This window comes from Lysobacter fragariae, assembly GCF_054779775.1.
The window spans coordinates 1-57,671 of sequence record NZ_BAAGXP010000003.1; the positions used below are offsets into that span (position 1 = coordinate 1).

The following is a 57,671-nucleotide window of genomic DNA, read 5'->3' on the forward strand; positions in this document are numbered from 1 at the left end:
GGAACGACAACTGCAGCTACTTGGGTCGCGAAACTAATCGTCATGAGGGCTAACACCTGAATTAAGCCGAGCCGCGAAGCGGCTTCGGCTTGAATGAATTGTTAGACCTATCCGCCGAACCATTCGGCAACTTGTGCGATCCCGCTCATGTCTGCCCGATAAAACTCGGTGTAGCCACACGACGAACAGGTGACGTACTTAAATCTGTTGGTACTGATATCGAATATTGAGGATAGCGCGCCTCCAGAGGCCCGCAACTCTCCGGTCTCTTTTGTGAGTCCACCACACTTGACACATTTGTACGGCTTTGACTTGACGATCTGGCCCACAGAGGCGAGACGCCTTTTGTGGTACTCAACAACAGACTCAGATGCGTCCCTCGGGCAGGCGCAAATAGGGCAGCGCTCCGACGTTAGCGGGCCGGCCGACTCGCAGGCTGGGCACGTCCAGCTCTCTGTTTGCATAGGTCTAACACCTGAATTAAGCCGAGCCGCGAAGCGGCTTCGGCTTGAATGAATTGTTAGCGCTCACTCGGTGCTCCGGCAGCCTTGGACAGTAAGTGGTTGAACAAGAATAACGACAACCCGGCAAGTAAGAAGAACGCACCGCCGATGAGCCAATCTGGAGATGGTCGATCGAACGTTTCGATCGCATCGCCCGTGACAGCAATGCCAAGAATCGCAAGCAAGGTAATGCCAACGGATGCAAGTGCCCGCCTAAACCTGCTTGCGGGCAGAACTATGAATATGGCTAGCATCACGTCGAAAGCCAAGAAGGCCGGGATGCCTATGAGCATGGTTGCAGCACCTGAATAATCAGAGGCGGCGGCAGGAAAGCCGATAGCCATGAGTGCTACAGCGGCGACAATTTTTCGCATGTGAGCGCTAACACCTGAATTAAGCCGAGCCGCGAAGCGGCTTCGGCTTGAATGAATTGTTAGGTGGCGATGCCCCTTGAAGCAAAGCGACACTCCGCCAGCTAACCGCTAGCCGACAATCTACCCGAAGACCGGAAGCGCGAAAACGGCAGCGGCCGCCGAGATGCGGTGGGAAACCTGAGGCGACAAAAGGCTGGGTGCCAGGAAGGACTGGCGCGGCTCCAACTGGAAAACTCGATGTGCGGTTGCGTCGGGTGCCGGCGTCGTTGACGCGCTGTAACTGAACACCCACAAATCTCTCGCAGCGACCGCCTAACACCTGAATTAAGGCGAGCCGCGAAGCGGCTTCGCCTTGGATGAATTGTTAGGTGCCATCCTAATGCAGCGTCAAAATCGGCGAAAGGAACAACCCCACGACTAGTGCCGTTAATCCTAGCGCTAGGAGCGCGATGCCTACTCCCAAGGGCACGCCGAGGGCGACGCAAACCACGTAAGTGAAGTCAACGCCTGCACCCCGATTCCTATATCTGAAGTAGGGAAGAAGTATCCAGTAGGCCGCCGATAGCCAAGTGCCAAAAACCGCCGATAGACTCGCCCAAATAGGTGGAGCGGAAAGCCCGGCAAAGACAATTGCGCCAGCAAGCGCTATGCCAAAACACGTAAGCCAGAATCTCCATCGGAGCGATGGCTGAGTTGAGCTGCCAGCAATACGCGACTTGGGCGGGGCATAGACCTCATCCACCTCTGAAGAACTGGCCATGGCACCTAACGCCTGAATTAAGCCGAGCCGCGAAGCGGCTTCGGCTTGAATGAATTGTTAGGCCTATGCCCGCCAGGTTGCAATTTGGCCGACGACACACGAGCCCCGAAGTAGGATATAGCCGCCGGCGATTGGAGTGCCATCACTCCAGCGAGGTCCATCGAAGGCCTTGAAGACGTCCCCTGGTGTGTACTGGGCTTTTAGACGTTCCCAGTTGCGATTGCCCATGCCAAATGCAACTTGGGGAATCGTGGGGTTGTCAGCGACAAGCTCTAGCCCGATTTTTTCAAGTTGCGCGATAGTCAGCTCGGGACCGTAGATGCGAACCGTTGGGTCAACCGGCTCACATGCATGAGCCGGTTGCGCAGAAGCGAACGAGGAAACAAAGAGTGCTGCTGCAAACGCGACAATGTTTCTCATAGGCCTAACGCCTGAATTAAGCCGAGCCGCGAAGCGGCTTCGGCTTGAATGAATTGTTAGGCCGCACTAGTGCAAGACTCCCCAGGAATCGCAAATGCCGCCATATGGCTGCATTGTCGAACTGGTGCGGCGCTGAACTGAAGTGACTCCCTCATAGGTGACAAGTCCTGTGATTTGGAAGAGAACGTACCCATCTCCGTCCTCGTCTGGCTCGAACACCTCAACGTTGTTGTATTGCGACCGCAGTATCTCAAGTGCCGCTGGAGCCGGAGGCCAAGTCTCAAAGTCGACGTTGTAGTCGATGGCATAGGATTTGGAAAAATCGAAGCCATCCGCCTCAAGACGCCGAAAGACGTCCCCATCTGCATCATCTGGCCAGCTCACTGAACCCTCCATGCGGCCTAACGCCTGAATTAAGCCGAGCCGCGAAGCGGCTTCGGCTTGAATGAATTGTTAGGCGCCACGAGCCGGAAACTCAAAGTGCACCCTGCCAAACCACACATGCAAGAAGCCTGGATCCACGCGGACCGCAAGATCTGCGACTGGCAGCGTATCAATAGTCTCCCAATTTGGGCCTGGCGCGCTAAGAATCTGGATGCGGGAAAGCTCGCGATCCATTGCCCGGAAATGACTGCCTCTATTGCAATAAGGGCAGACGAACCAAAAAGCGCTTAGCGCCGGCCAAGAGAAGGCGCCATGCTGCAGGATTTCCTGCACGGTTAGTTGCCTTTGGCAATGAATGCATTCCATTGAACTCACACGTGGGGCCTAACACCTGAATTAAGCCGCACCGCGAAGCGGTGTCGGCTTGAATGAATTGTTAGGGCGCATCTGCGATGACTCACGGCAGCTCAGCTATGAAACTAAGGCACACCGCGCCCTCTACGCGAAACTCTTGCTGTGCCAGTGGCGATGGCGCAGTGAATGTGAAATCGAATACCCCTGACGGATCTAAGTCAGAGCCGTCTGTGAGCGGTGCTTTTCCGAAGAAATAGTACTCCCCACCGTACAAGTGCTTGCCTGGCTCGGTCTCGTTGTATTCGTACGTCTCGGCAGGTAACGCAGGATCGATTCCCGCGCCTGCGAAGAAGGCAAGTACGTCTTGTGGGAATGGACTAGTGCCGAGTGCTCTGAAGTTGACGCAGTAAGCGCACGAGCACTGATATGGAGAAGCGGCGGCAATCGATTGGTAGGCACTTCGAGTGCGATCCGGGTCTACCACAACACTCAACCCACGAATCTCGATGGTCTCCATATGCGCCCTAACACCTGAGTTAAGCCGAGCCGCAACGCCATGGTTAAGAACCTACGCGCTGTCAGACCGGCAGAGTTTAAGACGAAGCCGCGAAGCGGCTTCGGCTTGAACGAATTGTTAGACCTTGTCCGCGAGAGTTACGCAGACAACGACTAGGAAGTACGCGATGGAAACTATGCGAAAGACTGCGAGGAAGCGAATCTCCCGCCGGAGTCGCTCAGGCAGAGACACCGTGGCCGGCGAGAAGGGCAGCATGTAAGTAGTTCTGAACTGATGGCGGTAGGCTCCATCTGAATCGCTGTACCCAAGTTGCTTCGCTACTCGCGGGTACTCGTCGAACAGGATGCGCTCTACCGCTCTCGTGCGGAAGAACGAGATCACCTCCGCCAGGAAGAAGAGCGGTAGAAGAAGGTAAGCAAAGACTGCGAAATTAGCCGTCACAAGGTCTAACACCTGAATTAAGCCGAGCCGCGAAGCGGCTTCGGCTTGAATGAATTGTTAGCGCCCATCAGCACGAAGCTGTACGCCGAACTTGTTTGCGATGCGGCGTGTATCAGCATCTACTCGAGCGCCATGCTTGACGAGCAGATCAACGATGGATTGATCTCTGCATGTGATGGCGTGCCGAAGTGTTTTGGTGTCAACGCGTGCACCGCGAGCCAATAGCAATCTTGCTACGTCAGGGCCACCCTCGCTAACTGCCACCATCAACGGGGTGCCACCGCCCTTGTTCTGGACATTCGGATCAACGCCGATATCCAGCAGGCGGTTAGCAGAATCAACGGAGTTCCAGAAAGCAGCTGCGTGAAGCAGTGAGCCTTCAGGCACAGTCGTGTCATAACCGAGTGAAAGCAATCTATCCAGTTGCGACGGGTTGTCCGCCATAACAGCGTAGTACGCCGGCGAGTTGCCAAGGGCGTCTTTAGCTCCGGGCTGACTAACGCTAGATACCAATTGCGATATCTCACTTGCCTTGTCTTTGGGCAGTGAAGCGTTGCCGCAAAGACTTGGCTGTTCTAGGCGTCTGCTAGTTAAGTCAGTGCCAATCTCGAACAAGGCTGGCAACTGTGCCTCTTGAGCGACGCAAGACCCGCACAATGCAAGAAGTATAGCTAGGTTGGCCAGGATCTTTGGCATGGGTGCTAACGCCTGAATTAAGCCGAGCCGCGTAGCGGCTTCGGCTTGAATGAATTGTTAGGCCTCAGCGAGTGGCCTTGTGAAAGACTGCCCACCGCTCGACCCGGTTGCCACGCTTGTTCTCTAGCTCCACGAAAGCAGGGCTGCCCTGCCAGAAGAAGACCTCAGAGTCTCCGATCTCGCCAGCGGGTGTGGCGACATGGAGGATGGGTCCGGAGAGCGACCAAGTGCCTGTGAACTCGCGGCCGGGCACGCCGATGTGCTCCGCGCCACAGGCGACGCCGCTTAAGGCCCCGTCGGGGCGGAGCGTGACCTCCATACAGATGCCCAACCCATCGCCCATGTAGTAGGTGCCGACCAGTTCCGAGCCAGAAGGCACCGACTCAGAGCGCATGCTTGCGCAGCCACACAGAAGCGCTGACGCCAACCCTACAGATGCCACAAATGTCTTCATGAGGCCTAACACCTGAATTAAGCCGAGCCGCGAAGCGGCTTCGGCTTGAATGAATTGTTAGGCGGCTGCTCAGTTGTCATAGCCGGTGACATGCGCGTGAACAATGCAATCGCCGCGCGAAACTAAGTAGCCGCTAAACCCCCAGAAGTTGCCCGAGTCTGGGGCCGTGCTGAATTGAAACGAGTGGAGCCTGTCAGTATCCGCTATGCGTGAGCGAATAGCGTCTGGAATGCGCGGCCCAAACTCCGTCAGGGTGTATGGCTCCGAGACGGCCATGCGAGTGCGAAGGCGGGCGAGGGTGCCCCCAGGACAATCATCAGTGGCGGGAGACCGATCGGTGAAATCTCCACCCCATGTGCTCGGAGGCGACAACAATTGGTCGCCACCACACGCGATTGTTGCAAGAGAGCTAAGGGCAATTGCTGCAAGTCGCTTGGACATTGGGTGCCGCCTAACACCTAATAGAAGAAAGAAACCCAAATACAGCGCCTTCATTCATTGCTGCAACCCCGCTCAAACCACCCGCAAAGGCCCGACTACCCCACATCGCCCAATAAACCACAGCACAAAACCGGGCTGCTAACCAATCGCCTGCCCGGGAACGGATGATAAGACCGTATGGTGGATCAGGCTCGGTGTTCGAGGGCGAGGTATTCGGCGGTCTGCATTTCGATCAGGCGCGATGCGGTGCGCTCGAATGCGCCGGTCAGTTTCTCGCCCTGGTAAAGCAATGGCGGTACCTGCGCGGCGGTGCAGATGAGGTTGACGTGGCGGTCGTAGAGTTCGTCGATGAGGTGGACGAAGCGACGCGCGGGGTCGGCCTGGTTGTCGTCGAGCGTGGGGATGCCACCGATGAGCAGGGTGTGGTGTTCGGTGGCGATCTCGATGTAGTCGCCAGCGGCGCGAGGGCCTTCGCACAGGGCGGCGAAGTCGAACCAGGCGTGGCCTTCGGCGGTGGCGCGCACGGGGATGCGGCGGCCGTCGATCTCGATGTGACCCGCGCCGCCCGCACTGTTTGTTGCAACGTTCGCGCAGGGGTCTTCGGGAAGGCCGGCGGTGAGTTCGTGCCAGCGTTGTTGCAGCCATGCGTCGGATCCGGCGTCCAGCGGGGTGCGATAGACGGGGGATCGGGTGAGGGCGCGCAGCCGGTAATCGTGGGGACTGTCGAGCAGGAGTTCGACGGTGTGTTGTTGCAGTAGCGCGATGGCGGGCAGGAAACGCTCGCGTTGCAGGCCGTGCTGGTAGAGGTTGCCGGGGGCGGTGTTGGAACTGGTCACAAGTACGACGCCTTCGGCGAACAGTCGTTCGAGCAGGCGACCCAGGAGCATGGCGTCGCCGATGTCGTTGACGAAGAATTCGTCGAGCACCAGCACGCGCAGGGTGTCCTTCCATTCGCGGGCGATGGCGGCAAGCGGGTCGCGCTCGCCGGCGTGGGCGCGCAGTTGCGCGTGCACTTCGCGCATGAAGCGGTGGAAGTGGGTGCGACGTTTTTCCGTGATGGGCAGGCCGTCGAAGAAGAGGTCGATCAGGAAGGTCTTGCCGCGGCCGACGCCGCCCCACAGGTACAGGCCGCGTGGGGCTGGCTTGCTCTCTCCGAACAGGGAGCCGAGCCAGCCGCGTCGTACGGGTTGTAGCAACGACGCGTGCAGGCGATCGAGTTCGCGCAGGGCGGAATGTTGGGCGGGGTCGTCCTGCCAGTCGCCGCGGGCGATGCCTTGCGCGTAGCGCTGGGAGGGAAGTGCGGCGTCGGTCATCCGACGGTGAGTCCTGCGAGTCGGCTTCCGGACGAGGCGGTGCCTGCGGCCGGATAGGCGCGTATGGAATTCATGTCGAAGCCGGTGCCTGCGCCGTGCTGCCTGGCGTTGGCAATGCGCGCGCGGACGCCCGCGAGGTCGCGGCGGAACGGGGAAATGTGATCGGTTGGCGCGGAGATCCGGGCAAGCGGCATCGGTTCAGTCCGCGACGGTCAGGTGCGGCAGATAGGGCCGCACGCCGGCCTTGATCGCGCCGCGCAGGTCCATCAGGCGATGGTGGAAGAAGTGGCTGGTGCCGGGCATGCGTACCAGTTCCGGCGGCTGCGGCAGGTGGCGCAGGGAATCGACCCAGTCGAAGACGGCCTGCGGGTCGACGATCTCGTCGGCTTCGCCCTGGATCACCAACCAGGGGCAATCGGGTGGCGTGATCGCGCTGAAGTCCCAGCTGCGGCCGGCAGCCGGCGGGGCGATGGAGACGAGCACCCCCGGCTGCAGTTCGGCGGCGCACTTGATGGTGACGTAGGAGCCGAAACTGAAGCCGGCCAGCCACAGGCCGCTGCCGGGACGCTGTTCGCGCACCCAGGCGGCCACGGTGCGCAGGTCATCGGACTCGCCGCGGCCTTCGTCGAAATGGCCGGTTGAGGCGCCGGCGCCGCGGAAGTTGAAGCGCACCGTGGTCAGGCCCAGTTCGCGCAGCGCGCGCGCGGCCATGGTCACGACCTTGTTGTGCATGGTCCCGCCCTCGGTGGGCAGCGGGTGGCAGACGATGGCGACCAGGGGCAGGGCGTCGGCGTCGGGCGGGTCGACCGCGACTTCGAGCAGGCCGGCGGGGCCGGGCAGATGCACGGTGGCCGAAGCGGTGGGGAACGGGATGTCGCTCATGCCCGCATTTTAGGGGCGATGGCGGGTTGGCGCCGGGATTTGCCGGTCACGGGCTGGCTTGGCCGACAGCTTGAGTGGTCGCGCGTGCGGGTGACGGCAGACGTCCCGGCCCCAAAACGACAACGCCGCCCGGAGGCGGCGTCGTTGCGGCGGGTGGTGCAAGGTCCGCTTACTTGATGTTGGCCATCATCCAGTCGACGGTGGCCTTGACCTGGGCTTCGCTCAGGCCGGGGTTGCCGCCCTTGGCAGGCATCACGCCGGCGGTGCCGGTGAAGCCTTCCATCGCGTGCTTGTACAGCGTGTCCTTGCCCTTGCCGACGCGGGCGCCGAAACCGGCGGCGGTCAGGGTCGGGGCACCGCCGGCGCCGGAGGTGTGGCAGCCGGTGCACAGGTTGCCGAAGATCACCGAGCCATCCAGCGTGCCGCCATAGGCGACCTGCGAAGCGGCCTTGTCCGCCGCCGCCTTGATCGCGGCGGTCTGGGCCGCGGCACCGGTGGTGCCGGCGTAGACCGCGCCGGCCGGGGCGATGCGTTCGTGGGTCAGGCGCGCGGCGTCCGGGTGGACTTCCGCCGGCAGCTGCAGGTGCACGAAGTAGGCACCGCAGATCAAACCAACGGTCACCAGCATCAGGAAGCCGATCACCAGGGAGAATTTCTTGAGGAATTCGAGGTCGTAATTGCGCACGAGGACTGTTCCTGAGGACTGGCCCGGACCTTGTGGTCTGGCCAGACGGCCGGGTCAAAGAGCGGGAATTATTCCAGATGCGCCGGATCGGCGCGAGTTCCGCGTGTCGGCGAGGGGCTTTTGGGGGTGAACGGGCGGCTGCGGGACTGCTGCCCGGGTCTTGCCGGGTGGGATTCGCGCCAGCTGCGGAGCTGGAGGGGCGGCTGACGCTTTCAGGTGCCGGGGGCGAATGGCAGCTCGGCCACGGCTCGAGCTGGCCGGGAGACAGCAAGGCATGTGCCGCTCTGATGATGCGGACCTGCCGCGAAACTGGCGCGCCTGGAGGGATTCGAACCCCCGACCAATGGCTTCGGAAGCCACTACTCTATCCGGCTGAGCTACAGGCGCGTTTTAGGGCGCGCATCATCGCACGTTGCCTGAAGGGGTGCGAGCAACGCAGCGGGTGCGATTGGCGACGGGATCCTCCGGTGAGTGCATGCCCCCGGCGTTGCGGCATCGGATCAGGTTCGTGAGTTCAGGGTCGCGCCTTCGGAGCCGCGCCTTCAAAACCGCCAGGGCCACCTTTCAGCCACGCATCCAGGATGCGCATCCACGATCACGCCACGTTGCGCGAATGCCGCTGCAACCAGCCGCTGAACTCGGCCAACGGCATCGCCTTGGCGAACAGGTGGCCTTGCACGACGTCGCAGTTGCGCTGCCGCAATGCGTCGAAGGTGTCCTGGTCTTCCACGCCCTCGGCCACGACCGACAGGTCGAAGCGGTGGGCGAGGTCGATGATCAGCGAGGCGATGTCGGCGCTGGCTTCGTCGGTGAGCAGGCCGTGGACGAAGGACTTGTCGATCTTCAGTTCGTCGGCCGGGATGTCCTTGAAGTAGGCCAGGCAGGAATAGCCGGTGCCGAAATCGTCGATCGAGATCTTCACGCCCATGTCGCGGATGCGCGAGAGCACGCCGAAGCTGTGGCGCGGATCGGCGACCAGCGAGCGTTCGGTGATCTCCAGCACCAGTTGCACGTCGGGCTTGGCCCACAGGTGCAGGGCGTTCTCGACCAGGTCGGGCAGGTCGTCCTGGCCGACCAGTTCGGCCGGCACGTTCACCGCCACCGACATCGGGCCGTGCGGCTTGTCCCACTCGCTGGCGTGGCGCAGCGCGGTGTTCAGCGCCCACGCGGTCATGGTCTTGATCTGCCCGGTCTGTTCGGCGATCGGGATGAACTGCTCGGGCGACACCAGGCCGCGCGCGCGGTGCTGCCAGCGCATGAGTGCTTCGGCGCCGATCGGCCGCAGGTCGCTCATGCGCAGCTTGGGCTGGTAGGTGAGGTACAGCTCGCCGCGTTGCAGGGCGTCGCCCAGCTCGATCTCGAGGTCCCAGAATTCGGAGAAGCCGCGATCTTCGTCGTTGTCGGGGGCGAAGAGGAAATGCTGGCCGGTCGCGCGCGCCATCTCCAGGCTCTTCTCCGCCTGGCGCAGCAGGAACTCACCCTGGCTGGCATGCATCGGGCACAACGCGGCGCCGATCGTGGCGGTCATGCGCAGCTTGCCTTGCGGCGCCTCGAACGGGACCTCGAGCAGGCGGAACAGTTTCTGCACCGCCAGTTCGGCGTGGCCCTTGTTGAGGATGCGCGGCAGGATCAGGGCGAAGCGGTTGTCGCCGATGCGCGCGGCATGGTCCTGCATGCGGGTGACGTCGCGCAGTTGCGCCGCCAGGTGCTGCAGCGCGCGGTCGCCGAACTCGTAGCCGTGCGCGGCGTTGAGGCGGGCGAAGCCGTCGATGTCGATGACGATCAGCGCGAGCGAGCTCTGCTGCTCGTTGCACAGCGCCACGTGCCGGCGCAGCAACGAGAGGAAGCTGCGACGGTTGTGCAGGCCGGTGAGATCGTCCTCGATGCCGGCCATGCGCGGGTCAGGCGAGGAACAGTTCGACCGGATCGATGCCGTAGGCGCCGCTGGGCAGACCGCCCTTGACGCTCAGCGGCTGTCCGCGTTCGTCGTGTTCCACCTCGCCCAGGTCGAGCACGCGGAACTGCTGCAACGGCAGCTTGTCGGCATCCAGCAGCAACATCACCCGCGGGCGCAGGCGCTTGAGGCTGTGCACGTCGGTGACCACGGCGACCTGGCCGTTGGAGAGTTCCACCAGCGAGCCGGTGGGATAGATGCCGCAGTTCTGGATGAACTGTTCGACCAGCTCAGCCTGGAACTGCTTGCCGCGTTGTTCGTACAGCTCGTTGACGGCCTGGTGCGGTGAGCGGCTCTTCGCGTACGGCCGCTGGCAGGTCATCGCGTCGTAGCTGTCGACCAGGCCCATGATGCGGCCGAAGATCGGGATCTCGCTGCCGCTCAGGCGCCAGGGATAGCCGCTGCCGTCGTGGCGCTCGTGGTGGGTGGCGACGATCTCGCGGATCTTCGGTGAGAGGCCGGGCGTGTCGTCGACGATCTCCAGGCCGTGCTGCACGTGCTGATGCACGAGTTCGATGTCCTCCGGCGTCAGCGGCGTGGTCTTCGTCAGCAGTTCCATCGGCAGGCGCGTCTTGCCGACGTCGGCCAGCAGCCCGCCCAGCGAGAGGATCTGCAGTTCGGCGCGATCCAGCCCGAGGTGGCGACCGAAGCTCGCCGACCAGATCGCGCAGCCCATCGCGTGCTGGTAGCCGTAACTGTCGCGGCGCTTCATCTCCTTGAGCCACACGAACGCGGTGGGATTGCGCAGGATCGAGTCGATCATCGCGCTGACGCCGTCCTTGAGCTTCTCGAGGTCCAGGCGCTTGCCGGTCTGCAGATCGGTCATGACCTCGTCGATCGCCGCTTCCAGCGTGGCGTGGACCTGTTCGGCCTGCGCCAGTTCGGTCTGCACGTCGTGCTCGGCTTGCCAGTCCTGCTTGCGCAGGCGCTGCACTTCTTCGGCCGCGCGCTGCTGGCGGACCTTGTCGGGTTCGTCGAAGGCGAGGAAGCGTGGGTCGGGCGAGCGCCCCAGGCTCACGTCCACCCAGACGTGATTGCAGATGCGCTGGAGCATCGCGATCTCGTCGTCGGTGGTGATCTTCAGGCCCTGCAACAGGAAGGCCGTTTCCAGCCATGGTCGATCGAGCCGGCTGACATACATGCCATGGGCGAGGCCCTTGGCGCTGATCCTGACTTCCCTGCTATTGATGTCCATACCCAGGCATCCCCTCGGGCCAGGCGCTGGCGCTAGCCTAATATGACCCAATGCCGGCGGCAAAACACGCCACCGATACGCGAAAAAGCCCCATCTGACGGCCACGCATGACCTACGAACGCGACTACGACCCCATCCCGGTACCCGTGCCACGTTGGCGTGAACGACTGGGCCAGTACTGGCGACTGGTGCGCGGCGATCGTCCGATCGGCTGGCTGCTGTTGTTGTGGCCGACGTGGTGGGGCTTGTGGCTGGCGGCGAAGGGCATGCCGCGGTTGTGGCCGCTGGTGGTGTTCAGCCTGGGCGTGTGGCTCACGCGCTCGGCCGGCTGCGTGATCAACGACTACGCCGACCGCTGGCTCGATCCGCACGTGGAACGCACCCGGCAGCGTCCGTTGGCGACCGGCGCGGTATCGGGACGCGAGGCGCTGGCGGTATTCGCGGTGCTGATGCTGGTGGCGTTCGCGCTGGTGCTGACGCTGAACAGGTTGACCGTCTACATGAGCTTCGTCGGCGTGCTGCTGGCGGCGAGCTATCCCTACCTCAAGCGCTACACCTACCTGCCGCAGGTCTATCTGGGGCTGGCGTTCGGCTGGGGTATCCCGATGGCGTTCGCGGCGATCCAGGGCACGGTGCCACCGGTCGCATGGCTGCTGTACGTCGCCAACATCCTCTGGGCGACCGGGTACGACACCTGGTACGCGATGGTCGATCGCGACGACGACCTGCGCATGGGCAGCAAGTCGACCGCGATCCTGTTCGGCGAGATGGACCTGGTCGCGCAGGGCCTGCTGTATGGGCTGTTCTTCTATGCGCTGTTCCTGGTGGGCAGGCGCGCTGAGCTGGGCACCTACTACTGGTATGGATTGGGCGTCGCGGCGGTGCTGGTGGCCTACCAGTTCGTCATCGCGCGCAATCGCGAACGTGAGACGTGTTTCAGGGCCTTCCTGCACAACCATTGGGTAGGGGCGGTGGTGTTCGCCGGCTTTGCGGCGGCGTTGTGGCAGAAAGGCGCATGACGGCGGCGTCGGTGTCGCGCGACAGCCGCATGGTGCGCGCGGCGTTGCGCAGCGCCGCCTTCGCCGAGCGCTGGTTCCCCGATGCCTATGTGTTCGCGGTGCTTGGCGTTGTGATCGTTGCTATCGCCGCGATGGCAATGGGCGCCACGCCACAGGCGACGGCGCAGGGCTTCGGCAAGGGTTTCTGGAGCCTGATTCCCTTCACCATGCAGATGGTGTTCGTGGTGATCGGTGGCTATGTCGTGGCCACGGCGCCGGTGGTGGCGCGGCTGATCGAACGGCTGGCGCGCGTGCCGACGACGGGGCGCGGCGCCATCGCGTTCGTCGCCGTCGTCAGCATGTCGACCTCGCTGCTGAGCTGGGGTTTCTCGCTGGTGTTCGCGGGCCTGCTGGCGCGCGCGTTGGCCCGGCGCGAATCGTTGCGCATGGACTATCGCGCTGCTGGCGCTGCGGCCTACCTCGGGCTGGGTGCGGTGTGGGCGATGGGGTTGAGTTCGTCGGCGGCGCAGTTGCAGGCCAACCCGGCGAGCATGCCGCCCGGCCTGCTGGAGATCACCGGCGTGTTGCCGTTCACCCAGACGATCGCGCTGTGGCAGTCGATGGCGCTGACGGCGGTGCTGATCGCGGTGTCGGTGCTGGTGGCATGGCTCACGGCGCCGACGGGTGATTCGGCGCGCACGGCACGGGAGTGCGGTGTGGGTGTCGAAGTCGTTGATGCCGACACTGCTGGCGCTGTCGACGCCGGCGCCGTCGACGCCAAGGCCACCGCGCGTCCCGCCGAATGGCTGGAACGCAGCCCGTTGCTGACGATCGCGCTGTCGTTGCTGGCGCTGGGCTGGTTGTGGAGCGAGTTCGCGACCCGGCCGCCCGTCAGCGCGATTGCGGATCTCAACACCTACAACCTGCTGTTCCTGTCGCTGGGCCTGCTGCTGCACTGGCGGCCGCGCAGCTTCCTCGATGCGGTGGCGAAGGCGGTGCCGTCCACCACCGGCGTGCTGGTGCAGTTCCCGCTGTACGGCGGCATCGCGATGATCCTTACCGGCGTGGCCGGCGACGGCGGGCAGACGCTGGCGCACCGGCTCGCGGGCGTGTTCGTGCAGGTCGCATCGCAGGACAGCTTCGCGGTGGTGATGGGCGTGTATTCGGCGGTGCTGGGCTTCTTCGTGCCATCGGGTGGCGGCAAGTGGATCATCGAGGCGCCGTACGTGATGCAGGCCGCCAACGAGCTGCGCGTGCACCTCGGCTGGGCAGTGCAGGTCTACAACGCCGCCGAGGCCCTGCCGAACCTGGTCAATCCGTTCTGGATGCTGCCGTTGCTGGGCGTGCTGGGGTTGAAGGCGCGCGACATTGTCGGCTTCACCTTCCTGCAGCTGCTGGCGCACGTCCCGCTGGTGCTGGGCCTGTTGTGGCTGCTGGGTCGGACGCTGGACTATGTGCCGCCGGTGATGCCGTAGGCGCGGGCGACGCGCACATCGCTGTCGCGCGAGTGATCGTTGTCGCGTCGGATTCCCGCTACGGCACACGCGCGCATACCCAGGCATCCACGCGCGCCACGCCGGCGCGTCGCAACGCCCCTGCCGCGGCGTGCAGCGTCGCGCCAGTGGTCATCACATCGTCGACCAGTGCGATGTGCGCCGGTAACGGCGCGCGCGCGTCCACGGCGAACGCGTCCTTGAGATTGCGCCGTCGCGCCGCCGCGCTCAGTTCCGATTGCGGCGATGTCGCGCGGATGCGCTGCAACAGGTTCGCGTGCAATGGAATATCGAGTGCCGCCGCCAACGGCCTGGCCAGCTCCAGCGCCTGGTCGTAGCCACGCCGCCGCAGCCGCGCGCGGTGCAGCGGCACGGCGACGATGGCTTCCGGGCGCGGCAGGCCCGCAAATGCCTGTGCCATCAACTGCGACAACAGGGCGCCGGCGGCCAGGTCGCCATGGAACTTGAAGCGCGGCAGCAGGCGGTCCAACGGCGCGGCGTAGACGCAGGCGGCATGGACCTCCGCCAGCGCCGAGCGGCGCCGACGGCGGGCGAGCAATGCTTCGCGACGCAGACAGGCACCGCAGACCGCGGGTGCCGGCAACGGATTCGGGATGGGGATCGCGCAGGACAGGCAGGCGCTGCGGTTCCAGGGCAGGGCATCGAAACAGGCGTCGCACAGGTCCAGTCCGTCCAGACCCGGGGCTTCGCAGGCCAGGCAGCGGCTGGGCCACAGCAGGTGCGCCGGGTCCAGCCGCAGCCAGTGGAGCAGGTGGCGGCGCGGTCCTTCGATGACGAGGGTCGGTGCGGATGCGGGCATGGTCATGGAATCCAGACTGGGCGGGACCGCCCCGCGGTGTCTGTCGGAAAACGCCGCGTCGCGGCGTCAGGCGATGCGCCGGCAGGCGCCGTACCGATGGCCGACAGGCCCGTAAACCAGAATCGTCAATGTCCGGTTGACAGTGCCGAAGGGGCTTCCCAGACTTCCGGGGCTCACTGACGAGTTTTCACCGCCGTGCCCGGAATCCCCATGCCTGCCGCCAGCCACTCCCCCGCGCCCGTCCGCCACGACTGGTCCCGCGCCGAAGTCCGCGCCCTGTTCGACCTGCCGTTCCCGGAACTGCTGCACCGTGCCGGCACCGTGCATCGCGAACACTTCGACCCGCGCGAGGTCCAGGTCAGCACGCTGCTGTCGATCAAGACCGGCGGCTGTCCCGAAGACTGCGGCTACTGCCCGCAGGCCGCGCGTTACCACACCGGTGTCGACGCGACGAAGCTGATGTCGACCGAAGCCGTGGTGGAGAAGGCGAAGCAGGCCAAGGCCGCCGGCGCGTCGCGCTTCTGCATGGGCGCGGCGTGGCGCTCGCCGAAGGACCGAGACATCCCCAAGGTCGCCGCGATGATCCAGGAGGTGAAGTCGCTCGGCCTGGAAACCTGCGCCACCTTGGGCATGCTCTCGGGCGATCAGGCCCGCGCGCTCAAGGACGCCGGCCTGGACTACTACAACCACAACCTGGACACCGCGCCGGAGTTCTACGGCGAGGTCATCCACACCCGCGAGATGCAGGACCGGCTGGACACCCTCAGCCACGTGCGCGACGTCGGCATGAAGACCTGCTGCGGCGGCATCGTCGGCATGGGCGAGCAGCGCGACCAGCGCGCCGGCCTGCTGCAGACCCTGGCCAACCTGCCAGCGCATCCGGACTCGGTGCCGATCAATCGCCTGGTGCAGGTTGAAGGCACGCCGCTGGCGGGCACCGCGCAGCTGGACCCGTTCGAGTTCGTGCGCACGATTGCCGTCGCCCGGATACTGATGCCGCGCTCGATGGTCCGCCTCTCCGCCGGCCGCGAATCGATGTCGGACGAACTGCAGGCGCTGTGCTTCCTTGCTGGCGCCAACTCCATCTTCTACGGTGAGAAATTGCTGACGACCGGCAACCCCGACACCGAGCGCGATATGGCATTGTTCGACCGTCTGGGCCTGGTGCCCATGCCGGTCGTTCAACAGGGGGAGACCGTGCACGCCGACATCCTGGAAACCACCGACGCCGCGTCCGTGTGCGACGTCGCCCGCGCGGTGGCCTGACATGCCGCGCGAATCCTGGCGTGAACGCCTCCAGGCCGCGCAGGCCGAGCGCGTCGCCAAGTCGCGCGTGCGCACCCTGCGGCCGGTCGTCCATCGCGACGGCGCGCGCGTGGAAGTCCTCGATGAGAAGGGCGCGCACCGCAAGCTGCTGAACTTCTGCGGCAACGATTACCTCGGTTTGTCGCAGCACTTCGCCGTGATCAACGCGTTGCAGGATGCCGCTTCACGCGAAGGCGCCGGCGGTCTCGCCTCGCATCTGGTCTGCGGCCACCACCAGATGCACGAAGCGCTGGAGAAGGAACTGGCCGACTGGCTCGGCGCGCCGCGCGCGCTGCTGTTCGGCAGCGGTTTCATGGCCAACCTTGCCGTCGTGCAGTCGCTGCTGGGCGACGACGACGTCTGCGTGCAGGACCGCCTCAACCACGCCAGCCTGATCGATGCCGCGCGCCTGTCCGGTTGCAAGCTGCGCCGCTACCCGCATGGCGACTCCGCGGGTGCGCTGCGCCTGCTGCGCGAAGCCGCCGACGGCGTGGCGATGCTCGCGACCGACGGCGTGTTCAGCATGGACGGCGATGTGGCGCCGCTGCGCGAACTCGCCCTCGTCGCACGCATGCAGAAGGCGCTGATGTACGTGGACGACGCGCACGGCGTCGGCGTGGTCGGCCCCGGCGGTCGCGGCAGCGTCGCCGAAGCGCAGCTGGGTATCGACCTGGTGCCGCTGCAGCTGGTCACGCTCGGCAAGGCGCTGGGCGGTTACGGCGCTGCCGTCGTCGGCGACGCGGACATCATCGATCACCTCGCGCAGACCGCACGCTCCTACATCTACACCACCGCGTTGCCGCCGGCGCAGGCCGCCGCGACGCTCGCCGCGGTCAAGCTCGCGCGCACCGAGGAATGGCGTCGCGGCAAGCTGTTCGACCTGATCGCGCATTTCCGCGAACGTGCGCAGCAGGCCGGGCTGGTGCTGCAGCCGTCCGAGACGCCGATCCAGCCGGTGATGTGCGGCGACGAGAAGCGCGCGTTGTCGATGTCGGCCACGCTCGAACAGCGCGGCTACTGGGTCACCGCGATCCGTCCGCCGACGGTGCCCGAAGGCCGCGCGCGCCTGCGCGTGACGTTGTCGGCGCTGCATTCCGACGCAGACGTCAACGGCCTGGTGGATGCGCTCGGCCGCGCCCGCGACAAGGCCGAAGCCGAAGCGCGCGTCGCCGAATTCCTGCGCTGAGGCGGGCCATGCATATCGAAACGCGCGGGCAGGGTCCCGCGCTGGCGCTCATCCATGGCTGGGCGATGCACGGCGGCCTGTTCGCGCCGCTGGTGGATCGACTGGCCGATCGCTACACGCTGCACCTGGTCGATTTGCCGGGCCACGGTCACGCGCGCGAAGACGAGACGCCGCTCGTGCCCGACGCGCTGGCGACGGAACTAGTGGCGCGCGTGCCCGATGCGGTGTGGCTGGGCTGGTCGCTCGGCGGGCAGTTCGCGTTGCGGGCGGCGCTTGACCACCCGCATGCGGTGCGCGGGCTGGTGATGGTGGCGTCGTCGCCGCGCTTTGTGGTCGGTGAGGACTGGACGCATGGTGTTGGCCCGCAGCTGTTCCGCGATTTCGGCGACGCGCTGGCGAAGGATTTCCGCGGCACGCTGGATGGATTCCTTGCGCTGGAAGCGCTGGGTTCCGCGCACGCGCAGGAAGAGCTGCGCAGCCTGCGGGCGCAGGCCTTCGAACGTGGCGAACCGGCGCCGCGTGCGCTGCTGGAGGGATTGCGTCTGCTCGATGCGTTCGACGCGCGCGACGAACTACCGATGCTGCGCGTTCCCAGCCTGTGGTTGTCGGGTCGTCGCGATCGCCTGGTGCCCGCGGGTGCGATGCCAGCCGCCGCCGCGCTGACGCCTGGCGCACGCAGCGTGGTGATCGCCAACGCGGGTCACGCGCCGTTCCTAGGCGCGCCGGACGAAGTGGCGGGCGAGATCGCGGCGTTCATGGATGGGTTGGGATAAGTGACATGAGGTCATTCCTGCTTGCTCCGCTTCGCTGTTAAGCCGATGGAATGGCGCAGAAAGAAACAGTTAACTGAAGAGCTCGGTTTTTTGCTCGTCATTCCCGCCCTTGCTTTCCTGACGTCGCTGGATCCCCGACCTTCGCGGGGATGACGGCAACCATCCAGGCCCTCCTTAACCAGCACCAGCAACTGATAGCAACAGGCAGACGACCACCTATGCCTCCACTTTTCGATCACCGCCAGGTCCGCCGCGCCTTCTCCCGCGCCGCGCACCACTACGACGACGCCGCTGCGTTGCAGCGCGAAGTCGCCGCGCGCCTGCTCGAATCGCTGGACTACTTCGACGAGCGCGCACAACGCGAAGCCGGCAACGGCAAGCCGCGTGCGCCGGAGGTCGTGCTCGACGTCGGGTGCGGGCCGGGTCATGCGACCGTGGCGATGCAGCAGCGCTGGCCCAAGGCGCAGGTGATCGCGCTCGACCTCGCCCTGCCGATGGCGCGCGAGGCCGGTGCCAACGCGAAGCAGCTGCGGTCGTCCGCATCGCTGATTCCAAATCCGTTCGCGCGTACGCCGCGCCCGCAACCGCTGTGCGCGGATGCACGCGCGCTGCCGCTGGCCGACGGCGTCGTCGACGTGCTGTTCTCCAACCTGTGCCTGCAGTGGGTCGAGGATCTGCCGGCGGTGTTCGCCGGATTCCGTCGCGTGCTCAAGCCCGGCGGACTGATGGTGCTGTCGACCTTCGGCCCCGACACCCTGTGGGAACTGCGCGACGCCTTCACTCACGCCGACAGCGCGCCGCACGTCAGCCCGTTCGCCTCGATCGCGCAGTTCGGCGACGCGCTGATCGCTTCCGGGTTCAAGGATCCGGTGCTGGATCGCGATGAATTCGTGCTCGGCCACGACACGCTTGCCGACCTGATGCGCGAGCTGCGTACGCTCGGTGCGACCAATGCGTTGGATACCCGTCGGCGCAGCCTCACCGGTCGCGCCCGCTTCGCCCGCGCCGCGCAGGCCTATGAACCCGCGCGTCGCGACGGCCGGTTGCCGGCGACGTGGGAAGTCATCACCGCGCAGGCCTGGGGTCCACCACCGGGGACGCCGATCCGTGTCGGTGGCGTCGATGAAGTGCGGGTGCCGGCGGCAAGGATTCCGATCCGGCGACGTTGAGTGCCGGCGCGCGCTCAGTAACATCCGGCCATACAGGCCGGTTGGGAAAGCGGGCGGAGCAGCTTCGGTCGTTCAATTTCCAGTGGCCGCGGGCGCGGCCCCAATGTCCTCGGGCTTGAAAGACCATCGTGGCCAGCACAGCGCCCGCCGCGTAGATTGCAGCGCATGAATCCCCAGCTTCGCCAACGCACGCTGCTTGCCGTCGCCATCGCGCTGGCGTCGGCGTTGTTCTTCACCTGCACCTACGTGCTCAATCGCGCCGCGGCCAACGGCGGCGGCGACTGGGCGTGGACCGCGTGCCTGCGCTACCTCATCACGTTGCCGATCATGCTGCTGGTGATGCCATGGCAAGGCGGCATGGCGCCGGTGTGGCGGGCGATCCGCGCGCATCCGGGGCCGTGGTTGCTGTGGAGCGGGGTTGGCTTCGTGCTGTTTTACCTGCTGCTGAGTTTCGCCGCGGCGAGCGGGCCCTCGTGGCTGGTGGCGGGCACCTTCCAGCTCACCGTGATCGCGGGCATGTTGTGCGCGCCGTTTCTTTATCGCCGCGGTGATGCGCGCGGCCGGATTCCGTTGCCTGCGTTGCTTGCCGGGATTGTCGTGGTGGCAGGCGTGCTGCTGATGCAGTTCGGCCACGGGGGCGGTCGACTGGATCGTGATGGGTGGATCGCACTGGTGGCGGTGGCGATCAGCGCCTTCGCCTATCCACTCGGCAATCGTGGCCTGCTGCTGCATCTGGAGCATGCCAGTAAGGAGCATGCCGGCACCGAACTCAATGCGACCCAGCGCGTGTTCGGCATGACCCTGGCGAGCCAGCCGTTGTGGTGGGCGGTCGCCGCGTTTGCCTTCGCGAAGACGGGCGCGCCGCCGGCCGGGCAGGTGATGTTTGCCGCAGGCGTGGCGCTGGGCGCGGGCGTGATCGCCACCGTGCTGTTCTTCCAGGCCACCGGCATGGTCCGAAACGATCCCACCGGGCTGGCCGCCGCCGAAGCGATGCAAGCCGCGGAAATCCTCTTTGCCACGCTGATTGGCGTGCTGTGGCTGGGTGAAGCCTGGCCGCAAGGGCGTGCGTTGTGGGGTGCGCTGGTCGTGATCGTCGGCATCGTCGCCTTCAGCGTCGTCGCTGCACGTGCCGCGGCGGGTGATCGCCATGCGACGCAGGAATTGCGCAGCGATAGGGGCGGCTAGTGCCGGTTGACAGTGGTGGGGTCGATCGTGAGGATTTCCCGCAGCGCATGATTGAACTGAGACGACTTTGCCCGGACGACGAGGATGCCTTCCTTGAGGCACGGTCCGCGGTGCCTGCGGACAATCCAACGTTCCTGCGGGACTACCGTCGGGGCATGACATTCCCGCGTTTTCTTCGCCTCCTGGATGATCATCGCGTCGGGCGCGGGTTGCCGCCGGATGTGGTCCCTTCTTCGTTTCTGTTCGCGTTCGGCCAGAGGCGCATCGTCGGGCGTGCCTCCATTCGCCACGCACTCACTCCCCAACTCGAGCGAGTGGCAGGACATGTGGGTTACGCAGTTCTCCCGGAGTTCCGGAACCGCGGCTACGCGACGCAGATACTTGGAGAGGCAGTCCGCTTCGCACATGCTGAGCTCGGCCTGGATCGCGTGCTGGTGACGTGCGACGACGACAACATCGCTTCCATGCGCGTGATCGAGAAGAATGGCGGCGTCTTTGAGGACACCTATCACGACGACACGTTACGCCGCCCAAAACGTCGCTACTGGGTTGCGGCAACCGGTACGTAGCCTCGCGATTCTTTCAAGCCGAAGCCGCTTCGCGGCTCGGCTTGGGTGCCGGTGGTCGCGCAGCTAGCGCTTCACTACCTCGAAGATCACCCGGCGCTGGTACGGCGCGCCCAACGGTTCCGCGCGATAGCCTCGTGCAGCCAGCTCGTCGCGCAGCTGCGGCCACAGGCCCTGCTTGCAGATCCATACCTGGCCGGGTTCGCCCCTGGCCAGTTCCTGCGCGAGACTTTCGTCGTATTCGGGATCGAAGCGTGGGCCGCGCAACGGTGCCAGCGAGATCTTCTCCACCTGCGCATCCAGGTGCAGGTGCAATCCGTAACGCGCCATGTCCTGGACGAACAGCACTTCGGTGACCGTGTGGTGGGCGCGCGAGCGGATCGTGTCGGCCCAGGCCGAGGCATCCTTGTGCGTCGGCCATTTCGCCGCGGCCACCTGCAGTACCAGCAGCAGCGCGGCCCACGCCGCGAGCCAGCGCCAACGTGGCGGTGATCGGCCTTCCTGCCACCGTTGCCGCGCGATGATCACGGCCAGGGGCAGGAACGATGGCAGCAGATACAGCGGCATGCGCGATCGCGCCAGGCAGAACACCATCAGCGGCACCAGCAGCCAGAGCGCGAGGAGCACGCCAGCGGCGTCCGCGTCGCGTCGCGTGCGATCACGCCAGTCGCGCAACCGTCGTGGCAGCGCGCGCGCCCAGCGCCACAGCGCCGGCGTCCATGGCAGCGTACCCACCAGCAGCGTCGGCGCGTAGACCTTGAGCCAGCCGTACCACTCGCCGTTGCGGCCGAAGTCGTTGGTGGTGACGCGATTCACCACCTCGTCGCCGATGTAATAGCGCAACAGGCCCGGATGGTTGGCGATCACCGCGACGTACCACGGCAACGCCAGCAGCACGAACACGACGATGCCCGACAGCTGCAGCACGCGCCCATGCCGCTGCGGCATCAACGCATTGAAACCGAGTACCACCAGCAGGTAGAGCAGTGCCGGCGGCCCCTTTGTGAGGAACCCCAGTGCGAACGCGGCCCACATCAACGTGATCCATATCAATATGATCCAGCGCTTGCGTCCTATCGGCCCGAAGCGGGATTCCACGAACGCCCACATCGCCGCGCCCACGCACGCCGACAGCAGGTAGTCGGTGGTGATCATGTGCGAGGCGCCGAAGGTGACCAGCATCGTCGCGTACGCCACCGCGGCCGGCATGCGTGCGGCCGGCACCAATCGGCCAGCCACGCGCCACGCAAGCCAGGTGCAAAGCAGGAACGACAGCGCCGACGGCAGCCGCGCCGCCCACGGGTTGTGCCCGAACACCGCGATGCTGGACGCGATCACCCAGTAGGTCAGCGGCGGCTTGGTCCAGTGCGCGACTTCATCACTGCGATGCGGGTTGAGCCAGTCGCCGCTGTCGAGCATGTTCAGCGCGACATTCGTGTAGCGGCCTTCGTCCGGATCCCAGATGCCGCGCGCCCCGAGCAGGCCGAAGGCGAGGACGATTGCCAGCAGGGTCGTCCATGCAGCAGGGGTGCGCAGCCATTGACGCATGCAGTGGGAGTGATCGCGCGGAGATGATCCAACCAGCGTAGCCGGCGCGATGCTACGCCCCGGTTACGGCTGCGCTGCCGTCCGCGAACAGCACTGCCAGCGCGTCGAGGTCGACGTTGCCACCCGACACCACCACCCCCACGCGCTGTCCGGCGAAGCGTTCGCGATCGCTGAGGACCACCGCCAGCGCGACCGCGGAAGAAGGTTCGATCAGCTGCTTGGTCCGCTGCCAGAACAGCCGCATCGCGCGCACGGTGGCCGCATCGTCCGCGAGCAGCACCTGCACGTCGTGCTCGCGCAGCAAGGCGAAGTTGGGCGCGCCGAGCAGGCCACGCAGGCCGTCGCAGATCGTATCGGGGGTCAATGCAGTGACGCGCTCGCTATGCTGCAGCGACAGGTGGGCGTCGGCGGCGCCGGTGGGCTCGGCACCATACACACGGGTCGACGGCGACGTGGCGTGGGTGGCGATGGCCGTTCCGCCGAGCAGGCCGCCGCCGCCGACCGGCGTGATGACCGCATCGAAATGGCCACCGGCCTGGCTCAGCAGTTCCAGCGCAGCCGTGCCCTGGCCGGCGATCACGCGCGCGTCGGCGTAGGGATGCACCAGTTCCGCGCCGGTGTCGCGCTGCACCTGCGCGCATTTCTCCTCGCGCGCGGGAATCGAAGCGGCGCAGCGATGCAGCGTCGCGCCGTAGGCTTCGATGGCCACCACCTTGCTCGCCACCGCGCCTTCCGGCACGACCACGTGGCAGGCGATCCCGCGCGTGCGTGCCGCCAGCGCCAGCGCGGCACCGTGGTTGCCGGAGGAGTGGGTGACCACGCCGTGCGCGGCCTGTTCCGGCGTCAGCGACCACACCGCGTTGCAGGCGCCGCGGAACTTGAACGCGCCCGCGCGCTGCAGGTGTTCGGCCTTGAAGTGCAGTTCGCAGCCGGCCAGTGCGTCCAGCGTGCGCGAGCGTAGGACCGGCGTGTGGTGGGCGTGCGGTGCGATGCGGGCGGCGGCGGCCAGGACGGCGGCGAAATCGGGCAGGTGTGCGGAAGCGGGTTCGGTCATCACCAGATGCTAGCGCGATGGCCGACGCGGGACGCGCGGGATCCATGCACTGGCCCCAGTCGGAACTCCGGCCCGGCACGCTTCATCGGAAGAATTAAGCGCGAGTTCAATCCCATGGACCGAAGCTGCATCACTGACTTGGGGGTTCCGCCATGATCCGCAAACTGCTCGTTCCGGCACTGGCCGCAGGCCTGCTGGCCGGCTGCGTCACCGACTACGCCTATCGCGAAGACGGTGGCGGCTACTACTACGGTCAACCCGGCGTGGAATACCGCTATCAGGACTACGGCTACTACCCCGGCTACTACTACCCGTATGGCTACGGCAGCTACTACGGCAATCCGTACTCCGGCTATTACGGCTATCCCTACTACGGCTATCCGTATTCCTACGGCTACCCCTACTGGCGCCACCACAGGCCGCGTCCGCCGCAGGGGAACCCGCCGCCGGACCAGACCGGCGGCCAACCGCGACCGGACGACAACCGCAACGACTCCCCCCGTCCGCCGCCGTGGCGCGATTTCAATCGGGGGCGGGTGGCGCAACCGGATCCGGCCACGATGGTGGCGCCGGGCCCAATGGAACGTCCGTCCAGGGAGCCCATGTCCCGGCCGATGCCGCGACCGATGGTGCGCCCGGACGAGCGCGCGGCCGACGCCCGATCCATGCCGCGTTTTGAGCCACGCCCCGAGCAGCGCCGCGACGACCGCCGCGACGAGCCGCGCATGCACGCGCCGCCGCCGATGCCGCGTGCGCAACCGCGCCGCGGGAGTGGTGAATCCGGACGGGAAAGCGAGCCCTGATCGAATGCCATCGCAGGCTGGCACTTCGGTCACATTTCAATCGCATCAAGGGCTTGCACCTCGAAGGAAGTGACGGCAAGCTGCAACCACTGACCGGTTGCGTCGCATTTCGACGTTGGCAGGCCAGCTGAGGGTTGCAAGCGCCGATGTCGGCGTCCCGCTGGGAATCACGGATCCCCCCTGTTCCGTCCCCGCTGGGCGCCGGCTCCTTCACCCGGCCGACTCCCTCGCAGCGCGGACACGCGCGCCCCTCGACCGACATTTCCAGTCGATTCCATTCGAAAGCGTATGGAATTTCGACCCGGTCGCGTGACCGGTTTCACAGTCCCGGAGGCGGGGCAAAAAAAGGGGCCGAACGTCCCCCGACATTCGACCCCTGGCTTCCCCTGCGAGCGCTTGGCCAGCCCCTGTTCCAAATCTAGCCGGCGTCTCGCGCCTGCCCCGCTGGGTGCAGGAGTAATGTCGCAGAAACCGTGCCAAGTTTTCACGCCGTCTTCACGGGCATTCACGGCGCGGGCGCGCGACCTAAAATGGGCAGTTGCCCCGTGCGGTGAGGGCGTTCACGTCGTGCCCGATTCCAACGAGAGTCTTCCAACGAGAGTCCATGAGCCAGTCGTTCTACAACCATGACGTGATCGTCGTCGGCGGCGGCCATGCAGGCACCGAGGCCGCGCTCGCCGCCGCACGTGCCGGCGCGCGCACGCTGCTGCTCACGCATTCGGTGGAAACTGTCGGCGCGATGAGCTGCAACCCGGCGATCGGCGGCATCGGCAAGGGTCACCTGGTCAAGGAGATCGACGCGCTCGGCGGCATCATGGCGCGCGCCGCCGACGCCGCCGGCATCCAGTGGCGCCGGCTCAACGCGAGCAAGGGCCCGGCGGTGCGCGCAACGCGCTGCCAGGCGGACCGCGCGCTGTACCGCGCCTTCATCCGTAGTGCGGTCGAGAGCCAGCCGAACCTGACCGTGTTCCAGTCCGCCGTCGACGACATCGTCTTCGATAACGGCAAGGTCACCGGCGTCATCACCCAGACCGGCCTGACGTTCACGGCGCCGGCCGTCGTGCTCACCGCCGGCACCTTCCTCGCCGGCAAGGTCCACGTCGGCCAGACCACCTACGCGGCCGGCCGTGCCGGTGATCCGCCCGCGGTCGCGCTTGCACAGCGCCTGCGCGAAGGCCCGTTCGTCGTCGATCGCCTCAAGACCGGCACGCCGCCGCGCATCGACGGCCGCTCGCTCGACTACACGGTGATGGAAGAGCAGCCCGGCGACGATCCGCGTCCGGTGATGTCGTTCCTCGGCACGCCGGCCGACCATCCGCGCCAGGTGTCGTGCTGGATCACCCACACCAGCGAGCGTACCCACGAGATCATCCGCGGCGCGCTCGACCGCTCGCCGCTCTACACCGGCCAGATCGAAGGCATCGGTCCGCGCTACTGCCCGTCGATCGAGGACAAGGTGGTGCGCTTCGCCGAGAAGGCGAGCCACCAGATCTTCGTCGAACCCGAAGGCCTCGACGTCGCCGAGATCTATCCCAACGGCATCTCGACCTCGCTGCCGTTCGACGTGCAGCTCGAGCTGGTGCGTTCGATCCGCGGCTTCGAGCAGGCGCACATCACCCGCGCCGGCTATGCGATCGAATACGACTTCTTCGACCCACGCGGTTTGAAGACCACGCTGGAGACGAAGGCGATCGACGGCCTGTTCTTCGCCGGCCAGATCAACGGCACCACCGGCTACGAGGAGGCCGCCGCGCAGGGCCTGCTCGCCGGCGTCAATGCAGCGCGCTACACGCAGCAGCGCGAAGGCTGGAGCCCGCGTCGCGACGAGGCCTACATCGGCGTGCTGGTCGACGACCTGATCACCCACGGCACGACCGAGCCGTACCGGATGTTCACCTCGCGCGCCGAATACCGGCTGCAGCTGCGCGAAGACAACGCCGACCTGCGCCTGACGCCGGTGGGACGCGAGCTCGGGCTGGTGGACGACACGCGCTGGTCGGCCTTCGACCGCAAGCGCGAGGCGATCGAACGCGAGAACACGCGACTCGCCGGCGTGTGGGCGGCGCCGAACAATGCACTCGGCCGCGAGATCAACGTGGCACTTGGCATCGAGATCACCCGCGAGACCAGCGCGCGCGACCTGCTCAAGCGACCGGAGCTCGACTACGCGAAGCTGATGCAGGTCGCATCGCTCGGCCCCGCGGTGGAAGACGCCACCGTGGCGGAGCAGGTCGAGATCGGCGTGAAGTATTCGGGTTACCTCGATCGCCAGCGCGAGGAGATCGAACGCCAGCAGCGCCATGAAAGCACCGCGATCCCGGGCGACTTCGACTACGCCGCCGTGCGTGGGCTGTCGGCCGAAGCCACGCAGAAACTGCAGCGCGTGCTGCCGCAGACCGTGGGCCAGGCGCAGCGCATTCCCGGGATGACGCCGGCGGCGATTTCGCTGTTGCTGGTGCACCTCGCCCGTTCCGGGCGTAGCCGCGTCGCGTAGGGAAGCTCTGAACAACTCTCACCCTGGCATCCCGAGCGCAGCGAGGGATCTGCTTTTCCCAGGCAAACCAACAGATCCCTCGCTACGCTCGGGATGACATTTGAATTGTTCAGACCTTCTCTGGGGAGTCGCGCACTGCAGTGTGTCGCGATGTGGTGATTGAAATGTGCGGCGCCGCGGAGGTCTTGTAGATGCGATGAGGGTTGCTGCCTCGCGCCTTCGTCACGTACTCGCCGCGCAGCAGGGCAAGCGCGCGGCCACGACTCGCGCTCACGCAACGCAATGCAGCGCGCAAGCAGCATCGCCGTCGCCGAAGCGTATCCGGGTTCCGCCTCGACCCCAGCGGGGCGCGCTAACCTGTCGTCATGAATTCGACCCTGAAGCCTGCACTGCTCGCCGCCTGCCTGCTCACTGCCTGCAATCGCGAGGCCGCCACGCCAGCCACCGCATCGGTCACCGCGTCGCACACGCTGGCAGTCACGCCGTGGTCGTTGCCGGTGGACGTCGCGGCTGCGCAACCCGACCTCGTCGTCGCGCCCGACGGTCGCCTGCTGCTGTCCTGGGTGGAGCCTCGCAACGACGGCCACGCGATGCGGTTCGCCGCCTACGACGCCGCGCACTGGAGCGCGCCCCGGGTGATCGCACGCGGCACGGACTGGTTCGTGAACTGGGCGGACACGCCGCACCTGCTGGCGACGATGGACGGCGCGCTGTGGGCGCACTGGCTGCGCAAGTCGGCCGTCGCCAGTTATGCCTATGACGTGGCCCTGGTGCGGTCAGGTGACGGCGGCGCCACCTGGTCGGCGCCGACGCGGGTCAACGACGACGGCACGCCGACGGAGCACGGTTTTGTCTCGCTGTGGCCGGCATCGCCGGATTCGCTCGGCATGACCTGGCTGGATGGACGCGAGACCGCATCGACTGCCGAGGAATCGGCCGGGCACGCGCACGGCGGCCACGAACCCGATGCAGGCGAGGGCGCGATGAGCCTGCGCAGCGTCGTGTTCGACATGCAGTTGCAGCGTCGCGACGAAGCGCGCCTGGACCCGATGACGTGCGACTGCTGCCAGACCGACGTCGCGCTGACGGCGCGCGGCCCGCTGCTGGTCTACCGCGACCGCACGCCGGAGGAAATCCGCGACATCCACGCCACGCGCCTGCAACCCGGCGGCTGGACCGCCGCGCGCGTCGTGCATGCCGATGGCTGGAAGATGCCCGCCTGCCCGGTCAACGGGCCTTCGGTCGCTGCCCGCGGCAACGATGCGGTGGTCGGCTGGTACACGGCGGCGGCTGGCGTGCCGACGCTGAAGCTCGCCCGGTCGGCGGACGCGGGGGACAGCTTCGGCCCGGCGGTCACCCAGGACAGCGGCGAGGCGGTGCAGGGGCGCGTCGATGTCGCCCTGGACGCGGCCTCGGTATGGGTCGCCTGGCTGCGCGAGGACGCCGGCGGCCAATCGCTGCAATTGTCCCGCCGCTCCCCGGACCTGTCGCGCGAGCTGGCCCGGATCGAGGTAGCCAGGTTGCAGGGGCGCGGCCGCGGCACCGGGTTCCCGCAACTGGCGGCCCGCAATGGCCGGGCCTACCTGGTCTGGACCGACCTCGTCGCCGGCAAGGCGCGGTTGCAGGGCGCCACGGTGGAGATGCGCTGAAGCGGGCCGGATATCCCCCCGGAAAAGGCGGCGATGCGATCCATCCGCGCCCGCCCAGCCGCACTCCCGGACTCGTGGAATCAGCCGCGAAACCACGCGTTATTACGCTACGGCTAACAGCCCAGCGGTCGTCTCAGCCGGACTGACGGCGCAATTCCCATGTTGCAGCGCACTAGAAAATCTTGGCGCCTGACTTTGCCCAATGAGCTATCTGAACGGGAGCAGAACCCAGCGTCAATGCGGTCTGCAGCCAATTTTCATCTATCCACAGGGGGCCCCCGGAACCCCCGCCTGAAATCGATTTCAGTCGCAATCGTTGACGCTGCGCACGGTCGCACCTAGCGTCGCTGCGCCGCGGGGCTTCCGCCTTGCCCCGTGGTTCCGAGCTGGTTCTTTCCCGACATGCGCCCCGGCGCGTGGCAGGGGAGCGACTTGCTCATTGGAGCGTGGGCCGCTGGGCGTCAGTTGCACAAGCATCTACCCATATCCCCTGAGGAGATCCACCCTGTGAATCGCAATCACCGCCTGGCCGCGCTCACTGCTGCCACTACCCTTGCCCTGGCTGCCGGCAATGCCGCAGCTGCGGGCCACGTCGACGTGCACGGTCTTGACGTGGGCAAGCTCAACCAGCAGTACAAGGCTGCCTCGCTCAAGGTCGGCGTCGCCGCCAAGGCGAACGAGCGCCATTCCGAACTGCTGGGCTTCGATGCGAATTCGGGCCTGACGGTGCTCAACAGCGCGACTGACGCCGACGGCACCAAGCACTATCGCTACGCGCAGACGTTCCGCGGCATCCCGGTGTTCGGCGAAAGCATCACCGTGAGCGAGAAGAACGGCGCCGTGCGCAACATGTTCGGTCGCACCACGACGGGCCTGGATCGCGAAATCGCGGCGGGTGCCGCCAAGCTCAGCAGCGCGCAGGCGCTGTCGATCGGCAAGAGCGCCGGCATGGGCCTGCGTGCCAGCCAGCTGCACACGCAGAACGAGAAGTCCGAGCAGATGATCTTCGTTGACGACGCCGGCAAGGCCCACCTGGCCTACGTCGTGTCGTACTTCGCCGATTCGGCCAAGGGCGGTTCGCCGACCCGTCCGTTCGTGATCGTCGACGCCAACAGCGGCAAGGTCCTGAAGAAGTGGGACGGCCTGACCCACGCCCTGGTCGGCACCGGCCCTGGCGGCAACGCCAAGACCGGCCAGTACCAGTGGGGTTCGGGTGGCCAGTACGGCTTCCTCGACGTGGCCCAGTCGGGCACCACCTGCACGATGAACAACACCAACGTGAAGTCGGTGAACCTCAACGGCAGCACCGGCACCAGCACCACCGCGTACTCGTACACCTGCCCGAACAACACCTACAAGGCCATCAACGGCGCGTACTCGCCGATCAACGACGCCCACTACTTCGGCGGCGTGATCACGCAGATGTACCCGGCCTATACCGGCTACAACGCGCTGTCGTTCCAGCTGGTGATGCGCGTGCATTACGGCTCCAGCTACGAGAACGCGTTCTGGAACGGTTCGAACATGTCGTTCGGCGACGGCGCCAGCACGTTCTACCCGCTGGTCAACGCCGACGTGTCCGGCCACGAGGTCTCGCACGGCTTCACCGAGCAGCACTCCAACCTGACCTACTCCGGCCAGTCCGGCGGCATGAACGAAGCTTTCTCCGACATGGGCGGCGAAGCGACCGAGTACTTCTGGAAGGGCAGCAACGACTTCGACGTCGGTCGCGAGATCTTCAAGTCGGCCAACGGCGCGCTGCGCTACATGTGCAACCCGACCGCGGACGGTGGCTCGATCGACAACGCCGCCAACTACACCAGCTCGCTGGACGTGCATTACTCCTCGGGCGTGTACAACAAGGCGTTCTGCCTGCTCGCCAAGACCGCCGGCTGGGATACGCCGAAGGCGTTCAAGGTGATGGCACGCGCCAACGCCCTGTACTGGACCGCCAGCAGTACCTTCAACAGCGGCGCGTGCGGCGTTGAAACCGCTGCGACCGACCTGGGCTACACCAAGGCTGACGTGACCGCGGCGTTCACCGCGGTGGGCGTGAGCTGCGCCGGCGGCGGCGGTGGCGGCACCACGACCGCGCTGACCAAGGGCGTGACGGTCACCGGCATCGGCGCCAGCACCGGCGGCTACGCGAAGTACAAGCTGGACGTGCCGGCCGGCGCGACCAACCTGACCTTCACCATCTCCGGTGGCACCGGCGATGCCGACATGTACGTGAAGTTCGGCAGCGCGCCGACCGACACCGTCTACGACTGCCGTCCGTATGTGTCCGGCAATGCCGAGACCTGCACCTTCGCGGCACCGTCGGCGGGCACGTACTACGTCAACCTGAAGGCCTACTCGACCTTCTCGGGCGTCAGCCTGCTGGGTGATTACTCGACCGGCGGTGGCGGCACCACGCAGACCTACAGCAACACGACCGACTACACGATCAGCGACAACGCCACGGTGGATTCGCCGATCACGGTCTCCGGCCGTAGCGGCAACGCCCCGACCAATGCGTCGGTGTCGGTCAACATCGTCCACACCTACATCGGTGACCTGAAGGTCGACCTGGTGGCTCCGGATGGCTCGCTCTACAACATCCACAACCACACTGGCACCAGCACCGACAACATCGTCAAGACGGTGACGCTGAACCTGTCGACCGAAGCGCTGAACGGCACGTGGAAGCTGCGCGTGAACGACAACGCTGCTGGCGACGTCGGCTACATCAACAGCTGGTCGGTCACGTTCTAAGTCGCAACAGCAGTACTGCTTCAATACGCGGCCCCGGGTAACACCGGGGCCGTTTTTTTGCTGCCTGGAACAACGCGCTAAAGCAGCGAACGCGGCGACGTGCAGCATTCCCAGCGGGGCCCGCGAGGCGCGGCGAATGCGCACCGTGTAACGAGCAACGAGCAATGAGCAATGAGCAATGAGCAATGAGCAATGAGCAATGAGCAATGAGCAATGAGCAATGAGCGGTGCGTAGGCGCCCTTGCGTGCCCGCACCTGCGCACCATGCACCATTGAAATCCCGTGCTACGAGCTAGCAATAATTGGTGCCTGTTGCGCCCAAGGCATGTTGCAGTGCGAGGAAAATGCCAACGCAACCCGCCAGCATCCGCAGGCGGATTGTTGCGCGGCACCACCTCGGATATGCCATGTTTTGCCGTGTTTCCGCTGAAAACCGTGCGCGCCGCGAAAAACAGAACGGCTGCGCTGATAACGATTTCAACGCCACGTGTTGACGCCCGGCGGCAGCGTCCATAGCTTGCCCGGGCCGCGATGTTTCCAGTCGCGGCTCCGGTTACGGCAGTTCTAGCGCGCTCGACCAAGGCGCGCCGAAATGGGCGAGAACTGACGTTTCAATTGGAAGGGCCAAGGAAAGCCGGTCGCGTTCGCGCGGCCATCCACCCATTTGAACGTTGGAGAGTCCCCAAGTGAATCGTATTTCCCGTAGGGCCGCCCTCGCGGTGGCCACTGCTGTTGCTCTGTCCGCCGGCACCGCCGGCGCCGCCGGTCACGTCGACCTGCACGGCCTGGATGTTGCCAAGCTCAACCAGCAGTACAAGGCGGCTTCTACCAAGCTTGGCGTTGCCGCTCGTCCGCAGGATCGCCACGCCGAACTGCTCGGCCTGGACGCGAACTCCGGCTTGAAGGTGCTGAACAGCGTGACCGACGCCGATGGCACCAGGCACGTCCGCTATGCGCAGACGTTCCGTGGCATCCCGGTGTTCGGTGAGCAGGTGATCGTTGCTGAAAAGAACGGCGCGGTTCGTTCGCTGTTCGGCCGCACGACGTCCGGACTGGATCGCGAGATCGCGGCGAGTGCCGCCAAGCTCAGCAGCGCGCAGGCGCTGTCGATCGGCAAGAGCGCCGGCATGGGCCTGCGTGCCAGCCAGCTGCACACGCAGAACGAGAAGTCCGAGCAGATGATCTTCGTTGACGACGCCGGCAAGGCCCACCTGGCCTACGTCGTGTCGTACTTCGCCGATTCGGCCAAGGGCGGTTCGCCGACCCGCCCGTTCGTGATCGTCGATGCCAACAGCGGCAAGGTCCTGAAGAAGTGGGACGGCCTGACCCACGCCCTGGTCGGTACCGGCCCTGGCGGCAACGCCAAGACCGGCCAGTACCAGTGGGGTTCGGGTGGCAACTATGGCTACCTCGACGTGACCCAGTCGGGCAGCACCTGCACGATGAACAACACCAACGTGAAGTCGGTGAACCTCAACGGCAGCACCGGCACCAGCACCACTGCGTACTCGTACACCTGCCCGAACAACACCTACAAGACCATCAACGGCGCGTATTCGCCGATCAACGATGCGCATTACTTCGGCGGCGTGATCACCAACATGTACCCGGCCTACACCGGCTACAACGCACTGTCGTTCCAGCTGGTCATGCGCGTGCATTACGGTTCCAGCTACGAGAACGCGTTCTGGGACGGCAGCACCATGTCCTTCGGCGACGGCGCCAGCACGTTCTACCCGCTGGTCAGTGCCGACGTCGCCGGTCACGAGGTCTCGCACGGCTTCACCGAACAGCATTCGGGCCTGGTCTACTCGGCCATGTCCGGCGGCATGAACGAAGCCTTCTCCGACATGGGCGGCGAAGCCACCGAGCACTACTGGAAGGGCAGTGCCGACTTCCTGGTCGGCGCCGAGATCTTCAAGTCGTCCGGTGCACTGCGCTACATGTGCAATCCGACCCAGGACGGCCGTTCGATCGACAACGCCGCCAACTACACCAGCAGCATGGACGTGCACAACACGTCGGGCGTGTACAACAAGGCGTTCTGCACCTTGGCCAAGACGACCGGCTGGGACGTGCCGAAGGCGTTCAAGGTGTTCGCCCGTGCCAATGCGGTGTATTGGACCGCCAACAGCACCTTCAACCAGGGTGCATGCGGTGTTGAAACCGCGGCGACCGACCTGGGCTACACCAAGGCCGACGTGACCGCGGCGTTCACCGCCGTGGGCGTGAGCTGCTCGGGTGGTGGCGGTGGCGGCACCGTGACCGCACTGAGCAACGGCGTGGCCGCGACCGGCATCTCCGGCGCCAGCGGCAGCGACAAGTACTACAAGCTCGACGTGCCGGCTGGCGCCACGGGCCTGAAGTTCGTCACCGCCAGCGGCACCGGCGACGCCGACCTGTACGTGAAGTTCGGTTCGCAGCCGACCACCACCAGCTATGACTGCAAGTCCGAAGGCAGCACCACCGCCGAGACCTGCAACATCGCGACGGCCCAGGCCGGTACGTACTACGTGACCATCCACGGTTACACCGCGTACTCCGGCATGAGCCTGACCGGCAGCTACACCGCCGGCGGTGGCGGCAGCACGCAGACCTACAGCAACACGACCGACTACGCGATCAACGACAACGCCACGGTGGATTCGCCGATCACGGTCTCCGGCCGCAGCGGCAACGCCCCGAGCAATGCGTCGGTGACCGTCGCGATCGTGCACACCTACATCGGTGACCTGAAGGTCGACCTGGTGGCTCCGGATGGCACGCTGTACAACATCCACAACCACACCGGTTCCAGCACCGACAACATCAACAAGACGGTGACGCTGAACCTGTCGACCGAAGCGCTGAACGGCACGTGGAAGCTGCGCGTGAACGACAACGCCGCGGCCGACACCGGCTACATCGACAGCTGGTCGATCACGTTCTAAGTCGAATCGAAGTACTGCAGCAAACGCCGGGCCGTGGTCATCCACGGCCCGGATCTGCTGGCGGCGTGGCGGCGATGACATCGGCCACCGGCCGCCCATCCTGGAAAAAACGAACCAACCGGCACGCCACACGGCAGGTCGGCGCAGTACGCAACGCGATTTCTGTCCGGGCCAACGGAGCCGGAACCAGTGGCGCCTTCCGGGGCGTCGTTGCATCGAACAAACATGCCCAACTCAACGCGCGCCGGCGCGGCGTCCCCGACTGCCGCAACGACCGGCCGCGGTCCAAACAAAGGAGTGTCCGATGAAGTCGCACCACCGCATTGCCGCCGCGCTGATCGGCGTGGCCCTGGTTTCCCCGGTCTTCGCGCAGACACACGCCGCGAAGGCCACGCGCGCCGGCAACACCGGCGTTGCGCCGGTCGCCGCCAACCCGTTCGCGCCGGCCTACCTGGTCAGTTCGGCGGAAACCTATCGGAACCACCTGCAGTCGCTTGCGACGCAGGCCACGTCGCGTCGCGACAGCCTGGGCAAGGAACTGATCATCTCGAAGATCAAGTCGCACCAGGTGTCGGAAGTGGCGCAGCGCGTCCATGAGAAGGAAAACCGCTGCGGCGGCTTCTTCGCCTTCGACACGCTTGCGCAGGCCGAGAACTTCATCCGCAACGACAAGGCCGCCAAGTCGCTCGCAAAGGCGGCACTGGTTGCCTACACCATCGACAACAGTGCGACGGTCAATCCGTGGCTGGGCGCCGTCGATGGCACGCGCATCAAGAACACCATCACTTCGCTGTCCAACTACACCAACCGCTACTACACCTCGACCACCGGCAAGACGTCGGCCGAATGGATCAAGAGCCAGTGGGATTCGCTCGCCACCGGTCGCAGCGATGTCAGCAGTGAACTGTTCACCGCGTGCAGTAACTGCTCGACCCAGCCGTCGGTGATCCTGACCGTGCAGGGCGTGGACCTGCCGAACGAAGTCGTCGTGCTCGGCGCCCACCTGGACTCGATCAACGGCTCCGCGGGCGGCAGCAACACGCAGGTCGCGCCTGGCGCCGACGATGATGCGTCGGGCATCGCCACGCTGACCGAAGTGCTGCGCGTGGCCCTGGCGAACGGCTGGAAGCCCAAGCGCACGGTGAAGTTCATGGGCTACGCCGCCGAGGAAGTCGGCCTGCGCGGTTCCAACGCCATCGCGACATCGTTCCAGAGCGCAGGCACGAACGTTGTGGGCGTGCTGCAGCTGGACATGACCAACTACCAGACCGGCAGCACCGAGATGCGGATAGTCACCGATTACTCCAGCGCGGAGATGAAGACGTTCTTCGGCAGCCTGTTCGACACCTACCTGGCGCCGCTGGGCATCCAGCGCGGCACCTACACCTGCGGCTACGGCTGCTCGGACCATGCCTCGTGGACCAGTGCCGGTTATCCGGCGGCGATCATGTTCGAGGGCGGCGACAACAACGGCAACTACAACCCGTACATCCACAGCACCAGCGATACGCTGGCCAACACGGGCAATACCGCTGCGCCGTCGATCAACTTCGCCAAGTTCGGCCTCGCGTTCCTGGGTGAGTTGGCCAAGACCAACGGTGGCACCTCGAACGCACCGCCGGTGGCGAACTTCACCTCTTCGGCGAGCGGCCTGACGGCGACGTTCACCGACAGCTCCAGCGACAGCGACGGCTCGATCGCCTCGCGCAGCTGGTCGTTCGGCGACAACACGTCGTCCACCGCCACCAGCCCAAGCCACACCTACACCAGTGCCGGCAGCTACAACGTCACGCTGACCGTTACGGACAACAACGGCGCGACCAACAGCAAGACGCAGTCGGTGACGGTTGGAACCGTCAGCAACGTGCTGCAGAACGGCCAGCCGGTGAGCGGCATCTCCGGCGCAGCCGCCAGCGAACAGCGCTGGACGATGGTGGTACCGACCGATTCGACTGGCCTGAAGTTCGTCACCTCCGGCGGCACGGGTGATGCGGACCTGTATGTGAAGTTCGGCAGCGCGCCGACGACCACCAGCTACGACTGCAAGTCCGAAGGCAGCACCACCGCCGAGACCTGCAACCTGCCGTCGGCGACGCCGGGCACGTGGCACGTGCTGGTCAAGGGCTACTCGGCGTTCTCCGGCATGAGCTTGACCGGCAGCTACACCATCACCGGCCCGCGCACGAGCTACAGCAACACCACCGACTACACGATCAGCGACAACGCCACCGTGGACAGCCCGGTCACGGTGTCCGGCCGCAGCGGCAATGCACCGGCGGATGCATCCGTCACGGTCGCGATCGTGCACACCTACATCGGCGATCTGAAGGTCGACCTGGTGGCGCCGGATGGCACGCTGTACAACATCCACAACCACACCGGTTCGAGCACCGACAACATCAACAAGACGGTGACGTTGAACCTGTCGACCGAAGCGCTGAATGGCACGTGGAAGCTGCGCGTGAACGACAACGCCGCTGGCGATGTCGGCTACATCAACAGCTGGAGTATCGCTTTCTGAGCAATCTCCGGGCGGACGCCGTCGAAAGCATCCGCCCCTGGCTTCCGGAAGGAATCGGAAACGTCGCTCTCCGGCGCGACGTGAACACCAGGCCCCGGCGAAAGCCGGGGCTTTCTTTTTTGGGCGGTAACGCAGCCGAAAGCAGTGACAGGAAGGGCGAGTCGGAAATCGCCAGACGGCGGCAGGGGTCTAAGGACGCGAAAGTGCCGCCGTCCCTTCGCTGTCATCCCGAGAGCGGGACCTGTTGATGCAACAAAAGAATCGGATCCTCCGTCGCGCGAGATGCCACGTCGCCAACGGCCGATTGCTGACTGCGCTACCGGGTATGTCGAAGAATCACTGCTCTGTGTCATGCCTGCGAACGCGGGAAGTGCTTTACAACAGCCGGAGCTGGTCATCCGTTACCTTTGCCGTAAACGAACACTGGATCCCCGCCTTCGCGGGGATGGCGGCAAGAGCTTTGGCTTCAGAGGCATCCGACCGCGCGGCGCACACCGCGCGTTACTTTTCCTTGCGCCAGTTGATCGAAGCCCGGTTCTCCACCGTGCTCGATTCCACCTCGATGTCGAAACCCTTGCGCAGCAGGTACTTCAGCGTCAGCACCTGGCCGGTGCCGAGCAGGGCGACGCCGTAGCCGACGTACAGGCGCGGCGACAGGTACTTGCCGACGCCCAGCACGCTGCCGCCGAGCGCGCGGCTCTCCATCACGCCGGCATCGTCGAGTCCGATCTTCGCGCCGAGCTGCGATGCCAGCATGCTGCCGCCGGCGGACAGTGCGGCGCTGGCGGCATTGAGCTGGCGGCTCTCGTCGCTGCTGGCGCTCGACAGCGGGCGACCGAGTGCAAGGTAGGCGAGGGCTTCCGACTGCGAACTCTCCGGGATCGTCCACACCCGCGCATCCGGCGAGGACGCGCGACCGCGCACGTCGACGCCGGCGGTGACCTGGCCCACTTCGCGCTCGGCGCGGATGTTGAGGATGGGATCGGCGACCGGGCCGTTGCTCCACACCAGTTCGCCGCGGGTGATCTCCAGTTTCTGCCCGTAGGCGCGATAACGACCGTCCACGTCCAGCCGACCGCTTGCGGTCATCTCGCGGCCGGGGATCGCGCGCACGCGCATGCGGCCACGCAGCGTGCCGTCCAGGCCGAACCCGGAGAGCTGCACCGCATCGCCCAGCGCGATGGTGAGGTCCATGTCGAGCGGTGAATCGGCGACGGCTTCCGGATCGACCGGATCCAGCACCACCACGTCGGGCGACGCGGAAACACCTTCGTCGAGGCGTTCCAGGTCGATGCGCGCGGACGGCACGGTGACGGTGCCGGTGATCTTCAGCGGCTGGTGTGCGGCATAGCGCACCTGCACGTCGGGATCGGCGACCGCGCGCAGGTCGCGCGTGTCCGACAGCAGCACGTTGCTGCCTTTCACCGACAACACCAAGGGCGTGTCATCGCCGCGCCAACCCAGCGAGCCGTCGATGTCCAGCGTGCCCTGGCCCGATCCGACCTGCCCGGTGATGCGCGCGGTGCCATCGGGCAGCGCGTCCAGGCGCGCGTGGCCATCGTGGAGCGTGATCGCGAGCGCCGGCACCTCGGCGGTGAAGCCGGTGAGCTGTGCATTGCCGCCGAGCAGCGGTTGTGCACGCGTGCCGGAGAAACGGATGTTGCCGTCGAGGCGACCCTTGGGCTCCACGATGTCCGGCGAGAACAGCTCCAGCCAGGTGATCTCGTCCGTGTTGACGGCGATGTCGCCCACCAGCGGCGCGTAGGCGTCCCAGCCAGTGGCGACGCGGGCATCGACGCGACCATCGCCGTTGAGTGTGGCGCCCAACTCCGCGGTGAAGCGCTGCGGATCGAAGCTCGCGGTGAGCTCAAGCGCGTCGTAGCGGATCAGTTCGCTGCGCGAGCGTTCGGAATACTTCATGCCGCCGCCGCCGGAGCTGAGGTGCGCCTGTCCGCGCCAGCTGCTGCCGACCGGGCGCACCTGCGCGGTAAGCGCGACGTCGCCACGCACGATCCACGGACGCTTGTCGCTGCGCTCGGGCAGGTATGGCAGCAGCAGCGTGAGCGGCAACCCATCGCCATGTACGTCCAGGCCACGCCGCGGCCATTCCGCGCTCGCGCACAGCACGCCACCACCACTCGAGGCCAGGCAGGCGTTCGACAGCGCGCCGCTGCCGAGCGCTCCCGCAGCGGATGCCCAGCGGAATTGCGCCGGCTGCTGCAGCCGCCACTGCGCGCCTTTCACAGGTTCCAACTGCAACTGGGCCAACGCGCCCTGCCATTGCGCGCCACGCCGCGCAAGATTGCCGGACAGCGCCAGCATGCCGATGTCGCCACGCGCCTGCGCATCGAGCTGCAGGTTCTCCACTGCGCCGCGCGCATCGAGGGTGAGCACTTCGATCGGCGTGCCGATCTCGAGTCCCGCCGCGCGGATCGCGAGCGCGCCGTGCGTGCCCGAGCGCCAGGGCAACCGGCCCTTGGCGCTGAAGGTGTCGGCGCGATAGCTCGCGTAGTGCAGCCCGCTGCCGTCGAGGTCCGCGTCGATGTCGGGCGCATCGCGCAGGCCGGTGAGCTTGAGCTTGCCGCGCAGCGTGCCGGAAGCATCGGGCAGCAGGTCATTGAGCTGCAGTGGTGCGAAGGTGGCATCGATGTCGATCGTTCGCGCGAGCTTGCCCTTGGCATCGATGCGGCTGCCGCCGAGCGTCATCGCGATGTCGCCTTCGTACGCGGCGTCCGCGTTGTCGTTCGCGGCCGCATGCATGACGAAGCGGCCACGGCCGTTCAAGGGTCGTCCGCGCAGCTGGCCGCCCAGTTGCGGCGCATCCACCACCACGTCGAGGCCGCCATCGCGGCGGGTCGCGCCGGTGCTGGCGAGCCTGCCGTGCAGTGCGCCGTTCCACTGCGGCGCGAAATAACCCGGATCGAAGCCGGCGAGCGTGGCTTCGAACTTCCAGCCCAGCGCCGGTGCCCACGTCAGTTCGCCGCTGCCGTCCAGCACGCCGGTGGGCATGCGCGCGCGCAACGTCTTCAGGGTCATGCGCGTGTCGTCGCCACGACCATCGAAATCGACGTTGGCGCGCTGGCCATCGCGGAGGAGTGTCGCCTTGCCGATCGCCGCCCACGACTGCAGCGTGCCGGCGATGCCCAGGTCGGCGTCGGCCTGGATGGCCGGTGTGTCCGACGTGCGCGCGGTGCCGCTGCGCGTCGCCGACGATGCCGGTGCACCACCCCACCTCAGTCCGCGCGCGTTGACGGCAAAGCGCAACGTTGCGTTTTCGGGATCGTTGAAATCGGCGTGGCCACGCAGCGTCGCCGTGCCGTCGAACAGGCGCAGCGCAAGTGGCTGCGCATCCAGCACCTGGTCCTCGATGCGCAGTTTCGACGGCAGCACGGTGACAGCGAAACCGTCCTTGGCGGCGTCGCCGCGGACGACCGTGCCCTGCAGCGTCATCGCACCACCCATGCCATCGGCGTTGAAGTCCAGCGCCCACGGCGTGTCGCCCGGCGTGCCTTGCGTCAGCAGGTCGAGGTCGATCGCGTCGCTCTTTGCCCTCAACTGCCAGCGCGGATCGTCCTTGCCGCGCACGGTGAGCGTGGCACGCACCGGTGCGGGCGCGCGGCCGGCCAGGCCGACATCCATGCGCGACAGGTCGCCGCGTGCGACCAGTCCCAGCCGTGGCGACGTGTGTCCCAGCGATGCCGGCAGCACCGCAGTGGCGACGATGTCCATGCGGTAGTCGTCACGCGGCACATAGTCGCCGTGCGCGGTGAACTGCCCGCGGTCGGTGTCGGCGTCGAGAGCCTCCACGTGCAGCTTGCCGCCGCTGGCATCGACTCCGGCGCGCAGGCGACGGATGTCGATGAGTGGTTCGCGTTCGCGGGTGATGCGTAGACCGTCGATGCGCACGTCATCGGCCTGCAGTGCCAGCGGCGGGTTGATCGCGGGCAGCGATTTGGGCCAGCGCGGCAGTTCAAAGGGCTCGTCGCTTTCGGGAATCTCCAGCGTCGCGCCTTCGACCTCCAGCGCATCCAGGCGCAGGCGTTTGCCCAGCAACGGGCGCAGCGCCGGATCGAGCATCACGCGCTGCGCGGCGAATTCCAGCAGGCGGGGATGCGCGGGGTCGCGCTTGCCGTCCTTGTCCGCCATCGCATAGGTGAAGCGCACGCCATGCAGCGTCAACGGGCCCGAGGCAGGCCCCTCGGCGCGTTCCCACGACAGTTCCGCTTCGGCCGGCAGGCGCTGCTGGATCTGACCGAGCAGCGCGTTGCGGCCACCGATCGTGCCGAGCAGCCAGTAGAGGAATGCCGCGATCGCCAGCGTGAGCACGCCGGCGAGGAAGCTGCCGCGGATCGCGACGTACCGCATCCGCGCACGCCGCTTCGCCCGCAATTCCGCGATGCGGGCTTCGTGTTCGTCCATGGGAATGGGCGTGTTCATGCGGAGCGCTCCGCCATGGTGGCGACCGCAGTCATCACAGGTCCGCTCCGATGTTGAGGTAGATCTGGAATGGCGAATCCGGAGCGTCCAGTCCGTGCGCGATATCCAGTCGCAGCGGTCCCACCGGCGAGCGCCAGCGCAGGCCGATGCCGACACCGGTGCGCAGGTCGAAGTCGTTGCTGGTGTTGAACGCGCTGCCGCTGTCGACGAATGCCGCCGCGCCCCATTCGCCGCTGCCGAAATACTGTTCGTACTCGACGCTGCCGGTGGCGACGTCGCGCGCGCCGACCGGGAACTTCTTGCCCGTCTCGCCGACACGCGGCCCGACTTCGCGCCAACCGTAGCCGCGGATGCTGCGATCGCCGCCAGCGTGGAAGCGCAGGCTCGGCGGTACCGTGCCGATGCGGGCGTCGATGAAGGTGTGGCCCAGTTCGCCGCGGGTGATCAGGCGGCTCTTCGGCCCCAGTCCTTTGTACCAGCGCGCGCTGGCGTGCACCTGGCCGAAGCTCACGTCCGAGCCCACGCCCTTCAAGCCGCCGCGCAGCAGGATCGTGCCGCCCATGCCGTTGCGTGGATGCAGGCGGTCATCGGCGTCGATGTACTCACCGCGCAGCGACGGGTAGGTCACGGTGGCGAAATGGAAGTCGGGTGGCGTGGCCGGATCGCCGTCGTCCTCGGCCGCATAGGCCCAGCGCTCGCGCAACGCGTGGATGGACGCGACCGCGTCCCAGTTGTCGTTGATCTTGCCGCTGCGGCTGGCGACCAGTTCGATGCGACGGGTGTCGATGAAGTCGGTCTGCTCGTCGGCAAACTGCGCCGACACCGTGTACCAGCCGTCGTACCACGCGAACGCGGGAATGCGGTATTGCAGCGTCAGCGTCTTGCGCCGCTCCGCCCAGTCCAGTTCCGCCAGCGCCTTGTGCCCGCGGCTGTTGACGTAGCGGCGCTCCACGCCGAGCCGCACGCCCGCGCCGCTGTCGGTACCAAAGCTCAGGCCGGCGGTGTAGATGCTGCGCTTGGCGGGCGTCAGCGTGACGGTGACCGGCACGCGGCCTTCGACGGCGTTTTCCGGATGCGGTTCGATGTCGATGCCGGCGAAGTAATCCAGTCGCGCCAGCGAATCGCGCAGCTTGTCCAGCTTGCCCTGGTGGTAGTAGCTGCCTTCTTCCCAGTACACCTGCCGGGTGAGCAGGTGCTCGCGCAGGATGCGCGGCGTCTGGGTGAAGGTGATCGGACCCATGTTGTAGCGTTCGCCGCTGGTCCAGGTGAGGTCGATGTCCGCCGCGTTCTCGGCACGGGTGACCTCCACGCGGCGGGTCAGGAAATCGGCGTCGAAGTAGCCGCGTTCGGCCAGCCGGCGGGTGATGCGTGCCTTGCTGGCTTCGTAGATCTCGTGGTCGAACACCGCGCCGGGCGCCGGCGTGAACGCAGCAAGGTCCGCGCGCAGGTACTTGTCGTTGCCACCCGTGCCTTCGATGCCGACGTTGGAGCGTCGCACCGTCACCGGCTCGCCCAGCGCGACGGTGATGATCGCTTCGGTGACCGCGTCATCGCCGTCGCTTTCACTGGTGCGCTCGACGGTGATGGTGGGTGAGTAGTAGCCGAAGGGTTCCAGCGCCTCGCGCGTTTCCTTCTCGGCCTCGCGGATCAGGTAGGCGAGGCGGCGGCCGGACAGGTTCTTGCCGATCGCATCTTCCAGCGACAGCGAGACGAGGACGTTGCGGGTCATCACCTCGTCCAGGCCGCGAACGTCGACGCGCGTGACCTTCGCCGCCTGCGCGACGCAGGGGGCAAGCACGAACAGCGCAGCGAGGGAGAGGGTGCGGAGCGGTCCGTGCATGGGGGGAGGATAACTGCGCGGTGTCAAAAAGCGCTTAACGTGAGTGGGCGAGTGGAGGAGCCCGTCGGTATCTGCGCCAGCGGTCGGGCGCAAACGGGTCGCGTCGCTTTTGCTCCCTCCATTGCGCGCAGCGCAGGGGAGGGTTGGGGAGGGGTGCGAGCGCCGTAGGCGCGAGTGCTGCTTGATCTCTGGTTGTTCAACTGATCGAACGAGTCGGGCCAAACACAGCAACAGCAACAGCGCTTGCGCCTGCGGCGCTCGCACCCCTCCCCAACCCTCCCCTGCGCTATGCGCAAGGGAGGGAGCAATTCAGACCGACAGATTCTCGATCGCCGCCACGCTGCCGAGGCGATCGCTCAGACGCTTGAGCAGCGCCAGACGGTTGTTGCGCACGGCGGCGTCGTCAACGTTGACCATCACCTTGTCGAAGAACGCATCGACCTGCGGGCGCAGGCGCGCGAGGCGACCGAGCACGGCAACGTAGTCGCGCGATGCCAGCAGCGGATCGGTATCGGTAACGGCGGCATCCACGGCGTCGGCCAGGTCGCGCTCGGCGGCTTCGCTGAAGCGGGCCGGATCGATCGCGGTCGGCAGCTCGCCGTCGACCTTCTTCAGGATGTTGCGGATGCGCTTGTTGGCGGCGGCGAGGGCTTCGGCTTCGGGGAGCTTGGCGAATTCGCCGATGGCCTTGAGGCGGTGGCTGAAGTCGAGCAGCGAGGCCGGACGCATTGCTGCGACCGATTCGAATTGTTGCGGCGGGACGTCGGTGAAGTAGCCGCGCAGGCGATCCACGATGAAGTCGCGCAGCTCATCGACGTTGGCCAACGTGGGTGTGCCCTTGTCCAGCGCTATTGCGCCGACTGTGTCGCGTGCCTTGGCCAACATCGCGTCGATGTCGATTTCGATGCCGCCTTCGATCAGGGTGCGCGCCAGTCCCAGCGCATTGCGCCGCAGCGCAAATGCATCCTTGTTGCCGGTCGGCTTGAGGCCGGCGGCGAAACCGCCCGCGAGCGTATCCAACCGCTCCGCAATCGCCAGCACCTGTCCGAGCTTCGACGGCGCGATCGCGTCGCCGGCAAACCGTGGCATGTACGCCTCGTCGACCGCGGTGGCGACTTCCAGTGGCTGCTTCTCGACAGCGGCGTAGTAACGACCCGCGATGCCCTGCAGCTCCGGGAATTCGTTGACCAGGCGCGACTGCAGGTCGGCCTTCGACAATTCCGCCGCGCGACGTGCGAGCTGCGCATCGACGCCGACTTGCGGCGCGATCGCCTCGGCCAGCGCGGCCACGCGCGCGACCTTGTCGGCGACGGTGCCGAGCTTGGCCTGGTAGGTGACGGTCTTGAGGCCTTGCGCCATCGACGCCAGGCCCTGCTTCTTGTCCTCGACGAAGAAGAACTGCGCATCGGCGAAGCGCGGACGGATCACGCGCTCGTAACCCTTGCGGACTTCCGACTCGTCCTTCGATTCGATGTTGGCGATGCCGATGAAGTACTCGCTCAACTTGCCGCTGGCATCGAGTACCGGGAAGAACTTCTGGTTCGTCTCCATCGTGGCGATCAGCGCTTCCTGCGGCACGGCGAGAAATTCGCTATCGAAGGAGCAAAGAATTCCCTTCGGCCATTCAACCAGCCCATTCACCTCCTCGTGAACGTCAACGTTGAGGTGGACGCTGGAGTTCGGGTAGTTCGCATGAATCTTCCCGGCAACGGTTGCTGCCTCACGGGCAATGGCTTTTCGGCGCTCGTCGGGATCGACCAGCACCTTCGCGCCGCGCAACGCTTCGACGTATTCGCCCGGGGCGTTGATCCAAACCGGCTTGTCGAACATGAAACGATGGCCGCGGCTCATGCGGTCGGCGCGGATGCCGAACACCTCGCCGTCGACGATGTCCTTGCCCAGCAGCACCACCAGCCAGTGCACCGGACGGGCGAAGCCGTAATCGTGGTCGCCCCAGCGCATCGGCTTGGGGATCGGCATCGCGGCGAGCGCTTCGACGATGATTTCCTGCAGCAGCGACGCCGTGGTCGCGCCTGGCTTCACCGAGCGGTGGACGAAACGTTCGCCCTTGTTGTCCGTGGTTTTTTCCAGCGCGGTCCACTCGACGCCGGCTTTGGCCGCAAAACCCTGCAGCGCCTTGGTCGGCTCGCCGTTCGCGTCGAGCGCGATGTTGAGATACGGGCCAAGGACTTCCGACGCCTGTTCCGGCTGCTCGGTGGCGACGCCCGACAGCTGCACGGCGAGACGACGCGGCGTGTACAGCGGCTTGGCTTCGCCGCGTTCGAACGCGATGCCGCGCTTGTTCAAGCCATCGAGCACGCCGTCGAAGAAGGCCTGCGCCAGGCCCGGCAGCGCCTTGACCGGCAGTTCTTCGGTGCCGATTTCGACAAGCAGGGGAAGCATCGACAGGGGCTGGAGGCTCATCGCGCGGCCTCCTGGGTGTTCTTCGACTTGTTCAAGACGGGGAATCCGAGTTTCTCGCGCTGCGCGTAGTACGCCTCCGCGACGCCCTGGGCGATTTTGCGCACGCGCAGGATGTAGCGCTGGCGTTCGGTGACGGAGATCGCCCGGCGCGCGTCGAGCAGGTTGAACGAATGCGAGGCCTTGCAGACCTGGTCGTAGGCCGGCAGCGGCAGGCCGAGGTCGATCAGCTTTTGCGCTTCGGCTTCGCAGGCGTCGAAACGATGGAACAGCTCGGCAACGTCGGCGTGCTCGAAGTTGTACGCGGACTGCTCGACTTCATTCTGGTGGTAGACGTCGCCGTAGGTCACCGGCGTGCCATCAGGACCGTGCGTCCAGACCAGGTCGAAGACGTTGTCGACGTTCTGCAGGTACATGCACAGGCGTTCGAGGCCGTAGGTGATCTCGCCGAGCACCGGACGGCATTCCATGCCGCCAGCCTGCTGGAAATAGGTGAACTGGGTGACTTCCATGCCGTTCAACCACACTTCCCAGCCCAGGCCCCAGGCGCCGAGCGTCGGCGATTCCCAGTTGTCCTCGACCAGGCGCAGGTCGTGCACCTGCGGGTCGACGCCGAGCGCCTTCAGCGAATCGAAGTACAGCTCGACGATGTTGTCGGGCGAGGGCTTCATCGCCACCTGGTACTGGTAGTAGCGCTGCAGGCGGTTGGGGTTCTCGCCGTAGCGGCCATCGGTGGGACGGCGGCAGGGCTGCACGTAGGCGGCGTTCCACGGCTCCGGGCCCAGCGCACGCAGGAAGGTGGCCGGGTGGAAGGTGCCGGCGCCGACTTCCAGGTCCAGCGGCTGGATCAGCACGCAGCCGCGCTCGGCCCAGTAGGCGTTGAGGCGTTGGATGAGCTGCTGGAAGGTCGGGGGCGCGGAAGCGTTTGGCATGGACGGGAGAGGCCGCGTGGCAAAGCGCGGTAGTATAGCGGCGGCCTTGCTTTTACTGGCTTTTTCCCGCTTTTCGCCCTCCTTTTCGCTACCGGCGTGGAGGAGGGGCAAGCGAGGTTCGTTGAACTCCTGACTGCCCGTTGATTGCCGCCGTGAATTCACCCTTCCTGATCCTCGAAACCGGCCAGCCGGTGGCCTCCATGCGCCGCCATCGCGGCTTCCCGCACTGGATCCGCGTCGCCGCCGGACTGGAAGCTGACGACGCCGTGGTGGTGAATGTCGAAGCCGGGCAGCCGCTGCCGTCGCGCGACGGATTCGCCGGCGCGATCATCACCGGCTCCGGCGCGATGGTCACCGAGCGCCATGAGTGGAGCGAGCGCAGCGCCGACTGGCTGCGCGAAGCCGCCCATGCCGGTTTCCCGCTGCTGGGCATCTGCTACGGCCACCAGCTGATCGCGCACGCGCTCGGCGGCGAGGTGGACTACCACCCGGCCGGACGAGAGATGGGTACCGTCGAACTCCACCTGCACCCGCAAGCCGAACACGATCCGCTGTTCGCCGGCCTGCCCGCGCAGTTCCCGGCGCAAGCGACGCACCTGCAGAGCGTGTTGCGCGCGCCCGAGGGCGCGACGGTGCTGGCGAAATCCGCGCACGACGCCTGCCACGCCTTCCGCTGGGGCGATCGCGCCTGGGGCGTTCAGTTCCACCCCGAATTCAGCGCCACGCACATGCGCGGCTACGTGCGCGCGCGCGAGGAAGCCCTCGCTCGCGAAGGCCACTGCCACAAGCAGCTGGCGCGCGGTGTCAGCGCCACGCCGCATGCACGCAAGGTGCTGCAGCGTTTCGTCCGCCATGCCCGTGGATTGCATTCGCGCTGAGCCACGGCACGTCGCAGCAGACCGCCTTCTTCCCCCTGGAGTTTTTCCCCGATGACTACCCGCGCCAACGGACCGCTGATGGGCCTGCAATGGCTCAAGGGCGGCCTCAACACCGGCCGCAACAACCCGCGCGCGATTCTCGGCGGCGCGGCCGTGCTGATGGCGGCGCCCATGGTGCCCAGCCTCGTGCAGGTGCTGGTGCATGCCGTGCTGCGACCGGGTCCGGGTGCCGCGCTGGTGATCGCCGCGCTCACCACGCTGCTGGCGATCTTCCTGCTCGGCCCGCTGGTCGGCGGCTACCTGCGGATCATCCACGCCGGCGAACAGGGCCAGCCGATGCAGCCGCGCGACATCTTCGCGCCCTTCCGCGAAGGCGCCGACGCGCGGCGGATGTTCCAGCTCACCCTGCTGGTGCTGCTGGTGTACCTGATCGCGAGCAACGTGCTGGCCAGCCTGATGGTCGCCGACCTGCCCAAGTGGGCGCAGCAGGTGATGGACCTGATGAGCAAGGCCAAGCCCGGCACCCCGCTGGAGCTGCCGCCGCCGCCGTCGGGCACGGGCGGATTCCTCGGCCTAGGCAGCCTGCTGGCGCTGTTTGCCGGTGGCGTGTTCGCGGTGGCGATGGGGCAGGTGGCGTTGCGCGGCAGCTCACTGGGCGCAGCGCTGTCCGACGGCGTGATGGGCACCCTGCGCAACCTGTTGCCGCTGCTGGTGCTGGCGGTGCTGGCGTTCGCGCTGGCCTTCGCCTTCAGCCTGGTGTTCCTGCTGGTTGCCGCACTGGTGAGCGTGATCGCGTCCCTGGTGCACACCTCGCTGGCGATGGCGTTGATGGTGCCGATGTACCTGTTCTTCCTGCTGATCGTGAACGTGGTGATGTTCGGCACGATGTACCAACTGTGGCGCGACATCGCCGGCGACGTGCCGAACGCGGCGTCGGGCGACGGGGCCGCGCCGGGACACATCGAGCTCTGATCACTGTGTGATCGGGCCGGTTTGAACGATCGGCTTGATCGAGCGGTAACGAAGCCGCTCGAACGATGCGAGCGAAGTGTTCAGGGGCGCATGGGTGGAGCTTGAACCGCTGAACGCAGCGCTCGACGAGACACCCGCGCCTGCGCTGGACCGACGCTGCGCAAGGGCGCCACCCGCCTGATGGCGACGCGATCGCCTTCGGGGCGCTTACGCTTCGCGTCGTGGTGCGATCCAGCCCGCGGCGAGGATCCCGATCTCGTACAGCAGGCACATCGGTATGGCCAGCATCAGCTGCGATATCACGTCGGGCGGCGTGATCACCGCGGCAACGACGAAGATGCCGACGACGGCATAGCCACGCACGTCGCGCAGCTGTTGCGGCGATACCCAGCCCAGCAACACCAGGATGACCAGCGCGACCGGCAGTTCGAAGCTGGCGCCAAATGCGATGAAGATCACCGAGATCAGGTCCAGGTACTTCACCGGATCGGAGTTCATGCCCACCACGTCGGGTGAGAACCGGTGCAGGAAGGCGAACACGCCCGGCACCACCAGGAAGAACGCGAACGCGCAGCCGGCATAGAACAGCGCCACCGCCGACGCCAGGATCGGCACGGCGAGCCGCTTCTCGCGCCGGTACAGGCCGGGCGCGACGAAGGCCCAGGCCTGGTAGAGCAGCCACGGCATCGAGATCATCAGCGCGGCGAAGAACGCCAGCTTGATCACCGCGGAGAAGCCGGACGTGGCGTCGGCGGCGATCAGCTTCTGTCCGACGGGCAAGGTGGCCATCAGTGGCGCGGCCAGTTCGGTGAACAGTCGCGACGCGAATGGCATCAGCACGACGAACACCAGCAGCAGCCCGGCTACCGCACGCAGCAGGCGCGCGCGCAGTTCGATCAGATGGTCGATCAGGCGCGATTCGGCGGGCTCGTCGTGCGTGGTGCCGGGGCCGGTGCCCATCTCTGGCTCAGCGTTGCGCATCGCGTGGCGTGTCAGTGTGCGAATCGTGGGCGTCGGTCGCTTCGGTGTCGACAGTTTGCGTATCCGCCGCCGCCTCGCCGCTCATTGCACCGCGCAGGTTCTGGCGCATCTGCACCTGAGCGTTATGGATATCGCGCTGCAGCTGCGCGCCGCCTTCGGCCAGCGAGTCGCGTGCGTCGCGCAGGTCGTCCTGGGTCTGGCGCAGGCTGCGACGCAGCTCTTCGTCGGCCAGTTCGTTCTCCAGTTCCGCCTTCACCGAATACCACTGCGCACGCGCGCGGCGCACCCACAGGCCGACGAAGCGCGCAGCCTTGGGCAGGCGCTCGGGGCCGAGCACCAGCAGGGCCACGAGCGCGATGAGGAATATCTCGGAAGCGCCGACGTCGAACATGGGTCAGCCCGCCGGTTGCGGCGGGCGCGGGCGTCAGCGCGGGGTGCGTTCGTCGTCGCGCTGCGACGCGTTGGCGTTGTCGGCGTCGCGGCGCGAGTCGTCCGGCAGCTGGCCGCGCGGCTTGTCGTCGTCGTCCTGCAGGCCCTTCTTGAAGCCCTTCACGGCCTCGCCCAGGTCCTTGCCCACGCTGCCCAGGCGCTTGGTGCCGAAGATCAGTACCACGATCACCAGCACGACCAGCCAGTGCCAAATGCTCAAACCGCCCATCGCGTGTCGCCCTCGGTAGTAGGCGGACAGGATACCGCAGGGCGTGTTAGCGCAGCGGTTGGCCGCGCGGATGTGCGATCGCTACCGCAGCCGGACTTCAGCCCTGACAGTCAGCGGCGCGGCGTAGGCGGTGGCGGCGTGGTTTCCGGCAGGGGCTCGGTACGGACGCCACCATCGGCCGGAACGTCCTGGAACGGTGCGGGAGCGGGATCGCTGGTGGCCGGTGCTGCCAGCGGCTGGGTCTGGGCGCCGGTCGTTGCTACGGGAGCAGCCGCGGGCGTGGAAACGGCGGCGGTACGTTGGGGTGCGGCTTCCCCGCGGCGGTCGCGAGCCAGCGCGCTGGCTTCCTCCAACGCGTCGCGGAAGGCGGTGATGTCGGCGCCCGGCGCCTGCGCGGTGCGGCCTTCGAAGACCATGCGCGGCGTGGTGCCTTCGCCATAGGCCAGCTGGTTGGCGGCATCGTCGATCGAGAGCACGGCGCCATCCAGGGCGATGCCAGCGAACAGGCCGCGGGCGCGCGACCACGACCAGATCTCGGCCTTGAGCTGGCCGTCGGTGGCGGTGGCGGCGTTGCGACCGACCGGGCCGGCGGCGACGCCCGCATCCGCGCCGAGGGTGATCTTGCCGTTGACGATGGAATCCAGTCCGCGTTCGCCGCGGAATACCAGCACCACGTCGGCCGACTGCACGCCGGCCTGGAAGCCGATGCTGCCGCCGGTCAGTTTCACGAAGCTCGGGTTCGACCAGGTGCCGTCGGGGTTTTTCACCGACACCAGGCCGTGGCCGCGACGACCGCCGATCAGCAGGCCGACCTTGAGCGTGTCGGGGACGACGACTATCGCGCGGGCGTCGTCGAACAGCTTGTCCGGGATCGCCGACTCGGGAATCTGCTGAACCTGGCTGAGCACGCGCACGGCATCGCGGGCACGCTGGGCGTAGGCGTCGTCGTTTGCTGGCGCACTCGTTAACGCGCCTGCTTCGACGGCCGGGGCGTTGTCGGATTGCGTTGCCGCCAGCGCGGTCATGGTCGAACACGGCGCGAGCAGCGCGCTCAGCAGCAGGACGTTGAAGCGGGGCATCGGATTCTCCGGCAGCGGGGGCTGCGGGCAGCATGGAAGCGCGGCGATGAACGTGCCGCGAATTGCCGCCGCCCCACGGCGACAAGAGGATGCCAATACGAACGAGGCCGCGGCGGGGCCCGCGATGCCCGGCCACGGGCGCTTCAACGCTTCCACTTCGATCAGCCGGCGCGCGCCACGACGGCACCGGAACCTCAGCACCAACGCCTCGCCGGCGGCCGGCGATGGCAAGCCACGACCACGACAGACTGGCCATCCGCGGCGCAGACGCACGCACCGACACAGCACGACATGCGGACGAACGAACCGTCCTGCGCGTCGCAGCGCTCCACCGCAACGTCTTCGCCGAGCCGCCCCGCGCCCGCGAACGCCCCGGCCATTTCCGCCCGCGCCACCCGACTGTCATCCTATTGGCATGTCAGCGCCCCTCCCCCCGGCCGCCATCGCGTCCACCGACCGCACCGCCACCGCACTGGTGCTGGTCAATCTCGGCACCCCGGAAGGCCCCACGGCGCGTGCCGTGCGCCGCTATCTGGGCGAATTCCTGTCCGACCGTCGCGTCGTCGACCTGCCGCGCCTGCTGTGGTGGCCGCTGCTGAACCTGGTGATCCTGCCGCTGCGCGCGCCGCGCGTGGCACGCAAGTACGCCAGCATCTGGCTGCGCAACGGCTCGCCGCTGGCGGTGTACACGCGCGACCTCGCCGCTGCCGTGCAGCGCGAATGCCCGACGCTGCGCGTGGTACCTGCGATGCGCTACGGCCCGCCGGCGCTGGACCAGGTGCTCGCCGGCCTGCATGCCGATGGCGTGCGCCGCGTGTGCGTGCTGCCGTTGTACCCGCAGTATTCGACGACCACGACGGCGTCCGTGCGCGACGTGGTCGAGCGCTCGAAGTTCGCGTGCGCGAAGTTGGCGTGCTCGAGGCCGGCACGGAGCAACGACACCGCCCGCGCCGACTTCGTCGATGACTATCACCTCGACGCCGGCTGGGTCGAAGCCGTCGCCCAGTCCATTCGCGACCATCGCGTGAAAAACGGCAACGCCGCGCACCTGCTGTTCTCCTTCCACGGCCTGCCGCAACGACTGGCCGACAACGGCGATCCGTACCCGCACCAGTGCGAGGCCGGCGCGCGCGCGATCGCGCAGGCGCTGGGCCTGCGTGAGGAATCGTGGACGTTGACCTACCAGTCGCGCTTCGGCCGCGAGAAGTGGCTGGAGCCGGCAACGACCGACGTGCTGGACGCACTGGCGGCGCGCGGCGTGCGCAGCGTCGATGTCGTCGCGCCGGGATTTGCCGTCGATTGCCTGGAAACACTGGAGGAAGTGGCGCAGCAGCTGGCGGCGCAGTTCCGCGAAAAAGGCGGCGAGCTGCGTTACATCCCGTGCCTCAACGACGGCGATGCGCATGCGCGCGCGCTGGCGGCGATCGCACGGCGCACGCTGGACGCACCGTGAGCGATGCCGACGTGGCCGGAGTTGCCGCAAGCACTGCTGCCACCAGCGGTGGGCTCGGCCCGATGCGCGAGTTCGCGCTCGACACCGCGTTCGGTCGCCTCACGGGCCTGCGTTGCGGACAGGCCGGTGCGCCGCGCGTGCTCGCATTGCACGGCTGGCTCGACAACGCCGCCAGCTTCGTACCGCTGTCGCAACACCTGCAGGGCATCGAACTGGTCGCGCTCGACCTGCCAGGCCACGGCGCCAGCGCACACCTGCCGCTGGGCGCGGATTATTCGCTCGCCGGCACCGTGCATGCGGTGCTCGATGCCGCGGATGCGCTCGGTTGGGACCGCTTCGCCGTGCTCGCGCACTCGATGGGCGCGGCGATCAGCAGCATCCTGTGTGCGGCGGCGCCAGCACGCGTCTCGCGGTTGCTCGCGATCGAGGCGCTCGGCGCGCTCTCCGACAGCGCCGACCACACCGCCGCGCGCCTGCGCGAATCGGTGGCGGCGCGACGCGCGCTGGCGACCAAGCGCCTGCGCGTGTTCCCCGATATCGATACCGCGATCCGCGCACGCATCCAGGCCAATGGCCTGAGCGAGCCGGTCGCGCGATTGCTGGTGGAACGCGGTGTCGTCGCGGTGCACGACGAGCACGGCAACGCGGGCTACAGCTGGAGCAGCGATCCACGCCTGACCATCACCACCGCAGTGCGCATGATCGAAGACCAGGTGCGCGACCTGCTGGTGAACATCGAATGCCCGGTGCGGGTGGTGTACGCCGATCCGGCGCCGCCGTATTTTCCGGATGCGCTGCGTCGCGAGCGCGCCAGCCTGCTGCGCCACGGCGAGGTGTTCGTCGTGCCCGGCACCCACCACCTGCACATGGAAGATCCGGCCGCGATCGCGGCCGTGATCGGTGATTTCTTCGTGGCGGGCGACGCGATGGATCGCGCCGACATGGTCACACCGCCATGATCGCGCCGCCCAAGTAACGCTGATCCGGGACCCTGATCGGACCGCAAGCGCCCGATCAGACGACGGTACCGAGCGTTACTGCTGCGTGGCGATCTGATAACCGACGCGCACGCCTTCGCCCTTGGGATCGGCGGCGATCGTGACGGTGGCGTGGCGCTTGTCCTTTTCGTACATCACGACCTTGCCGCGCGGCCCCTGCATCATCGTCATGCCGGTCTTCCAACCCTGGGCCTGCATCTGGCGGTCCGCATCGGCTTCGATCGAAACCGCCTGGCCCGACGTGAGCAGGTGGGCGATCACCGCGTTCGGCATTTCCATCGACGCTTCGACCTTGTAGTCGGCCGGCAAGTAGACGTCCTTCGGGAACGTCGCCGGCAGCGTCGTGCCGCCGCCGGTGCTGATCTTCATCTCGCCCTTGTCGGTCTTGATGGACACCTGTCCTTTTTCGGCGTCGACATCGGCATGCTGTCCGGTGCGCGCCTCGATCGCGGCTTCGGCCATGCGCTCGCCGGCGGATTTGCCGCAGCCGGCCAGGCACAGCGTGGCGAGGGAAAGAAGGATGAATCGGCGCATCGGCTTGCCTCCGTGGCAGGCGAACGCACGCGGCGTGCGTGCGTTCTGGAAAACGGCGGTCGAGGACTCAGCCGGCCAGCAGCGAACGCAGCGTCGCCTTCAGGCGCCGGCCTTCGGCATGGAAGTAGTCGCGCTCGTCGCGCCAGGTCGGGAAACGCGCTTCGACTTCGCGCCAGAACGCGCGCGAGTGGTCGGCGCGGACCAGGTGGCAGAGTTCGTGGACCAGCACGTATTCGTAGGCCGACGGTCGCGCCAGTACCAGCGCCAGGTCGAGTGCGACGGTGCCGTCGGGCGCCAGCGAGCCCCACTGCGACGACATCACCTTGAACTGCACGCGTCGCGGAGCGCGCGGCAGCGAGGGCAGGTAGCGCGGCAGCCAGCGGCCAACGTCGGCGCGGGCCTCGCCTTCGTAGAACTCGCGCAAGGCGCGTCGAAGGGCGGCATCGCCGGCGCGCGCGGGGACGGTGAAGGCGAGCGCGTCGCCGTCGTGCTCGCCGGCTCCGCGCTCGCGGTCGCGTGCGTCGCAGTCAGCTTCGATGGCGACCGGTTCGATGCCGGTGGGCGCGGCGTTGTTGCCTGCGCTATCGACGGGTTCGATCCGTACGCGTTCGATCCGCGTATAGCGGCCGGCATGCCAGTGCACCGGCAACACGGCGCCACGCAGCGGCAGCGACGACGTCGTGTCGCGTTGCAGGTGCGCAACGGCCTCGATGGCGAAGCGATCGAGCTGCGTCGCCAGCCAGTCGCGATGTTCGGCGAGGAAGCGCTCGCCGGAAATCGCGCTGGCGCGCGGTGGCAGGGTCAGGCGCGCGCCGCGTTCATCCACCGACAGGCGCAGGCGACGCGCACGCGGATGGCGCACGCAGGCGACGTCGACGGTGCGTCCGTCGGCGAGAGTGAGTTCGATCGCGTCGCGTTCGGCAACGCGTGGCGTCGGCGCCAGCAGGCGCCGTAGCAGTGAGGGAGGCATCGCCACTAGCTTAGTCCGCGTAGGGCGGGTTTCAACCCGCCGTTGAAGCTCGCAAGGATGGTGGGTCAACGCACCGTCGAAGCTAGCTAACGTGGCGGGTTTCAACCCACCATTGAAGGCCGCCAGAACGGCGGGTTGAAACCCGCCCTACGCTTCGACCTTCGACAGTTTCAACGCCTTTTCCAGCACCGTGAACAGGCGCTTCACTTCGCCGCTCATCAGCGCGAAGCGCGCGTCGAGTTCGGCGCGGATGTCCTCGCGTTCGGTGGATTCCAGCTGGTCCACCGCGCCGTCGAGCAGCTTGAACTTGCGCACGACCAGGTCCTCGCCGAGCACGAACGAAACGTGGTCGTCGAGCGTCAGCGCCAGGCGCGTGACCTGCTTGCCGGCTTCCAGGTGCTTGCCGATCTCGTCGCCCTGCAGCTCCTGGCGCTGGCACTTCACCACCGCGCCCTGGTCGACCGGATCGCGCAGTTCGCATTCATCGCCCAGCGAGAGACCGTCGGGCAGCGGTTCGCCGGCGATCCAGCCGGTCAGCACGCTGCGCGGCGCGACTTCCGCATTCAGCGGCAGCGCCGGGAAGCTGCCGAGCGCGCGACGGATCTCGCTGACGACGTTCTCCGCGCTCTTCCGGCTGGAAGAATCGACCACGACGATGCCGTGTTCGAGGTCCAGCAGCGCGTCGGTGCGGCTGGGCTTGATGAACGCGCGCGGCAGCAGGTCGGTGATCAGCTCGTCCTTGATCCGCTTGCGGGTGCGACCGCCGGGCTTGCGGCCTTCCTTCTGCTCGATCTCCTCGAGCTTCTTCGCCAGCATGTCGTTGACCACGCTGCCCGGCAGCAGGCGGTCTTCACCGCCGATGCTGAGCCAGATCGCACCGGGCTGGCGCGCGGCGAGCAGGTCGTTGTCGCGGCCATAGGGCGAGATGAAGCCGCGACTGGACAGTTCCAGCGGGCCGACCGGCTTGAGCTGGCATTCGTCGAGGCCGCGGTCGAGGTCGTCGAGTTTGGTGGTGGTCGGGAAGCGGAACAGCGTCAGGTTACGGAAGAACATTCAGGCGTCGGTCTTCAGGAATCGGGGGAGGTTCTGCAAGCGCGATTCATTGCGTTCGTGGGGTTGCGTCCGTGCTGTTGTTTCGTGCCTCTGGATCATCGCTGCCGCAATGGCCTGCCGCTGCCGCCCTTGGCGCGCAACGAGAAGCGGAAAGTGGGCTCCGGCAGCGAACCGGGACGATGATCGAACGTTACAAGAGTATCAGGCGGTGTCGTCCGACGCCGCGTGGGGCTCGCCGGCCAGCCACGCACGTGCATCCGGCAGCGCGCCGCCGCGCGCGCCGATGGCGAGGAAGTCGAACAGGTTCGGGTCGCTCAGCTGCGACGGACGGATGTCGCCCAGTGCGCGGGAAATGGTTTCGATGCGGCCGGGGCTGTCCTTCTCCCACGCATCCATCATCTTCTTCACCTGCTTGCGTTGCAGGTTTTCCTGCGAACCGCACAGGTTGCACGGAATGATCGGGAACGCCTTGGCCTGCGCGTAGGCGGCGATGTCGTCCTCGCGCACGTAGGCGAGTGGGCGGATCACCACGTGCTGGCCGTCGTCGGACAGCAGCTTGGGTGGCATGCCGCTGAGCTTGGCGTGGAAGAACAGGTTGAGGAAGAACGTCGCGACCAGGTCGTCACGGTGGTGGCCGAGCGCGATCTTGGTGAAGCCCTGCTCGGTCGCGTACGAATACAGCGCGCCACGGCGCAGGCGCGAACACAGCGAACACATCGTCTTGCCTTCCGGCACGACGCGCTTGACCACCGAATAGGTGTCCTGTTCGAGGATCCGGTATTGGACGCCGAGCGATTCGAGGTAGGCCGGCAGGATGTGCGCGGGGAAGTCGGGCTGTTTCTGGTCCAGGTTCACCGCGACCAGCTCGAACTTCACCGGCGCCTTCTGCTGCAGCTGCATCAGGATGTCGAGCATGGTGTAGCTGTCCTTGCCGCCGGACAGGCACACCATCACCTTGTCGCCTTCTTCGATCATGCCGAAGTCGGCGATCGCGCGGCCGACCTGGTGACGCAGGCGCTTGGCGAGTTTGTTGCTCTCGTGCGCGCGCTTGTGGGCGCGCGACAACGGTTCGGCGAGGGGCAGGGCGATGCTCACGAAGGACTCGGACGGGCGATACGACTCGTCATTCTAGCGTCGTCGCCGGGACCCACCCGCGCCGGGCAGTCGCGGTCCGTGCGACTGCCGTCGGCGACCATGGTCCGTGACGGCGGTCACAAGGCCTTGGCATACTCGGCGCGTCGAGCGCATCGAGGCAAGGATCGCCGGCCTGGCATACACGCGGCCTGACGCGTGCAGGGGAAATGGAAGGGAGGTTCGATGAGTATTCGGCTCGGCCGCGTGCTGCGTGGCTGTTTTGTGGCGTGCCTGTCGTGGGCACTGGCGCTGCCCGCCATGGCGCAGATCCGCAATGAGGGCGCGATTCCGGATGGCCGCGGCGGCGTCGGCGCACTGGCGATCGGCATGCGCCATACCTGTGGCATACGCCAGGACGGCACCGCGATGTGCTGGGGCGACAACTACGACGGCGTGACGAAGGCGCTGAAGGGCCCCTTCATCGAACTGAGTGCCGGCTTCGACCATACCTGCGGCCTGCGGGGCGACGGCAGCGTGGCGTGTTGGGGCGCCGGCTACACACCACGCGAAGGCGAGCCCGAGCCGATGCCGCCGCCGCCATCACCGATTCCGCCGGGCGCGTTCACCGCGCTTGCGTCGGGCATGTCCACGACCTGCGGCCTGCGCGCACGCGCGCTGCCCTGGGAACATCCCGAAGGCAACGTGGTCTGCTGGTCTGCGATGGGCTGGGAGCAGTTGCCGGCGCCGCCCAATGGCGACTTCGTCGCGCT

The 57,671-nt window shown here is 66.5% G+C and carries 46 protein-coding genes and 1 tRNA gene (1 of these 47 running past the window's edge); 19 read left to right on the plus strand and 28 right to left on the minus strand.

Features of this window, described 5'->3' with window-relative positions; all coding sequences use genetic code 11:
* Positions 1-107: 107 nt before the first annotated feature.
* The 12 genes from ACYVD7_RS04885 to ACYVD7_RS04940 all read right to left on the minus strand — a co-directional run bounded on the left by ACYVD7_RS04885 (position 108) and on the right by ACYVD7_RS04940 (position 11,373).
* Positions 108-464 (minus strand): zinc ribbon domain-containing protein, encoded by a 357-nt coding sequence (locus ACYVD7_RS04885; protein ID WP_460759831.1) that lies wholly within the window; start codon positions 462-464, stop codon positions 108-110.
* A gap of 56 nt (positions 465-520) precedes the next feature.
* Positions 521-877, minus strand: a complete 357-nt coding sequence (locus tag ACYVD7_RS04890; RefSeq protein WP_460759833.1) for a hypothetical protein — start codon at positions 875-877, stop codon at positions 521-523.
* Positions 878-1,700: 823 nt separating this feature from the next.
* On the minus strand, positions 1,701-2,057 hold the full coding sequence (locus ACYVD7_RS04895) for a hypothetical protein (protein ID WP_460736155.1): 357 nt from the start codon (positions 2,055-2,057) through the stop codon (positions 1,701-1,703).
* Between the two features lie 66 nt (positions 2,058-2,123).
* Positions 2,124-2,441: a ribonuclease E inhibitor RraB gene (locus ACYVD7_RS04900; RefSeq protein ID WP_460759835.1), complete on the minus strand. Its 318-nt coding sequence runs from the start codon at positions 2,439-2,441 to the stop codon at positions 2,124-2,126.
* Positions 2,442-3,810: 1,369 nt separating this feature from the next.
* Positions 3,811-4,449, minus strand: a complete 639-nt coding sequence (locus ACYVD7_RS04905; protein ID WP_460759838.1) for an ankyrin repeat domain-containing protein — start codon at positions 4,447-4,449, stop codon at positions 3,811-3,813.
* A 64-nt stretch (positions 4,450-4,513) separates the two neighbouring features.
* Positions 4,514-4,903, minus strand: coding sequence for a hypothetical protein (locus ACYVD7_RS04910; protein WP_460759840.1), 390 nt, complete (start codon positions 4,901-4,903; stop codon positions 4,514-4,516).
* Between the two features lie 626 nt (positions 4,904-5,529).
* A complete protein-coding gene (gene zapE / locus ACYVD7_RS04915; protein WP_460759843.1) occupies positions 5,530-6,657 on the minus strand; it encodes a cell division protein ZapE in 1,128 nt (375 codons plus the stop codon).
* Positions 6,658-6,855: 198 nt separating this feature from the next.
* Positions 6,856-7,539 (minus strand): alpha/beta hydrolase, encoded by a 684-nt coding sequence (locus ACYVD7_RS04920; protein WP_460759846.1) that lies wholly within the window; start codon positions 7,537-7,539, stop codon positions 6,856-6,858.
* Between the two features lie 169 nt (positions 7,540-7,708).
* Positions 7,709-8,224, minus strand: a complete 516-nt coding sequence (locus ACYVD7_RS04925; protein ID WP_460759848.1) for a c-type cytochrome — start codon at positions 8,222-8,224, stop codon at positions 7,709-7,711.
* A 310-nt stretch (positions 8,225-8,534) separates the two neighbouring features.
* Positions 8,535-8,611: transfer RNA gene (locus ACYVD7_RS04930), tRNA-Arg, on the minus strand.
* 208 nt (positions 8,612-8,819) lie between these two features.
* Positions 8,820-10,118: a putative bifunctional diguanylate cyclase/phosphodiesterase gene (locus ACYVD7_RS04935; protein WP_460759852.1), complete on the minus strand. Its 1,299-nt coding sequence runs from the start codon at positions 10,116-10,118 to the stop codon at positions 8,820-8,822.
* A 7-nt stretch (positions 10,119-10,125) separates the two neighbouring features.
* On the minus strand, positions 10,126-11,373 hold the full coding sequence (locus ACYVD7_RS04940) for an HD-GYP domain-containing protein (protein WP_460759855.1): 1,248 nt from the start codon (positions 11,371-11,373) through the stop codon (positions 10,126-10,128).
* A 107-nt stretch (positions 11,374-11,480) separates the two neighbouring features.
* Here ACYVD7_RS04940 and ubiA point away from each other — a divergent pair, with 107 nt between their 5' ends.
* Both ubiA and ACYVD7_RS04950 read left to right on the plus strand, forming a co-directional pair.
* Entirely contained in the window at positions 11,481-12,392 is a 912-nt protein-coding gene (gene ubiA / locus ACYVD7_RS04945; RefSeq protein ID WP_460759857.1) for a 4-hydroxybenzoate octaprenyltransferase, read from the plus strand.
* Between the two features lie 29 nt (positions 12,393-12,421).
* Positions 12,422-13,846, plus strand: coding sequence for a short-chain fatty acid transporter (locus ACYVD7_RS04950; protein WP_460760207.1), 1,425 nt, complete (start codon positions 12,422-12,424; stop codon positions 13,844-13,846).
* A 58-nt stretch (positions 13,847-13,904) separates the two neighbouring features.
* On the opposite strand, the gene ACYVD7_RS04955 is transcribed toward ACYVD7_RS04950, so the two are convergent.
* Positions 13,905-14,684, minus strand: a complete 780-nt coding sequence (locus ACYVD7_RS04955) for a ComF family protein (protein ID WP_460759860.1) — start codon at positions 14,682-14,684, stop codon at positions 13,905-13,907.
* 210 nt (positions 14,685-14,894) lie between these two features.
* Here ACYVD7_RS04955 and bioB point away from each other — a divergent pair, with 210 nt between their 5' ends.
* From bioB to ACYVD7_RS04985, 6 genes are all read left to right on the plus strand, one after another.
* Positions 14,895-15,950: a biotin synthase BioB gene (gene bioB / locus ACYVD7_RS04960; protein WP_460759863.1), complete on the plus strand. Its 1,056-nt coding sequence runs from the start codon at positions 14,895-14,897 to the stop codon at positions 15,948-15,950.
* A 1-nt stretch (position 15,951) separates the two neighbouring features.
* The gene (gene bioF, locus ACYVD7_RS04965; RefSeq protein WP_460759865.1) at positions 15,952-17,175 is read left to right on the plus strand and encodes an 8-amino-7-oxononanoate synthase; all 1,224 of its coding nucleotides are present in this window, start codon (positions 15,952-15,954) and stop codon (positions 17,173-17,175) included.
* An 8-nt stretch (positions 17,176-17,183) separates the two neighbouring features.
* On the plus strand, positions 17,184-17,948 hold the full coding sequence (bioH, locus tag ACYVD7_RS04970; RefSeq protein WP_460759868.1) for a pimeloyl-ACP methyl ester esterase BioH: 765 nt from the start codon (positions 17,184-17,186) through the stop codon (positions 17,946-17,948).
* Between the two features lie 218 nt (positions 17,949-18,166).
* Positions 18,167-19,117: a malonyl-ACP O-methyltransferase BioC gene (gene bioC, locus ACYVD7_RS04975; RefSeq protein ID WP_460759871.1), complete on the plus strand. Its 951-nt coding sequence runs from the start codon at positions 18,167-18,169 to the stop codon at positions 19,115-19,117.
* Between the two features lie 165 nt (positions 19,118-19,282).
* Entirely contained in the window at positions 19,283-20,302 is a 1,020-nt protein-coding gene (locus ACYVD7_RS04980; protein ID WP_460759873.1) for a multidrug resistance efflux transporter family protein, read from the plus strand.
* 47 nt (positions 20,303-20,349) lie between these two features.
* Positions 20,350-20,871 (plus strand): GNAT family N-acetyltransferase, encoded by a 522-nt coding sequence (locus ACYVD7_RS04985; protein WP_460759876.1) that lies wholly within the window; start codon positions 20,350-20,352, stop codon positions 20,869-20,871.
* A 63-nt stretch (positions 20,872-20,934) separates the two neighbouring features.
* Here the strand turns inward: ACYVD7_RS04985 and ACYVD7_RS04990 are convergent, their stop codons facing one another.
* Both ACYVD7_RS04990 and ACYVD7_RS04995 read right to left on the minus strand, forming a co-directional pair.
* Positions 20,935-22,416 (minus strand): ArnT family glycosyltransferase, encoded by a 1,482-nt coding sequence (locus tag ACYVD7_RS04990; protein WP_460759878.1) that lies wholly within the window; start codon positions 22,414-22,416, stop codon positions 20,935-20,937.
* A 52-nt stretch (positions 22,417-22,468) separates the two neighbouring features.
* Positions 22,469-23,470: a pyridoxal-phosphate dependent enzyme gene (locus ACYVD7_RS04995; RefSeq protein ID WP_460759881.1), complete on the minus strand. Its 1,002-nt coding sequence runs from the start codon at positions 23,468-23,470 to the stop codon at positions 22,469-22,471.
* A gap of 152 nt (positions 23,471-23,622) precedes the next feature.
* Here ACYVD7_RS04995 and ACYVD7_RS05000 point away from each other — a divergent pair, with 152 nt between their 5' ends.
* Both ACYVD7_RS05000 and mnmG read left to right on the plus strand, forming a co-directional pair.
* Positions 23,623-24,273, plus strand: coding sequence for a hypothetical protein (locus ACYVD7_RS05000; RefSeq protein ID WP_460759884.1), 651 nt, complete (start codon positions 23,623-23,625; stop codon positions 24,271-24,273).
* Positions 24,274-24,877: 604 nt separating this feature from the next.
* Complete coding sequence (gene mnmG / locus ACYVD7_RS05005; protein ID WP_460759886.1) at positions 24,878-26,767, plus strand: tRNA uridine-5-carboxymethylaminomethyl(34) synthesis enzyme MnmG; 1,890 nt, start codon at positions 24,878-24,880, stop codon at positions 26,765-26,767.
* A gap of 109 nt (positions 26,768-26,876) precedes the next feature.
* Here mnmG and ACYVD7_RS05010 read toward each other — a convergent pair whose 3' ends face one another.
* On the minus strand, positions 26,877-27,041 hold the full coding sequence (locus ACYVD7_RS05010; protein WP_460759889.1) for a hypothetical protein: 165 nt from the start codon (positions 27,039-27,041) through the stop codon (positions 26,877-26,879).
* 91 nt (positions 27,042-27,132) lie between these two features.
* On the opposite strand from ACYVD7_RS05010, the gene ACYVD7_RS05015 reads away from it, so the two are divergent.
* The 4 genes from ACYVD7_RS05015 to ACYVD7_RS05030 all read left to right on the plus strand — a co-directional run bounded on the left by ACYVD7_RS05015 (position 27,133) and on the right by ACYVD7_RS05030 (position 36,621).
* Entirely contained in the window at positions 27,133-28,416 is a 1,284-nt protein-coding gene (locus ACYVD7_RS05015; protein WP_460759892.1) for a sialidase family protein, read from the plus strand.
* A 507-nt stretch (positions 28,417-28,923) separates the two neighbouring features.
* Positions 28,924-31,170: a M4 family metallopeptidase gene (locus tag ACYVD7_RS05020; RefSeq protein ID WP_460759894.1), complete on the plus strand. Its 2,247-nt coding sequence runs from the start codon at positions 28,924-28,926 to the stop codon at positions 31,168-31,170.
* Positions 31,171-31,856: 686 nt separating this feature from the next.
* Positions 31,857-34,100 carry a M4 family metallopeptidase gene (locus tag ACYVD7_RS05025; protein ID WP_460759897.1) on the plus strand — a complete coding sequence of 748 codons (2,244 nt, stop codon included), beginning with the start codon at positions 31,857-31,859 and terminating at the stop codon, positions 34,098-34,100.
* A 304-nt stretch (positions 34,101-34,404) separates the two neighbouring features.
* On the plus strand, positions 34,405-36,621 hold the full coding sequence (locus ACYVD7_RS05030; RefSeq protein WP_460759899.1) for a M20/M25/M40 family metallo-hydrolase: 2,217 nt from the start codon (positions 34,405-34,407) through the stop codon (positions 36,619-36,621).
* A gap of 501 nt (positions 36,622-37,122) precedes the next feature.
* On the opposite strand, the gene ACYVD7_RS05035 is transcribed toward ACYVD7_RS05030, so the two are convergent.
* From ACYVD7_RS05035 to glyQ, 4 genes are all read right to left on the minus strand, one after another.
* Complete coding sequence (locus tag ACYVD7_RS05035) at positions 37,123-41,058, minus strand: translocation/assembly module TamB domain-containing protein (protein ID WP_460759901.1); 3,936 nt, start codon at positions 41,056-41,058, stop codon at positions 37,123-37,125.
* A gap of 34 nt (positions 41,059-41,092) precedes the next feature.
* Complete coding sequence (locus ACYVD7_RS05040; protein WP_460759904.1) at positions 41,093-42,898, minus strand: autotransporter assembly complex protein TamA; 1,806 nt, start codon at positions 42,896-42,898, stop codon at positions 41,093-41,095.
* Between the two features lie 309 nt (positions 42,899-43,207).
* Positions 43,208-45,322 (minus strand): glycine--tRNA ligase subunit beta, encoded by a 2,115-nt coding sequence (gene glyS / locus ACYVD7_RS05045; protein WP_460759907.1) that lies wholly within the window; start codon positions 45,320-45,322, stop codon positions 43,208-43,210.
* Complete coding sequence (gene glyQ, locus ACYVD7_RS05050) at positions 45,319-46,251, minus strand: glycine--tRNA ligase subunit alpha (RefSeq protein ID WP_460759909.1); 933 nt, start codon at positions 46,249-46,251, stop codon at positions 45,319-45,321. The genes glyS and glyQ overlap by 4 nt, the downstream gene beginning before the upstream one ends.
* A 152-nt stretch (positions 46,252-46,403) precedes the next feature.
* On the opposite strand from glyQ, the gene ACYVD7_RS05055 reads away from it, so the two are divergent.
* On the plus strand, positions 46,404-47,129 hold the full coding sequence (locus tag ACYVD7_RS05055) for a glutamine amidotransferase (RefSeq protein ID WP_460759912.1): 726 nt from the start codon (positions 46,404-46,406) through the stop codon (positions 47,127-47,129).
* Between the two features lie 51 nt (positions 47,130-47,180).
* Complete coding sequence (locus ACYVD7_RS05060; RefSeq protein WP_460759914.1) at positions 47,181-48,101, plus strand: hypothetical protein; 921 nt, start codon at positions 47,181-47,183, stop codon at positions 48,099-48,101.
* Between the two features lie 207 nt (positions 48,102-48,308).
* Here ACYVD7_RS05060 and tatC read toward each other — a convergent pair whose 3' ends face one another.
* The 4 genes from tatC to ACYVD7_RS05080 form a co-directional block, all read right to left on the minus strand.
* A complete protein-coding gene (gene tatC, locus ACYVD7_RS05065) occupies positions 48,309-49,061 on the minus strand; it encodes a twin-arginine translocase subunit TatC (RefSeq protein ID WP_460759916.1) in 753 nt (250 codons plus the stop codon).
* A 7-nt stretch (positions 49,062-49,068) separates the two neighbouring features.
* Positions 49,069-49,473 (minus strand): Sec-independent protein translocase protein TatB, encoded by a 405-nt coding sequence (tatB, locus tag ACYVD7_RS05070; protein ID WP_460759919.1) that lies wholly within the window; start codon positions 49,471-49,473, stop codon positions 49,069-49,071.
* 33 nt (positions 49,474-49,506) lie between these two features.
* A complete protein-coding gene (gene tatA / locus ACYVD7_RS05075) occupies positions 49,507-49,740 on the minus strand; it encodes a Sec-independent protein translocase subunit TatA (protein WP_460759922.1) in 234 nt (77 codons plus the stop codon).
* A gap of 110 nt (positions 49,741-49,850) precedes the next feature.
* A complete protein-coding gene (locus tag ACYVD7_RS05080; protein WP_460760210.1) occupies positions 49,851-50,765 on the minus strand; it encodes a lipid-binding SYLF domain-containing protein in 915 nt (304 codons plus the stop codon).
* A 469-nt stretch (positions 50,766-51,234) separates the two neighbouring features.
* Between ACYVD7_RS05080 and hemH the strand changes: the two genes are divergently transcribed.
* Both hemH and ACYVD7_RS05090 read left to right on the plus strand, forming a co-directional pair.
* Positions 51,235-52,272 (plus strand): ferrochelatase, encoded by a 1,038-nt coding sequence (gene hemH, locus ACYVD7_RS05085; protein WP_460759925.1) that lies wholly within the window; start codon positions 51,235-51,237, stop codon positions 52,270-52,272.
* Between the two features lie 62 nt (positions 52,273-52,334).
* Entirely contained in the window at positions 52,335-53,231 is an 897-nt protein-coding gene (locus ACYVD7_RS05090; RefSeq protein ID WP_460760213.1) for an alpha/beta fold hydrolase, read from the plus strand.
* Between the two features lie 75 nt (positions 53,232-53,306).
* Here ACYVD7_RS05090 and ACYVD7_RS05095 read toward each other — a convergent pair whose 3' ends face one another.
* From ACYVD7_RS05095 to ttcA, 4 genes are all read right to left on the minus strand, one after another.
* Positions 53,307-53,804, minus strand: a complete 498-nt coding sequence (locus tag ACYVD7_RS05095) for a hypothetical protein (RefSeq protein WP_460759928.1) — start codon at positions 53,802-53,804, stop codon at positions 53,307-53,309.
* A 67-nt stretch (positions 53,805-53,871) separates the two neighbouring features.
* Entirely contained in the window at positions 53,872-54,774 is a 903-nt protein-coding gene (locus ACYVD7_RS05100; RefSeq protein WP_460760216.1) for a YgjP family zinc-dependent metalloprotease, read from the minus strand.
* A 147-nt stretch (positions 54,775-54,921) separates the two neighbouring features.
* Positions 54,922-55,827 (minus strand): recombination-associated protein RdgC, encoded by a 906-nt coding sequence (locus ACYVD7_RS05105; protein WP_460759931.1) that lies wholly within the window; start codon positions 55,825-55,827, stop codon positions 54,922-54,924.
* Positions 55,828-56,028: 201 nt separating this feature from the next.
* Positions 56,029-56,922 carry a tRNA 2-thiocytidine(32) synthetase TtcA gene (ttcA, locus tag ACYVD7_RS05110; protein WP_460759933.1) on the minus strand — a complete coding sequence of 298 codons (894 nt, stop codon included), beginning with the start codon at positions 56,920-56,922 and terminating at the stop codon, positions 56,029-56,031.
* Positions 56,923-57,144: 222 nt separating this feature from the next.
* Between ttcA and ACYVD7_RS05115 the strand changes: the two genes are divergently transcribed.
* Positions 57,145-57,671, plus strand: the 5' portion of a protein-coding gene (locus ACYVD7_RS05115) for a PxKF domain-containing protein (protein ID WP_460759935.1). Its footprint extends 3,532 nt past the window's final position; 527 of the gene's 4,059 nt are visible here — the first part of the coding sequence; its start codon is at positions 57,145-57,147; its stop codon lies beyond the right edge, outside the window.

Coding starts and splice junctions, on each gene's coding strand:
- ACYVD7_RS04885 (WP_460759831.1), bottom strand. CDS start 464: ATGCAAACAGAGAGCTGGACGTGCCCAGCCTGCGAGTCGGCCGGCCCG.
- ACYVD7_RS04890 (WP_460759833.1), bottom strand. CDS start 877: ATGCGAAAAATTGTCGCCGCTGTAGCACTCATGGCTATCGGCTTTCCT.
- ACYVD7_RS04895 (WP_460736155.1), bottom strand. CDS start 2,057: ATGAGAAACATTGTCGCGTTTGCAGCAGCACTCTTTGTTTCCTCGTTC.
- ACYVD7_RS04905 (WP_460759838.1), bottom strand. CDS start 4,449: ATGCCAAAGATCCTGGCCAACCTAGCTATACTTCTTGCATTGTGCGGG.
- ACYVD7_RS04910 (WP_460759840.1), bottom strand. CDS start 4,903: ATGAAGACATTTGTGGCATCTGTAGGGTTGGCGTCAGCGCTTCTGTGT.
- zapE (WP_460759843.1), bottom strand. CDS start 6,657: ATGACCGACGCCGCACTTCCCTCCCAGCGCTACGCGCAAGGCATCGCC.
- ACYVD7_RS04920 (WP_460759846.1), bottom strand. CDS start 7,539: ATGAGCGACATCCCGTTCCCCACCGCTTCGGCCACCGTGCATCTGCCC.
- ACYVD7_RS04935 (WP_460759852.1), bottom strand. CDS start 10,118: ATGGCCGGCATCGAGGACGATCTCACCGGCCTGCACAACCGTCGCAGC.
- ACYVD7_RS04940 (WP_460759855.1), bottom strand. CDS start 11,373: ATGGACATCAATAGCAGGGAAGTCAGGATCAGCGCCAAGGGCCTCGCC.
- ubiA (WP_460759857.1), top strand. CDS start 11,481: ATGACCTACGAACGCGACTACGACCCCATCCCGGTACCCGTGCCACGT.
- ACYVD7_RS04950 (WP_460760207.1), top strand. CDS start 12,422: ATGGTGCGCGCGGCGTTGCGCAGCGCCGCCTTCGCCGAGCGCTGGTTC.
- ACYVD7_RS04955 (WP_460759860.1), bottom strand. CDS start 14,684: ATGCCCGCATCCGCACCGACCCTCGTCATCGAAGGACCGCGCCGCCAC.
- bioB (WP_460759863.1), top strand. CDS start 14,895: ATGCCTGCCGCCAGCCACTCCCCCGCGCCCGTCCGCCACGACTGGTCC.
- bioF (WP_460759865.1), top strand. CDS start 15,952: ATGCCGCGCGAATCCTGGCGTGAACGCCTCCAGGCCGCGCAGGCCGAG.
- bioH (WP_460759868.1), top strand. CDS start 17,184: ATGCATATCGAAACGCGCGGGCAGGGTCCCGCGCTGGCGCTCATCCAT.
- bioC (WP_460759871.1), top strand. CDS start 18,167: ATGCCTCCACTTTTCGATCACCGCCAGGTCCGCCGCGCCTTCTCCCGC.
- ACYVD7_RS04980 (WP_460759873.1), top strand. CDS start 19,283: ATGAATCCCCAGCTTCGCCAACGCACGCTGCTTGCCGTCGCCATCGCG.
- ACYVD7_RS04985 (WP_460759876.1), top strand. CDS start 20,350: ATGATTGAACTGAGACGACTTTGCCCGGACGACGAGGATGCCTTCCTT.
- ACYVD7_RS04990 (WP_460759878.1), bottom strand. CDS start 22,416: ATGCGTCAATGGCTGCGCACCCCTGCTGCATGGACGACCCTGCTGGCA.
- ACYVD7_RS04995 (WP_460759881.1), bottom strand. CDS start 23,470: ATGACCGAACCCGCTTCCGCACACCTGCCCGATTTCGCCGCCGTCCTG.
- ACYVD7_RS05000 (WP_460759884.1), top strand. CDS start 23,623: ATGATCCGCAAACTGCTCGTTCCGGCACTGGCCGCAGGCCTGCTGGCC.
- mnmG (WP_460759886.1), top strand. CDS start 24,878: ATGAGCCAGTCGTTCTACAACCATGACGTGATCGTCGTCGGCGGCGGC.
- ACYVD7_RS05015 (WP_460759892.1), top strand. CDS start 27,133: ATGAATTCGACCCTGAAGCCTGCACTGCTCGCCGCCTGCCTGCTCACT.
- ACYVD7_RS05030 (WP_460759899.1), top strand. CDS start 34,405: ATGAAGTCGCACCACCGCATTGCCGCCGCGCTGATCGGCGTGGCCCTG.
- ACYVD7_RS05035 (WP_460759901.1), bottom strand. CDS start 41,058: ATGAACACGCCCATTCCCATGGACGAACACGAAGCCCGCATCGCGGAA.
- ACYVD7_RS05040 (WP_460759904.1), bottom strand. CDS start 42,898: ATGCACGGACCGCTCCGCACCCTCTCCCTCGCTGCGCTGTTCGTGCTT.
- glyS (WP_460759907.1), bottom strand. CDS start 45,322: ATGAGCCTCCAGCCCCTGTCGATGCTTCCCCTGCTTGTCGAAATCGGC.
- glyQ (WP_460759909.1), bottom strand. CDS start 46,251: ATGCCAAACGCTTCCGCGCCCCCGACCTTCCAGCAGCTCATCCAACGC.
- ACYVD7_RS05060 (WP_460759914.1), top strand. CDS start 47,181: ATGACTACCCGCGCCAACGGACCGCTGATGGGCCTGCAATGGCTCAAG.
- tatC (WP_460759916.1), bottom strand. CDS start 49,061: ATGGGCACCGGCCCCGGCACCACGCACGACGAGCCCGCCGAATCGCGC.
- tatB (WP_460759919.1), bottom strand. CDS start 49,473: ATGTTCGACGTCGGCGCTTCCGAGATATTCCTCATCGCGCTCGTGGCC.
- tatA (WP_460759922.1), bottom strand. CDS start 49,740: ATGGGCGGTTTGAGCATTTGGCACTGGCTGGTCGTGCTGGTGATCGTG.
- ACYVD7_RS05080 (WP_460760210.1), bottom strand. CDS start 50,765: ATGACCGCGCTGGCGGCAACGCAATCCGACAACGCCCCGGCCGTCGAA.
- hemH (WP_460759925.1), top strand. CDS start 51,235: ATGTCAGCGCCCCTCCCCCCGGCCGCCATCGCGTCCACCGACCGCACC.
- ACYVD7_RS05090 (WP_460760213.1), top strand. CDS start 52,335: ATGCGCGAGTTCGCGCTCGACACCGCGTTCGGTCGCCTCACGGGCCTG.
- ACYVD7_RS05095 (WP_460759928.1), bottom strand. CDS start 53,804: ATGCGCCGATTCATCCTTCTTTCCCTCGCCACGCTGTGCCTGGCCGGC.
- ACYVD7_RS05100 (WP_460760216.1), bottom strand. CDS start 54,774: ATGCCTCCCTCACTGCTACGGCGCCTGCTGGCGCCGACGCCACGCGTT.
- ACYVD7_RS05105 (WP_460759931.1), bottom strand. CDS start 55,827: ATGTTCTTCCGTAACCTGACGCTGTTCCGCTTCCCGACCACCACCAAA.